The organism is Pedobacter ginsengisoli, assembly GCF_030244015.1.
Classification (GTDB): Bacteria; Bacteroidota; Bacteroidia; order Sphingobacteriales; family Sphingobacteriaceae; genus Pedobacter; species Pedobacter ginsengisoli.
On the sequence record NZ_JASSYX010000001.1, the window covers coordinates 861,212 to 918,882 of the forward strand.

48 protein-coding genes (2 of these 48 running past the window's edge) are annotated in these 57,671 nt (G+C 44.7%); 26 read left to right on the forward strand and 22 right to left on the reverse strand.

Annotated features, from left to right (window positions below; all coding sequences use genetic code 11):
- Both QEP08_RS03825 and QEP08_RS03830 read left to right on the forward strand, forming a co-directional pair.
- A protein-coding gene (locus tag QEP08_RS03825) for a glycoside hydrolase family 43 protein (protein ID WP_285055954.1) crosses the window boundary here: on the forward strand, positions 1–348 show its 3' end. It extends 1,158 nt beyond the left edge of the window; the window shows 348 of its 1,506 coding nt (coding positions 1,159–1,506); the start codon falls outside the window, past its left edge; the stop codon is at positions 346–348.
- 24 nt (positions 349–372) lie between these two features.
- Positions 373–663, forward strand: a complete 291-nt coding sequence (locus QEP08_RS03830) for an Rdx family protein (RefSeq protein WP_285055956.1) — start codon at positions 373–375, stop codon at positions 661–663.
- A 39-nt stretch (positions 664–702) separates the two neighbouring features.
- On the opposite strand, the gene QEP08_RS03835 is transcribed toward QEP08_RS03830, so the two are convergent.
- Both QEP08_RS03835 and QEP08_RS03840 read right to left on the reverse strand, forming a co-directional pair.
- Positions 703–2,367: an IPT/TIG domain-containing protein gene (locus QEP08_RS03835; RefSeq protein ID WP_285055958.1), complete on the reverse strand. Its 1,665-nt coding sequence runs from the start codon at positions 2,365–2,367 to the stop codon at positions 703–705.
- Between the two features lie 12 nt (positions 2,368–2,379).
- A complete protein-coding gene (locus QEP08_RS03840) occupies positions 2,380–3,135 on the reverse strand; it encodes a hypothetical protein (RefSeq protein WP_285055960.1) in 756 nt (251 codons plus the stop codon).
- 151 nt (positions 3,136–3,286) lie between these two features.
- Here QEP08_RS03840 and guaB point away from each other — a divergent pair, with 151 nt between their 5' ends.
- Complete coding sequence (gene guaB / locus QEP08_RS03845; protein ID WP_285055962.1) at positions 3,287–4,756, forward strand: IMP dehydrogenase; 1,470 nt, start codon at positions 3,287–3,289, stop codon at positions 4,754–4,756.
- Positions 4,757–4,987: 231 nt separating this feature from the next.
- On the opposite strand, the gene QEP08_RS03850 is transcribed toward guaB, so the two are convergent.
- Together QEP08_RS03850 and QEP08_RS03855 are read right to left on the reverse strand one after the other, a co-directional pair.
- Entirely contained in the window at positions 4,988–5,695 is a 708-nt protein-coding gene (locus tag QEP08_RS03850; RefSeq protein ID WP_285055963.1) for a hypothetical protein, read from the reverse strand.
- A 118-nt stretch (positions 5,696–5,813) separates the two neighbouring features.
- Entirely contained in the window at positions 5,814–6,125 is a 312-nt protein-coding gene (locus QEP08_RS03855) for a hypothetical protein (protein WP_285055965.1), read from the reverse strand.
- Positions 6,126–6,565: 440 nt separating this feature from the next.
- Between QEP08_RS03855 and QEP08_RS03860 the strand changes: the two genes are divergently transcribed.
- Positions 6,566–7,327, forward strand: a complete 762-nt coding sequence (locus tag QEP08_RS03860) for an OmpA/MotB family protein (protein WP_285055967.1) — start codon at positions 6,566–6,568, stop codon at positions 7,325–7,327.
- Positions 7,328–7,428: 101 nt separating this feature from the next.
- On the opposite strand, the gene QEP08_RS03865 is transcribed toward QEP08_RS03860, so the two are convergent.
- The 7 genes from QEP08_RS03865 to QEP08_RS03895 form a co-directional block, all read right to left on the reverse strand.
- Positions 7,429–9,144, reverse strand: a complete 1,716-nt coding sequence (locus QEP08_RS03865; protein ID WP_285055969.1) for a trypsin-like peptidase domain-containing protein — start codon at positions 9,142–9,144, stop codon at positions 7,429–7,431.
- A gap of 107 nt (positions 9,145–9,251) precedes the next feature.
- Positions 9,252–10,394: a TlpA disulfide reductase family protein gene (locus QEP08_RS03870; protein ID WP_285055970.1), complete on the reverse strand. Its 1,143-nt coding sequence runs from the start codon at positions 10,392–10,394 to the stop codon at positions 9,252–9,254.
- A gap of 14 nt (positions 10,395–10,408) precedes the next feature.
- Positions 10,409–11,863 (reverse strand): PKD-like family lipoprotein, encoded by a 1,455-nt coding sequence (locus QEP08_RS03875; protein ID WP_285055972.1) that lies wholly within the window; start codon positions 11,861–11,863, stop codon positions 10,409–10,411.
- Positions 11,838–12,653, reverse strand: a complete 816-nt coding sequence (locus QEP08_RS03880; RefSeq protein WP_285055973.1) for a DUF4843 domain-containing protein — start codon at positions 12,651–12,653, stop codon at positions 11,838–11,840. The genes QEP08_RS03875 and QEP08_RS03880 overlap by 26 nt, the downstream gene beginning before the upstream one ends.
- Before the next feature lie 27 nt (positions 12,654–12,680).
- Positions 12,681–14,192: a RagB/SusD family nutrient uptake outer membrane protein gene (locus tag QEP08_RS03885; RefSeq protein WP_285055975.1), complete on the reverse strand. Its 1,512-nt coding sequence runs from the start codon at positions 14,190–14,192 to the stop codon at positions 12,681–12,683.
- Positions 14,193–14,224: 32 nt separating this feature from the next.
- A complete protein-coding gene (locus QEP08_RS03890) occupies positions 14,225–17,629 on the reverse strand; it encodes a SusC/RagA family TonB-linked outer membrane protein (protein WP_285055977.1) in 3,405 nt (1,134 codons plus the stop codon).
- 226 nt (positions 17,630–17,855) lie between these two features.
- Entirely contained in the window at positions 17,856–19,034 is a 1,179-nt protein-coding gene (locus QEP08_RS03895; RefSeq protein WP_285055978.1) for a FecR family protein, read from the reverse strand.
- Between the two features lie 116 nt (positions 19,035–19,150).
- Here QEP08_RS03895 and QEP08_RS03900 point away from each other — a divergent pair, with 116 nt between their 5' ends.
- Complete coding sequence (locus QEP08_RS03900; protein WP_285055980.1) at positions 19,151–20,020, forward strand: alpha/beta hydrolase; 870 nt, start codon at positions 19,151–19,153, stop codon at positions 20,018–20,020.
- Between the two features lie 42 nt (positions 20,021–20,062).
- Here QEP08_RS03900 and QEP08_RS03905 read toward each other — a convergent pair whose 3' ends face one another.
- Together QEP08_RS03905 and QEP08_RS03910 are read right to left on the reverse strand one after the other, a co-directional pair.
- Entirely contained in the window at positions 20,063–20,644 is a 582-nt protein-coding gene (locus tag QEP08_RS03905; RefSeq protein ID WP_285055981.1) for an RNA polymerase sigma factor, read from the reverse strand.
- A gap of 8 nt (positions 20,645–20,652) precedes the next feature.
- The gene (locus QEP08_RS03910; protein WP_285055983.1) at positions 20,653–21,636 is read right to left on the reverse strand and encodes a glycoside hydrolase family 43 protein; all 984 of its coding nucleotides are present in this window, start codon (positions 21,634–21,636) and stop codon (positions 20,653–20,655) included.
- Between the two features lie 453 nt (positions 21,637–22,089).
- Between QEP08_RS03910 and QEP08_RS03915 the strand changes: the two genes are divergently transcribed.
- From QEP08_RS03915 to QEP08_RS03955, 9 genes are all read left to right on the forward strand, one after another.
- Entirely contained in the window at positions 22,090–25,179 is a 3,090-nt protein-coding gene (locus QEP08_RS03915) for a SusC/RagA family TonB-linked outer membrane protein (RefSeq protein WP_285055984.1), read from the forward strand.
- 10 nt (positions 25,180–25,189) lie between these two features.
- Positions 25,190–26,563: a RagB/SusD family nutrient uptake outer membrane protein gene (locus QEP08_RS03920; protein ID WP_285055986.1), complete on the forward strand. Its 1,374-nt coding sequence runs from the start codon at positions 25,190–25,192 to the stop codon at positions 26,561–26,563.
- 16 nt (positions 26,564–26,579) lie between these two features.
- Complete coding sequence (locus QEP08_RS03925; RefSeq protein ID WP_285055988.1) at positions 26,580–27,911, forward strand: DoxX family protein; 1,332 nt, start codon at positions 26,580–26,582, stop codon at positions 27,909–27,911.
- 3 nt (positions 27,912–27,914) lie between these two features.
- Positions 27,915–29,333 (forward strand): hypothetical protein, encoded by a 1,419-nt coding sequence (locus QEP08_RS03930; protein ID WP_285055990.1) that lies wholly within the window; start codon positions 27,915–27,917, stop codon positions 29,331–29,333.
- Between the two features lie 14 nt (positions 29,334–29,347).
- Positions 29,348–30,856, forward strand: a complete 1,509-nt coding sequence (locus QEP08_RS03935) for a hypothetical protein (RefSeq protein ID WP_285055992.1) — start codon at positions 29,348–29,350, stop codon at positions 30,854–30,856.
- Positions 30,853–32,292 carry a phytoene desaturase family protein gene (locus QEP08_RS03940; RefSeq protein WP_285055993.1) on the forward strand — a complete coding sequence of 480 codons (1,440 nt, stop codon included), beginning with the start codon at positions 30,853–30,855 and terminating at the stop codon, positions 32,290–32,292. Before QEP08_RS03935 ends, QEP08_RS03940 begins: the two co-directional genes overlap by 4 nt.
- A 98-nt stretch (positions 32,293–32,390) precedes the next feature.
- Positions 32,391–33,647 (forward strand): YeiH family protein, encoded by a 1,257-nt coding sequence (locus QEP08_RS03945; protein WP_285055995.1) that lies wholly within the window; start codon positions 32,391–32,393, stop codon positions 33,645–33,647.
- 119 nt (positions 33,648–33,766) lie between these two features.
- A complete protein-coding gene (locus QEP08_RS03950) occupies positions 33,767–33,907 on the forward strand; it encodes a hypothetical protein (RefSeq protein WP_285055996.1) in 141 nt (46 codons plus the stop codon).
- Between the two features lie 61 nt (positions 33,908–33,968).
- Positions 33,969–34,445, forward strand: a complete 477-nt coding sequence (locus tag QEP08_RS03955) for an OsmC family protein (RefSeq protein ID WP_285055997.1) — start codon at positions 33,969–33,971, stop codon at positions 34,443–34,445.
- Between the two features lie 63 nt (positions 34,446–34,508).
- On the opposite strand, the gene QEP08_RS03960 is transcribed toward QEP08_RS03955, so the two are convergent.
- The 3 genes from QEP08_RS03960 to QEP08_RS03970 form a co-directional block, all read right to left on the reverse strand.
- Positions 34,509–35,294, reverse strand: a complete 786-nt coding sequence (locus QEP08_RS03960) for a 3-keto-disaccharide hydrolase (protein ID WP_285055999.1) — start codon at positions 35,292–35,294, stop codon at positions 34,509–34,511.
- A gap of 191 nt (positions 35,295–35,485) precedes the next feature.
- On the reverse strand, positions 35,486–35,656 hold the full coding sequence (locus QEP08_RS03965; RefSeq protein ID WP_285056001.1) for a hypothetical protein: 171 nt from the start codon (positions 35,654–35,656) through the stop codon (positions 35,486–35,488).
- Positions 35,657–35,718: 62 nt separating this feature from the next.
- Positions 35,719–37,260 carry an FAD-dependent oxidoreductase gene (locus QEP08_RS03970; protein ID WP_285056002.1) on the reverse strand — a complete coding sequence of 514 codons (1,542 nt, stop codon included), beginning with the start codon at positions 37,258–37,260 and terminating at the stop codon, positions 35,719–35,721.
- 223 nt (positions 37,261–37,483) lie between these two features.
- Here QEP08_RS03970 and QEP08_RS03975 point away from each other — a divergent pair, with 223 nt between their 5' ends.
- From QEP08_RS03975 to QEP08_RS03985, 3 genes are all read left to right on the forward strand, one after another.
- On the forward strand, positions 37,484–38,071 hold the full coding sequence (locus QEP08_RS03975) for a DUF4142 domain-containing protein (protein WP_285056003.1): 588 nt from the start codon (positions 37,484–37,486) through the stop codon (positions 38,069–38,071).
- 246 nt (positions 38,072–38,317) lie between these two features.
- Positions 38,318–38,758, forward strand: coding sequence for an Hsp20/alpha crystallin family protein (locus QEP08_RS03980; protein ID WP_285056004.1), 441 nt, complete (start codon positions 38,318–38,320; stop codon positions 38,756–38,758).
- Positions 38,759–38,826: 68 nt separating this feature from the next.
- Positions 38,827–39,132: a hypothetical protein gene (locus QEP08_RS03985; RefSeq protein ID WP_285056006.1), complete on the forward strand. Its 306-nt coding sequence runs from the start codon at positions 38,827–38,829 to the stop codon at positions 39,130–39,132.
- Between the two features lie 15 nt (positions 39,133–39,147).
- Here the strand turns inward: QEP08_RS03985 and QEP08_RS03990 are convergent, their stop codons facing one another.
- The 3 genes from QEP08_RS03990 to QEP08_RS04000 all read right to left on the reverse strand — a co-directional run bounded on the left by QEP08_RS03990 (position 39,148) and on the right by QEP08_RS04000 (position 43,753).
- Positions 39,148–40,836, reverse strand: coding sequence for a sodium/sugar symporter (locus QEP08_RS03990; RefSeq protein ID WP_285056007.1), 1,689 nt, complete (start codon positions 40,834–40,836; stop codon positions 39,148–39,150).
- 84 nt (positions 40,837–40,920) lie between these two features.
- Positions 40,921–42,246, reverse strand: coding sequence for a xylose isomerase (gene xylA / locus QEP08_RS03995; RefSeq protein ID WP_285056008.1), 1,326 nt, complete (start codon positions 42,244–42,246; stop codon positions 40,921–40,923).
- A 28-nt stretch (positions 42,247–42,274) separates the two neighbouring features.
- Positions 42,275–43,753, reverse strand: a complete 1,479-nt coding sequence (locus QEP08_RS04000; RefSeq protein WP_285056009.1) for a xylulokinase — start codon at positions 43,751–43,753, stop codon at positions 42,275–42,277.
- Positions 43,754–43,846: 93 nt separating this feature from the next.
- On the opposite strand from QEP08_RS04000, the gene QEP08_RS04005 reads away from it, so the two are divergent.
- From QEP08_RS04005 to QEP08_RS04035, 7 genes are all read left to right on the forward strand, one after another.
- Positions 43,847–44,875, forward strand: a complete 1,029-nt coding sequence (locus tag QEP08_RS04005) for a LacI family DNA-binding transcriptional regulator (protein ID WP_285056011.1) — start codon at positions 43,847–43,849, stop codon at positions 44,873–44,875.
- A gap of 75 nt (positions 44,876–44,950) precedes the next feature.
- A complete protein-coding gene (locus tag QEP08_RS04010) occupies positions 44,951–45,550 on the forward strand; it encodes a TetR/AcrR family transcriptional regulator (RefSeq protein WP_285056012.1) in 600 nt (199 codons plus the stop codon).
- Positions 45,547–46,797 (forward strand): beta-ketoacyl-ACP synthase II, encoded by a 1,251-nt coding sequence (fabF, locus tag QEP08_RS04015; RefSeq protein WP_285056014.1) that lies wholly within the window; start codon positions 45,547–45,549, stop codon positions 46,795–46,797. The genes QEP08_RS04010 and fabF overlap by 4 nt, the downstream gene beginning before the upstream one ends.
- 254 nt (positions 46,798–47,051) lie before the next feature.
- The gene (locus QEP08_RS04020) at positions 47,052–48,680 is read left to right on the forward strand and encodes an acyl-CoA carboxylase subunit beta (protein ID WP_285056016.1); all 1,629 of its coding nucleotides are present in this window, start codon (positions 47,052–47,054) and stop codon (positions 48,678–48,680) included.
- 100 nt (positions 48,681–48,780) lie between these two features.
- Positions 48,781–49,743, forward strand: a complete 963-nt coding sequence (trxB, locus tag QEP08_RS04025) for a thioredoxin-disulfide reductase (protein WP_285056017.1) — start codon at positions 48,781–48,783, stop codon at positions 49,741–49,743.
- A 125-nt stretch (positions 49,744–49,868) separates the two neighbouring features.
- Entirely contained in the window at positions 49,869–51,773 is a 1,905-nt protein-coding gene (locus QEP08_RS04030) for a beta-N-acetylhexosaminidase (protein ID WP_285056019.1), read from the forward strand.
- Positions 51,774–51,795: 22 nt separating this feature from the next.
- Positions 51,796–52,434, forward strand: coding sequence for a hypothetical protein (locus QEP08_RS04035; protein WP_285056020.1), 639 nt, complete (start codon positions 51,796–51,798; stop codon positions 52,432–52,434).
- 8 nt (positions 52,435–52,442) lie between these two features.
- On the opposite strand, the gene QEP08_RS04040 is transcribed toward QEP08_RS04035, so the two are convergent.
- Entirely contained in the window at positions 52,443–53,075 is a 633-nt protein-coding gene (locus QEP08_RS04040) for a response regulator (protein ID WP_285056022.1), read from the reverse strand.
- The gene (locus QEP08_RS04045) at positions 53,068–56,046 is read right to left on the reverse strand and encodes a ligand-binding sensor domain-containing protein (RefSeq protein WP_285056023.1); all 2,979 of its coding nucleotides are present in this window, start codon (positions 56,044–56,046) and stop codon (positions 53,068–53,070) included. The genes QEP08_RS04040 and QEP08_RS04045 overlap by 8 nt, the downstream gene beginning before the upstream one ends.
- Before the next feature lie 103 nt (positions 56,047–56,149).
- Between QEP08_RS04045 and QEP08_RS04050 the strand changes: the two genes are divergently transcribed.
- Both QEP08_RS04050 and QEP08_RS04055 read left to right on the forward strand, forming a co-directional pair.
- Positions 56,150–56,485 carry a helix-turn-helix transcriptional regulator gene (locus QEP08_RS04050; protein ID WP_285056025.1) on the forward strand — a complete coding sequence of 112 codons (336 nt, stop codon included), beginning with the start codon at positions 56,150–56,152 and terminating at the stop codon, positions 56,483–56,485.
- A gap of 26 nt (positions 56,486–56,511) precedes the next feature.
- Positions 56,512–56,946: a hypothetical protein gene (locus tag QEP08_RS04055; protein WP_285056027.1), complete on the forward strand. Its 435-nt coding sequence runs from the start codon at positions 56,512–56,514 to the stop codon at positions 56,944–56,946.
- A gap of 140 nt (positions 56,947–57,086) precedes the next feature.
- Here the strand turns inward: QEP08_RS04055 and QEP08_RS04060 are convergent, their stop codons facing one another.
- A protein-coding gene (locus QEP08_RS04060) for a hypothetical protein (RefSeq protein ID WP_285056028.1) crosses the window boundary here: on the reverse strand, positions 57,087–57,671 show its 3' portion. The gene runs 15 nt beyond the window's last position; 585 of the gene's 600 nt are visible here — the last part of the coding sequence; the start codon falls outside the window, past its right edge — the gene reads right to left on this strand; it ends in the stop codon at positions 57,087–57,089.

The window sequence follows — 57,671 nt, forward strand, 5'->3', positions numbered from 1 at the left end:
AAAGGGCTGATATTCTACGGAGATGCCGGCGCTTCGGTAGGGGTAAGCGCGAGAGATGATTTGGCTGAATTCTGGATCGTAAAGGACAGTAAACGCACTGTACTGGGCAGTTCAGAGATCATGATCAAGGTACCTGTACAGCTGAAGATGGTGGTGAAACCGGATCTGACCTGCAGGGTCTATGTAAAGCAGGACCAGGCCGACTGGAAGGAACTTAAGGGAGAGGGCAAACCGGTTGTTATAGATTTCCTTCCCCAGTGGGACAGAAGTCCGCGCATCGGGTTAAACTTTAAAGGTGATCCTGATCAGGATGCCCGGTTTACTGCATTTGAACTTACTAATAAATAATGAGCTTCTTAAAGATAAAAGGCGATGCATAAACCTACCATTACGATAGAATATTGTCCTAAATGCGGATGGATGCTAAGGGCGGCCTATATGGCGCAGGAGTTGCTGAGTACATTTACCGATGAACTGCATGGGGTCTTTCTGGTGCCCAGTGAAACGGGCGGTTCTTACATCATCAGTATTAACGGTAAAAAGGTATTTGACAGGAAAGAGAAAGGACGCTTTCCTGAGATCAAAGAACTGAAGCAGCTGGTGCGTGATGTAGTAAGCCCGGAGAAAGATCTGGGACATTCGGACATAAAAAAAGAGGATTGACCAATTGGCAATCCCCTTTTTAATGAATAAGGAATTTACCTAATTTGTCGCGGTAAAATTTCCATCTGCAATAACGCTCTGGCCCCCGGTTACTATCGTTAGTTTCATAGCACCCAGGTTTAGATTAGAGGGGACAGCGACTGTGATTGTATTTTCTGTTACGCTGATCGCCTGGGCAACGATCGTTCCAAATTTCACGGTCGTCCAATAATCGCCAGGATAAAACCCTGTGCCCTTTATCGTCAGGATCGTTCCTGCAATGGCAGATGCCGGAGAAAATGAAGTGACCGTAGGACCTTTGATGTCAAATTCGCCAGGAGAAACGATCTTTTTGCCCGGTACATCAACCGAGATCTTTAGCTTTCCGGCATTGATGCCTGCGGGGACGGTAGTTCTTAGGTTCGTAGCAGAGGTAGCGACAGCGCCGACAGCAACCGTTCCAAAGTAAACAGTGTATCCGACATCCTTAATGAACGAACCGCTAATGTTAATTTCCTTTCCGGGTGCTCCCTGCTCCGGGCTGAACCCTGTGACTTCATAAGCCAGCACTTTTAATTTTTTTGCTGTTGTCACTTCGTTTAAGCCAAATTTCATGGTCAGCGCATAATCACCTGCTTCGGTATTGGCGGGAATAACATAAGAAAACCCTGTTCCTGTTGTTGAGTTCGCATACTGATAGTCGCCATTTCCAAATTTGAGCTGTGGATATCCATCATAATAATTGCTGGCAAAATTGGCAATATTGACATTCACGACACCGCCCGGCAATGCAGATTCCGGACTGAATGAGGTAATCTCTGGAAGAACAATGCTAAACTCTCCGGGAAGGACAGTTTTCTTACCATTAATTGTGATTGAAACAGTGGCTTTTTCTTTAATGCTTGAAGGGACAATCGCTTGTAAAGTGTTGTTATAATTGATGTTGGCAGTGATTTCGTTGAATTTTACTACAATATCGCCATTGTAATAATAGTCAGTCGGAAGATTGTCTCCTGTGAATGTAATAAAACTACTGATGGCACCTGATTTTGGGCTGAAGTCTTTGATGTTTGCAAAAATGGTGAAATAAGTATTGGCCTGCACGGATGAACTGCCGACAGAAACTGTCACGCTGATCTGGTTTCCATGCCTGGCATTGATGCCAGATGGCACCGCAACCGAGATTTCAGAATCACTGGCCGCAATCACGGTTCCCTCTGTGCCTCCGAAAGTTACATGGACATCTTTGAGTGCCGGTGAGTAAAATTTGCCGGATATTTTAACAATGTCACCTGATTTACCAGTATTCGGGCTTATGCTGCTCGAGGAAGGAACAGGCAGGTTGACGTTTAAAAGCGCACCAAAAGCCGTCCCTTTTTCATCCCGTATATATGCCCTTGCATAAACTATAGGATTATATCCATATAAAGGACCTAATTTTAGATTATCAACGGTCGTAGTGAATTGTCCGGTACTTACATTATTGCCCAGGGAGACTTTTGTGCCGTTACTTTCATCAATATTCGGGTTCGGACTATAAATAAATCCATAATCAAGAATCTGCTGTTTCCCTTTGTTCAGGATGTTTCCGGTAAAAATTACAGTGGTCGGGGAAGCTGCAATTACTGATAAGGTCTGGATCTCAGGGCCGCCAAGATCGTCTTTTTTACAGCTGTTCAATGTCATCAAACCGGCCGCTATGACAAATAAAAAAATCTTTTTCATCGATGGGCGGGATTAAAAGGCGTAACCGATACGGATTCCATTGACCAGGGATGTTCCGAATGTAGAAGAAGAGTTTTTACTGTCTGTGTTTGAATTGTTTTGGCCGTTTGTACCGCTAACCGTTACTTCAACTGTTTTATAGTCAGTTTTTGCATAACCAAGATTGAACTCATAACCAAAAAAGAAATTCCTCGCCATGTAAAAATCAAAACCCGCAACCCCGGCTACGCCATAACGTGTATATGCATTTTCAGCGACTACAGTGTAATAGTTGTTTTGACCCTGGTAAATGATGTCAAGCCAGCCATTTTTTACAGAGGTAGTCTGGCCGTTGTTGCTGTTGTCCTGGCTTGCAGACCGTGTTCCTATAGACAGGTCAAAACCAACGTATGGAGATAACCGTTTTGTCCCTTTAAAATGCTTTTCAACTCCAATATTGAAACTGAGTGTAGTACTTTTGCGATCGGCTTTAAAAAATGTACTTTGTGTGCCGTAAGGAGTACCTGAATTTGTCGATGAATCCCTTTGGTTAATGTTAAATCCTGCTCTGAAAGCCAGATCAGGTTTGGCGAAATACCTGACTTTGATCTGGTTTAATGCATTGTTTAAGCTAAGATTGCCTTTAAAAGGATTGAAATTAAGTTCGGTAGCGAATGTACCGGCTGCCGGTTTTAACCCAGTGTCATCTGTGGGATCATTAGTAACTTTCTGAGCTGTAGCCACAAGGGATGCCATTGCGAAAGCAAGACATAGGAGCGTTTTTTTCATGTTTGATTTTTTTTTGGCGAATATAGATAATTTACTAATCAATCTAAATGTAATCTTTTGCTGTGATACGTTATATTTATCGGTAGCATTGCGCAATACTGATAATAATCGTATCTTTGCCCGGCAAATAGTAACTCATAAATTATTTGCTATGCAACTCGATCCCAATAAATTTGTAGCTGAAGGACTGACATACGACGATGTATTATTAGTACCTGCTTATTCTGAAGTTCTGCCACGTGACGTGGATACCGGAAGTTATCTGACCAAAAACATACGCATCAATGTCCCTATTGTTTCTGCAGCAATGGATACTGTCACCGAAGCTGGTTTAGCTATTGCGATAGCACAGGCAGGAGGTATAGGTATGCTCCATAAAAACATGACCATAGAACGTCAGGCGGAAGAAGTCAGAAAGGTGAAGCGGTCTGAAAGCGGAATGATCCAGGATCCTGTGACACTGAGGGCAGATGCTAAAGTTGCCGATGCGTTCCAGATCATGAAGGACTTTAAGATAGGCGGCATACCGGTCATCGATGCTGACGGCAAACTGGTCGGGATCATCACCAACAGGGATTTACGTTTTCAAAAGGACATGCAACGCAATGTTTCTGAAGTCATGACTAAGGAAAACCTGATTACTGCTGCTGAAGGTACTACCTTATTGCAGGCTGAAGAGATCCTTCAGGATTATAAAATTGAAAAACTTCCGGTAGTGGATAGGGAAGGCCGTTTGGCCGGACTGATCACCTTCAAGGACATCCAGAAATACAAAAACTTCCCTAAAGCGTGTAAAGATGATCATGGCAGGCTGCGTGTCGGTGCCGCGGTCGGTGTCGCCGCTGATAACATTGACCGTGTTGCTGCTTTGGTTAAAGCAGGTGTAGACGTGGTTACTGTAGATACCGCTCATGGTCACTCTAAAGGGGTCATCGACATGGTGAAAGCCATAAAAGAAAGATGGCCTGATCTACAGGTGATCGCCGGTAATATTGCTACCGCTGATGCGGCAAGGGCATTGGCTGCTGCGGGTGCTGATGCGGTGAAAGTGGGTATAGGGCCAGGCTCTATCTGCACAACCAGAATCATCGCCGGTGTTGGTGTTCCGCAATTGTATGCAGTATTTGAATGCGCGCAGGCGCTGATTGGTACTGGTATTCCTGTCATCGCTGATGGTGGCATCAAACAAACTGGTGATATCGTAAAGGCACTGGCTGCAGGTGCAAGCTCCATCATGGCAGGCTCTCTGTTTGCAGGGGTAGAGGAGTCCCCTGGTGAGACCATTATTTACGAAGGACGTAAGTTCAAGTCGTACCGTGGTATGGGTTCTGTAGAAGCCATGCAGCAGGGTTCTAAAGACCGTTACTTCCAGGATGAGGAAGACGTGGTAACCAAACTGGTACCGGAAGGGATTGTTGGCCGTGTTCCTTATAAAGGCACTTTGGCTGAAGTGATTTATCAATACGTTGGTGGCCTGAGGGCAGGAATGCACTATTGCGGTTCAGCGACTATTGCCGATCTGCAGAAAGCCAAATTTGTACGCATCACTGCTGCAGGTATGAGAGAAAGCCACCCGCATGATATTTCAATTACCAAAGAAGCTCCGAATTATTCGAGGTAATATTTATCTCATCATCTTGAGATACAGAGAGGTCTCTTGAACTATGTTGTTGTTCAGTATAGTTCAAGAGATCTTTTGTTTTTAAGAGAACCGCTTGGGGCGAAGATAAAAACCGTTCTCTTCGAAGACTGCATCCCCTGAAGCTGCGCAACATGGGCGCTGATGTCTTCTCTGAGAAGGTGTTTTTCTTCGCCCCAAGCTAGTGCAGAGAAATGCCGAGGATTTTGAGCTCTACAAATATTCATCAGGCCCGATCTCCCAGGTCCAGGGCTTTTTAAAGCTGCTGAGGGTTCGGAGCGTTTTGACCTGAAATGCACCTTCATGTGTCTCATTATTAGTTTTGTCATGTCCGGTCTTGCCGCTGATGACTTTTCTTGTGCCATTCAGAAAGTCATATTGTTTTTCATTTGTCTCGCCGGAACTGATGTGATACGCGTAATTTCTTGCTTGTATAAGTCGCCACTCATTGCCCTGATACCCAAAGCTGTAATTTAATTTCCATCGCCAGTTGCCGCCTCCTTCAAATTCAAGGACCAGTTTTTCATTGCGAATGCTCATCGGCCGAAGAGGATCGGGCATGGCCCCTCCTTCTTGAGACCGGAGGATAAAGTCATTATTTTGTATGGCCAGTTTATAGTTTCTGCCTGTTTTAAAATATATGGCGAGTATTCTTGGTCTTTGGATCTCCGTAATCAGTTCTGTAGTATTGTCGCCATAGGCCCGGTTTTCTTTCACCGAGGCATAAAATTCAAAGATGAGTGCAAGATCTCCGATTTTGTCACCATTCAGGTCGCCATAAACTGAATCAATTACTTTCCATTGGGTAGGAATCAGGGTTTTAATTGTTTTTCCGTGAGCGGGGACGACAGGGAACTTAAAGCTCTGGGCAGAAGCTGTTAGATAACAAAGTGGAAAGAGCAGGCTAATTAATATTCTCATATGCGTAAAGAACGCAAATTGCTACAGAATAGTACGGGAAATATCTAAACATGAAAAAGCCGGAATCCTCCGGCTTTTTCTGTTGTTAACTATATATAATAGGGATTATATATGGGGGTTATTGAATGATTTTACCGTCTTTGTCGATTTTTAAAGAGCCAGTTTCCTGTTCTTTTTTAACATCAACCTGATAGTAAGTCGTTTTGTCTGCATTGGTTACTAAAAACGCAGCAGTTGGCGTCCATGCTTTTACAGGGTCAGATTGTAGGGTCTTTGTAACTGCCTCTGGAAGATCTTTTAGTTCAACCGGAGTTTTGGTGGTACTATCTTGTTGTGCAGCAATGACTACTGGGTTCTTAATTTCGCTTGCTTTTACTGATGTTAATCCTGCTACTGCTAAAATTGCTGCTGATAAAATGATCTTTTTCATAGTTGTTTATTTTAATGTATTTGTAAATAGTGATTATTAATTACGATTAGACTATGATACATAATAATGCCAATGCCTCATTATTTTGGCATATAACTGATTTACAATAAGTTATTGTTTATGTTATTTTGATTTAGTGTGGAGTATCTCCACACTTTGCTGACCAAAGAAACACATTTAAGGGTTTTCTATAACCAGCATGGTCAGGACAATGCCGAAAAGGAGTATATATTAAAAAAACGGCTTCAAAAGTGTGTTATTGGAGATTTTGCTAACTGGCGTGATAATTGCAATTGTACTATTACATCAAGGATTGACCTCTCGATATCTATTTACCTATAAAAATTCAAATCATGTATCACTCTAGAATTTTAGTATTAGCGGCGCTTTCGGTAGTATTAGCATCTTGCGGGACTTCGAAAAAAATAACGGAGGCCAATATGAGATACTCCAGACTGGACAGTACTTATAAGATCTTGCAAACAGATCTGGCAAGGAGCCAGGATTCTACAGCTAAGTATAAAGCGCTAAGCAAGCAGCTGGAAATGCAGCTGAATGAAAGGAAAGCATCTAATGATCAAATGCTGAACCAGCTAAAAGATCTGTCGGTCATATCTGGCTCACAGGCAGAGAGCATTAAGAAATCACTGGAAAACATCAGTTCTAAAGATGCTTACATCCAAAACCTGCAGTCGGCGATAGCCCGAAAGGATTCACTGAACATGAATCTGGTGATGAACCTGAAAGGCGCCATAGGCAACCTGGATGACAAAGACATTAACATCAAAGTGGAAAAAGGTGTGGTCTACATTGACATTTCGGATAAGCTTTTATTTGCCACTGGTAAATATGAGGTAAGACAACCGGCCAAAGAAGTGCTGGGTAAAGTTGCCCAGGTACTAATGAAACAGCCAGACATTGAGTTTATGGTGGAAGGTCATACCGATAACGTACCATACCGGCAAGGTGTATTGCTGGATAATTGGGATTTGAGTGTGAAACGAGCTACTGCTGTTGTCAGGATCCTGCAAAACGAATACAACATTCCTGCTGCGAAAATGACTGCTGCAGGCAGGGGCGAGTATGTCCCGGTAGCAGGAAATGATTCTGAATCAGGAAAAGCCTCGAACAGAAGAACCCGGATTGTGATCCTGCCACAATTGGATCAATTCTTTAAATTGCTGGAAGCTCCTAAAAAATAATAGGATATTCCTTTGAATTCATTGGATCTAAAAGAACCCAGTTTTGCTTCTGTTAAGCAAAACTGGGTTCTTTTTAACCATTAGCAAAAAATGCTTATCGGCTAGTAAGCCAGATCTTTTTGGTAATTCTCAATCAATTTCAGTATCATATCTGCCGGGATGACAAGTGTTGTTGTTCGACTGAAGCGGGCGATGTTAATGCCTAAAAAATGACGATTAAGGTCAAAAACCGGTCCACCGCATTGGTCAGGGAGTATGATGGCATCGTGGCTGAATACCCGGGCAAAACCATCCCGTCGTATACTTTTACCTCCTGAAAACCGGTCTGCAGGATGATTTGACAGACGAGAATTAGGTATGCCCAAAGTCAGGTCCTTAACATACATGTTATTCAGGCGCTTTATTCTAAATGTGATCTTATCTCCTGGCCAGAACTTCATAAGCTCGGCCCCATAATCTTCAGGCTTATTTATCGTGACATCATTGATGCTTAAAACCTGATCACCTGTTTCTATCCCGCTCATACTTGCGGGAGAATTTGGCTGCACTGTTGCAATTGTAATATGGTTTTCTTTGGATGTAGCCATAGTACCAAGATATCCGAGGCTAAATCTTTTTAAAGACTCAAAATGCTTGCTGCCTAATATGCTGAGCTGTTCATTGTTATTTGCCTGCGGAGAGATTAAAAACCTGCCTGGTTTTTGAGATAAAATAGTATCGGTACTGAACTGTTTTAATCTTATCCCACCTTTAATCACAGATATAGCCTGGAGCAAAACAAGGTCATTATCCTGGTTCCTGTAAATGATCTTAAGAGGAACCGGATCGTTCTCTGTTAATAAAGAAATCGGCTGATCTCCAATCAGGGAACTTTTGCTAATGATGAGGCTGGCAACACCGTGATGATCGCCAGGTTTGGGCGGTATAGAAAATAAAGTCCCATTGACCAGCTCTTCTTTGCCGTTTAATATACTTTTTATGCGTATACAGGATTGCATTGATCCCTTGCTCGGTGTCGCAAAACTGAGCTTCGGGTCTTTAAAATCGGGGATTGTTACTATTTCAGACCAGCGCGGGTCCTTACCAATACTATCCTGAATTAAAGGGAACGCACCATAGGTTTGAGGACTATTTAAGGCTGTCCAGTATTTTCGGTAAAGATCGACGGGGATTTCATAATTTTCTTCTTCAGCGATACCTATGGCGCTGTGCACAGCGATAACCCTGCCCAAATGATCAAACAAGGGGCCTCCGGAATCTCCAGGCTCCATAATGCAGGTTGATTGTACAAAGCCCCATTTATTTTTTATCTCGGTAATGCGGCCAAACCTGATACTGGGCTGTGGCTGATTTAATGTTTCCGGATAAGCGATGCTTAAACAGGGTTCTCCTATTTTTAATGAGGAAGACCAACCCATTTCTGCATAAGGCCAATCGCTTCCTTTCACTATTTTCATGACGGCAACGTCAGGAAATGTTTTGTTTTCTGTAAATTCAATTTCTCCAAGTCCGATGGAGACAGTGGTTCTTCCATCAGGAAACGTAACTAAATAGGTGTTTCCAGGCTGGTTTACGTGTGCAGCTGTCAAAATATGACCTTCAGGACTGACCACTACCCCGGTGAACTGGGCACCCGTCTGAACTTTTTTTAAAGTATCAAATCTCCAGATTCTTACGCTGGCCGCATAAGATTTTTCAATAGATGCTGACAATATTCTTTCCAGTTTCCTGGGGTTAAATTTCTGTGCGTAAGACTGGAAATTTAGTGTTAGCAATAATAGAGCAGTTACTTTAAATACTTTTTTAGCGATAATCATTTTCTGGTTTTAGAGGGTTGCAATTCGTTACAACTCATGACATATAAGTCCGGCGGTCCTTTTGAAAGACCGCCGGCTTATAAATCATGGATATAAACTCCTATTTCTTAATTGAGCAGTTCTGCCAATTTTTTATTAAGAGCTTCACCAATTAAATGAGAGCCTATTATTTTTCCCTCGGGGCTGACCAGAAAATTTGCAGGCACCCCGGATATACCGTATACTTTTCGTGCTTCATTGTCCCAGCCTTTAAGATCTGAGATCTGCGGCCAGGTCAGACCGTCTTTTTTGATCGCTTCCAGCCATTTTGCCTTGTCGCTGTCTACAGATACGCCCAGGATCTCGAATCCCTTATCTTTAAAAGCAGCATATTGCTTCAACAGGTTAGGGCTTTCCGCGCGGCATGGCGAACACCAGCTAGCCCAGAATTCTACCAGCACATACTTTCCCTTATAATCTGATAATGAAACCGCTTTTCCGTTTACATCATTTTGTGTAAAGTTTGGCGCCGAGGCGCCGAGGGCCGTTACAGTATGTGCGTTTAACAACTTATACAGCGTTTGTCCGCCGTAAGAAAGGCGAAGGGTTTCGCTGAGCTTGTTAAACAGGGGCAGTGCAACCTCTGGCTTTGTACTATAGCCGCCAACCAGTTCAGATAATGCCTGAAGGGCGAAATAAGAGTTAGGATTGGCTTTTGCAAACCCGAGCATCTTTTCTCCGCGTGATTTCCGGAAAGCCTGTACCTGTTTGTCCAGGGCTTTAAAATAAAGGGTGTCCTTTTGCTGCTCAGGGGTCGCCCTGTTGATCGTTACATTGGCGTTGTGATGCACCGTCATCACGGTAGGGCCAACCTGTGCTTCGAAAGCCTTCATCTCATTATAGACCTTTGAGCCCGTCCATTTTGCATTGTACAGGGAATCCGCCGAAGTAATGGTGATGTTTTCCTTACCAAAATAAACATAGATGACATCGCCAAGTCCCTTGGTTCCGTAGATTTCTTTGTCCCTGATGCCCTCACGGGAAAGCGTGATCCTCGAAGAGGCAATGCCGGAAATGTTACCTGAAAATTTAAATGTGCCATTGACCAGTTCCGCAGAATCAGTTCGGCCGCTGCCTTCAGCACTGTAATCCAAATAGATTTTAGCAGGTTTATTTAAGTTTCCAATCTTACCGCTGATGGTAAAATTAGGAGTTTGAGCGGCTGCGATGGCCGGGGCCAGTGCAGCTAGTAATAATAGTTTTATTTTCATATCTGTGTTTTGTTTTATCTGATGGCTATATCCACAGGGTCGCCAGGTATGCCTTCAATTTTTTTAATGAAGGATCCGTATTCGCCTGTGTTGATATTGGTAAACCAAACGGTTTCCCTAGTTCCCACCATCAATGTTTTTTCGTCTTCAGACAGTTTTAACATGGTAATTGCCTCGCCACCTAAATCGGTTGCCAGGTTTCTTACTTCTTGATTAATCGGATTGTAAATAACCACCTTGTTTCCAGAAGCGATATAGATTACACCATTTTTCGCACCCTGCCATTTCGTGTCGGCAGTAATCAAATCCTGACGGATGAACTCACGTTTGTGTTGCGTAGTGAAAGTAAAAGGGCCTAAAAACGAAACATTGAATTTTAGTTCATAGATCTTACCATCAGTCTGCTTCATGTAAGCGAAACAATCGGCATTGTTCAATTGAATCATCTTTATTAAGTCCATCCCGACGTTCAGGGGATTAAAGGAATTTGTTGGATCTTCTACGGCGTACTGAGTTCCGAAGTAAGCAGGAGCTCCATAAAGGTTGATGCGTTGGAATTGTCTTTTGTTTTTGTCGAATACAACGAAGTAGGTTTGGTTATTGGCTTCTCCCATCACAAAGGAAGGTGCCAGTTCATAGTCGCCATCGGCAGGCAATCCAAACATGCCATAAGTTGGAGCCTGATCCCATGTACTGGTTGTTCCCCCATAAAACTTACCGTTTACCACACCCATCATTACCCCTTGAGAATGTGCCACAAAATTGTCCACTTCCAGGTCATCAGGTGTTGTAAAGAAATTGCCTGCAAGGTTATTAGGAAACTTCTCATCCTCTGTCATTGTACTGGTGTTTAACCGCACACCGCCATTTTTAGTGATGATCCAATAACCCAACGCAAGCGTTCCCCCATTTTTCTTCAACAGAAACAGAAACATTGGATTAGCGGGCAGTTCTTTGCCATGTATCGCCTTGTAAAGACGGGCTTGTAAGGTGCCGTCCGGTTTAATGAAAGAGAATTGAGTTGTCCCGTTTTCCACGCTAAGCACAGTGGTCCCGGAACCGAATTCGGTGGCACCCGTAACCTTAAATTTATGGAAGTATTTCATTCCATTCGTTTTATTGTGAATAGTTAGTAAGCCCGTATAGTTTTCTGCTGCCAGACCAAAAATCACCTTCATCACCGGACCTACATAAGTAAGATCCTTGCCAGTCATCACACTGATTTTCCAGCTCAGCTCCAGCTCAGTTCCCGGAGGGGCTTTTACTCCGGGATCGATAATTAGGCTATCGCCCACAGTGGCTGAATAAAGGGTGTCTAATGTGGTCACTTGCGGCTCCAAAGGCATGTCAATTTCGTAATTGCCCAAATCTTTATGACAAGCTGCCAGCGAAAATACCAACACCAACAGTGCCAGTGTTTTTCTAATACCTGTGTTTACTTTGTTAAAGGACTTCATTGCCGTTTTCATCTATAAAGTAATATTTATTATTCTGTGTATTCTTTCTCAGTAAGGTCTTCTTTGCCGGATTGCCGGTATTATAAAAATAATAGCTATCCGTATTTCCAGGTGTTACTTCTTCTAAGACATATCCCTTCAAAGGATTTTTTGCCACCCAATTGAACGGATTGTTGAGCATTGTTGTAAGCAATCCTACGTAATAAAGATTTTTTGGTGCATCCAGGCCGTCTTCCGACATCCATGTTTGACCTGTCGTCAATATAAATAGCTCATGCTTGGTTCTGGAGTAGGGAGCCAATGGCCAAAAATCCCACCATCCGCCTGGCTTCTCTAAAGTGGCGGAGAATATTACCTTTGCCCTGATGACATAAGGATTCTCAATTCCCAGGTCGCTGGTTCCAGTCAGTTTTACTATGATGGATACAGAACGGTTTTCCAGCTCTTTATCCTTGTTATAGATAACCAGAGGGATGTAGGCAATGCCTGCTCCGGCAGGAATGCTGTAGCTGGGCTTCAATGGTTCATAATGCAGCTCAGGCCTGGCTGTAGAACTGTCGGTTTCTATCTTCGCAGTAAATGTCCGGGCATTCTCCGTTCTGACACCTGAGAGTCTTACAGGCAGCCAGACTGTATCCTCAGGTATGGTCGGTGTATAGGCAAAGGTGGTTACGATACTATCACGGTCTCTTTGACTAAGGTCGAAATAAACATTGGCTGCATGGTCAAACCTCATCTCTTCTGCCTTTTTACAGGACGCGAAGCAGATCACCGCCAGCAATATGATGATATATGATTTCATAATTTCTTTTTTAAAATATAACATGGTTTATCTGCCGCCGTATACCAACTCATCGTTAGGCAAAGGCAAAACGAAAATATTGTTGGAAGCCGGGATAATTGATCCGGTTGGCCCTACAATTCCTCTGCTCAGACGTTTGTAAAAATAGAACAACTGCCCTTCTGCCAGGGTTTCTTTCCGGACTTCCTTTGCAAGTTCCCTCAGGAAATCTTCTTGTGTGCTTACCGGAAGTTTATCGCCGATGTCCCTAGCCGAGCGCACAGCATTCAGGTATTCATACGCTTTGGCGGCATCGGTAGGGAAAATTGCCTCAGCGGCAATGTAGTACATCTCGCTTAACCGGATCGCAGGTGCCATCAGGTAATGCAGGTTTGCACCAGGCAATTCACTCTTGTTATTTCTAAGGTATTTGATGATTTCGTAATGTGCACCATTTCCCTGTGTTGAACTCTTCGTGAGATAGTATTTAAACCGTGAATCAAGAGCACCCGCAGTTTGTTTTTCATATATGAAGTCTCCTGCATCTCCTATCAGATAGAGTCCATTAGTACCACTTTGAAACCAATGATCTTTGATGTTTTTGGCCATTTCCGGAATATACCAGCCAAAGACGAGTTCCTGATACAGTATCCGGTCTTTTTTTTCCTCATCAAAAGCTCCAAAATCTGTGCTTAGGGTCCAGGGGAACTTGGGTTTGCCATCAGCGCGTTTTTGGTCGATGACTATTTTGGCATTGATCAGTGCATTTGCTTTGTCGTTTTTATACAGATAAACCCTCGCTAATGCGCCGCAAACTGCAAAATAGTTCATACGGTGTCTCCTATTTTGGAGAAATAGGAAGGGAGAAGACTCTTCTGTATTGAAAGTCGTATCTCTGACCGTAGGGTAGCCTATTTTATATCCTATACTTCTGATCGGATCTTTTATCAGCAGAGCTTTTGATTCTTCCAAGTCCTTAATAATGAGGTCTATGACTTGTGTGACATTGCTCATTGGTGTTGGATCTTTAGAATACTTTGTCACAAAGGGAATTGCCTGTGCAGTAGGATTGCTTAAATAAGAAGGAGCAAAGAGACGCAACAAGTCAAAGTGAAAATACGCACGCAATGCGAGTGCTTCACCTTTCACAATTTCATAGTTAGCTCCGCTGAAGACATTTTTCTTTTCGTCTACATTGAGCAAAATCAGATTGCAGTTGGCGATTGAGCCGTAAAGTCCCGCCCAGATCTTATCCTTGCGTTCTATAAACTTACCCTGTTTATAGTTGTATAGTGATGTTTGTCTGTAATCTTCGCCATCTTCACGCGTAGAATAGTTCTGCGCCAAAGCTTCAGGTGTGCCAAACGTCAGTTCCTTGCCATAAAGTTCTTCCCGGGTAGCACGGGTATAAATGCCATTGACTGCATCCATAAAGCCGTTTTCCGTAGAGAACAAATCCGGCGCAGCGATATCGGATTCAGGCTGCAGTTCCAGCCATTTCTTACATGAAGAGAACAATCCCATCAGCAGAAATACTCCAATTAATAACTTCTTGTTCATATTCTTATATTTTAAAATATCCTTAATTATTCTTAAAATCCAGCTCTTAATCCAAATGTTACGCTTCTGGCAAACGGATAGTCAATCCCTCTTTCCTGTTTTACAGAAGACCAGCGCAATACATCATTTGCCGTCAGCGTAAACATAATGTTGGTCATCCCAAACTTCTTCGCATATTTCTGATCTACATCATAAGAAAGTGCAAGTGTCTCAAGGTTCAGCAGATTGTCTTTTTGAATAAATCTGGAGTTTACCTCTGTAGTACCGAGGTCGGCTATGTTTTTGTAGAAGCTCAGGTCTCCCGATTGTTTCCATTTATCTTCAAATACTCTTCTATCTACGTTGTATTTAGGATCTGCATTTTCTACCCGCTCTACAAGCGTCAGATTATAGAGGTCGCCTCCAAAATAAGTTCTGAAGTTGGCCGACAGATTGAAGCGCTTAAAGTAAATGTTAGTTCCAAATGAACCGTCCAGTTTAGAATCTGCATTGCCGATTGGAACGATATCTCTTTTGTCGTATTCATAAGTCAAGGTTCCATCACGCTTTACATATAGTTCCCGTCCGTTTTCAGGATCGATACCTAATGATGGTACGCCGTAAATGGTATTGATTGAGTGACCCTCTCTGTATCTGAGTAGTGGAATACCTCTAAAGCCAGGTTCATTTGGCTTAGGTTCTTTCGATTGGAGGTCATTCGCCCGGTCTTCATATTTTTTTAAGGCGTTAGAAATCCTCAGGATTTTGTTTCTGTTGGATACAAAATTTCCAAAGAGACTTACATTCAGGCCTTTATGACGAATAGCTTCCCACCTTAGATTAACCTCTGCGCCTTTGTTCTCCATATCTCCAAGATTTTCCTTGTAAGATAGGAAGCCTGTAGAAGGAGCGATGGTGACATCCGCCAGGATATCCTTGGTAAATTTCCTATAAATTTTCGGCGTGATGGTTAGACGGTCTTTAAACATACCTAGATCCAAGCTGATGTCTGTCATCCTTGTTTTTTGCCAGGAAAGATTGTCATTGCCATAATTGTCTACAATGGCGCCGATCCCTGAGGAGTACCAGTCATTTGTATTGTATTTATACGTAGTTCTGGAAAGATACGGAGAGAACTCAACAGATCCGGTTAGACCGGTAGATGCTCTTATGCGCAATTGACTGATTATCGGATTGTCTTTTAAGAAGGGCTCGTTGTGAACATTCCATCCCAGTCCCAGCGACCAGAAAGGTGCGAGTTTATTATCTATTCCAAACTTAGATGAACCATCTACCCTAACTGTAGCATCCAGGAGGTATTTATTTTGAAATGAATAATTGGTGCTTAAGAATGAACCGAATAATCTTGATAATTCCTTATCGCTGTTTGGCTTGCCATTTTCTGCATACCCCTTGGCAAAACCAATACTGGTAAACCTGTCGTTGGCGAAACCTATAGCAGTAAAATCTTTTGAATCACGCATGTCACTTCTCACGTTCACACCACCTACAAGGTTGATGTAGCTTCCCCCTATTTGTTTTAGCCAGGTCGCTCTCAAGGTACCATCCCAGATCAATTCTTTTTTCTGGCCACTAAAATATTCACCTTTTTCATCTGTCCTATCTGTAGTATATTCATAGAACCTATTGGCAAAAGGTGAGGAGAAGATGTCGTCTGCAGTTGAGCGACTGGTTAAACTCATCTGGGCTCTTAATCTCAGGTCTTTTACAACTTCTATTTCAGCAGATAGGTTGTCTATGATCTCTGTGTAAGCCGATTTGTTGAAACTACTCAATTGAGCGTCATACAGCGGGTTAAGTGTCGCTGTTTTGCTGCCGTCCTGCTTCTCCCACTCATCAACAACCTGAGGATATCTTCCAGACCCATCCATCATAGGATAGTAAGGGTTCATGCGCACATAATTTTTAAAATCGCCATAAGGGGATTCTGTACCAGAAACCTGGGTTATGGAAAGATCGTTCCTGAACTGGAATTTATTGAGGTTGTACATGAAGTTCATGCCTCCGGAATACTGATCTCTCGAGGATCCCTTCATCACACCCGGGCGGGTTTGGTAGCGCAGGTCCACTCCATAACGGAAAGCTTGAGAACCGCCGTCCAGATTGATGGAATGTTTTTGTCCCGCCGTAGTTCGAACTGGCTGAGACAACCAATAGGTATTGACACCACCGACAACATTGGCGTATTTGTGGTAATAGAATGAATTTAACTCATCCTGACTAACGCTTTGCTTGTTGCCATCATATAGTCCCGCCAGGACCTCATACTCCATTTTCTCCCTTGCATTCAATACCTGGTAGTCTGAAAGATCTGCACCCGTCACATTCAGTTCGTAGTTATAATCTACGCGCAGTTTACCTTCCCTTGGTGCTCTGGTGGTGACAACAAGCACACCGTTTGCCGCGCGTGATCCGTAGATTGCGGTGGCTGCGGCATCTTTCAGTAAAGTGGCACTTTCCACCCTGTTGATGTCAAGGTCAAATATCTTTTGCACATTTACCTCATATCCGTCCAGGATAAATACCGGCATGTTAGTGCCGCTGGTATAGTCATCCCGGCGTAGTACTTCACCATCGCCACTTGGTAGGGCTGAAGAGCCCCTGACGTTGATATTCGGAATACGGTTTGGATTTGATCCAACCAGGTTATTTTGCTGTAATTTGAAAGAAGGATCAAAAGCACCGATACTGGAAAGCAGATTTTGAGGGTTTATCTTCTTCAAATCTGCGCCGGTCATTGTAATCGCGGTTCCTGTATAACTCTCTTTTTTGATGGTCTGATAACCGGTAACCACCACATTTTCGATGGTTTTTACGTCGGCTTCCAGCGCGATCAGCATAGGTGCCGCAGTCGCTTTAGCTTCTTTAGGCTTGAAACCAACATAACTGAAGACTATGATATCGCCAGTCTGCGTCATAAATTTAAAGTTCCCTTGCGGGTCAGTTTGGGCACTGAGGGTCTTTATGGTTTTAGAAGAGATGTTCACACCAGGGATACCTTGCTGTGTTTCTGCGTCTATAACCCGTCCTGAAACCATAATAAGATCAACTTGAATGTCCTGCAAGCGGTCTGTTTCCTTATTCCTGATCACGATGGTCTTATCCACAATGTTATAGGTCAGGTTCTGATCAGTCAGGCAAGCTTTCAAAGCCTCCTCAAGCGGCACATTCTTCAGTTCCACATTAAGCGTCTGCCTTTTCAGGTTTACCTTTCCATTGTAAAAGAACAGGTAACCGGTTTGTTGTTTGATGTCTTTGAAAACCGTTTCCAGGGTGGTGTTTTTCCTGGAAACCGTCACACTTTGCGAATAGCTTGCGGCAGACAAATGCATGGTGCCGATCAGTAATAAAATAGCAGTTAATTTCATCACTATTAATAATTTGTACTTTACCCTCCGCATCAAAAATGCAGGGTTGTAAAGAAAAGTTAATTTCATACTTTTGGAATAGAATAAAGTGAATAAATAGCAGTCCGGTCTCAACATCTGACTGCTGACCTTTTTTTAAACCGGGAGTGGTGAGATACTTCCGGTTTTTTGTCAAATATTTGTAGTGGTTGTTGGTCTATTGTAGCTTTCTTATCATCAGAATCTTCTTAGTGTGAATAATCGGTTAGTTGGTTTCGGTTTTTTAGGGTTGAATGGTGTTGTTATTTAATAATTTTTAAGGTCTTTTTTTAGAAGTTGATACAGTTTCGCCATTATAAGAAACAATAATGGTTTTGCCCTGGACATCCAGTTGAACGTTATTGAGTTTCAGTATTTCAAATACTTCCGAGAGCTTTGCAGTTCTGAAGATCTCTCCGGAGAATACAATGTCAGATAGATCGCCCTTATAGCTTACATCCACGTTATACCAGCGGGCGATGCTGCGCATTACAGACTTGACGTCATCATTTTCGAAGGAGAACATTCCGTCTTTCCAGGCGATTTCCTTATCTATATTTACATTGCGTCTAAAGATAGCGCCATTGCCTTCCCTGCTGAGCACAGCCTGTTGTCCGGGGACGATCAGACTCGATCCGATGGACGAAGAAACCTTTACAGCTCCCTCAACAAGTGTGGTCTTTATGGAGTTCTCATCTTCATAAGCATTGATATTAAAATGTGTACCCAGCACTTCGACTGTCTGTCCGCCTGATTTTACCCTGAAAGGCATATTTTTATTCTTTGCCACTTCAAAATAAGCTTCACCATTGAGTTGTACCAATCGTTCAACGCCTTTAAAAGCAGTCGGGTAGACCAGAGACGAGGCTGCATTTAGCAGTACGTTCGTACCATCAGGCAATATTACCCTGTATTGCCCCCCTCTAGGCGTAGAGATGGTGTTTTGCAGAATCTGCCCATCTTCAGCGGCAACACTGTATACAATCTGACCGTCATCTGTTTTTGTGATGGTAATGCCCGACTGTCTTGCAATTTCACCTGTTGCAGCGTCATTTAATACGATCTTCCGTCCACCGGCAAGTGTCAATACAGCTTTGTTACCTCCAGGAATTATAGTTTTGTCAATTCTCGCAGTATGATCACGTTCCTCATTGCGCGAAAAGAAATACAGTGAAACAAAAAGAAGCATCAAAATGGCGGCAGCTGCGGCGGTAAATTTATACCAGCTGAGTTTTTTAACCCTGATCTTTGGTGCACTGATTATTTTGTCAACTTCATTTTTGATGTTTTCTTTCAAATAAAGGTAATCTGCTTCATTTTCTTCAGTAATGAGCGTTTTATTGGCTTCAAATGTATTATAATAAGATTCCAGGAACTTAATTTCCTCAGAAGAGGCTATATTTTTCCTGTATTTCTCTAATATCTCTAGAAAATGCTGTTTACGAAAGTCTCTCATTATCCCTTTTATACCTATATGAGTCCGAAATTTGAAAATAGCCCACTCGAATTGAAAATATATATTAAATTTATTGTACCAGTAGATTCAGCTACTGGCATAACCAATATAACCACATGATGAAAAAACTACTTACAGCGGCTACAGCGCTCTTATTATTGGGGCCTCTCACGTCATTTGCCCAGATCGGGAAGGTTTATGATAACCTGACGCTTCCCAGCAAAATCTTAAAAAGCGAACGTAAATATGCCATTTACCTGCCACCTGATTACGAAACCTCAGGCCGCAGTTACCCTGTCTTATATTTGTTGCACGGAGCGGGCGACGATCAGACCGGGTGGGTACAATTTGGTGAGGTACTGAACATCACTGATAAGGCCATAGCCGACGGTACCGCAACGCCCATGATTATTGTCATGCCTGATGCGAACACTGGTCGGAGGGGGTATTTCAATGATGTTAAAGGAGACTGGAACTACGAAGACTTCTTTTTCAAAGAACTGATTCCTTTTGTAGAAAAGAAATACCGTACCAAAGCAGATAAGCGCTCGCGAGCAGTTGCCGGGTTATCGATGGGCGGGGGCGGCACATTTGTTTATGCCCTTCACCACCCCGAAATGTTCTCTTCAGCCTGTCCGTTAAGTGCAGCTGTAGGTCCATTTAGTCTGGAAGACGCCAAGAAAGCGCTGGTAAGGAATAACCCTGATGTAGACGACTCAGCAGTCACCAGCTATTACAACCGTCAGAGTGTACTGGCATTGGTCAACAATATGCCTGATGATCAGAAAAAGGCCGTACGCTGGTATATCGACTGTGGTGACGATGATTTCCTGTATGAAGGTAATGCTTTAGTACACATTGCCATGCGTAAGAAAGAAGTGCCTCATGAATACCGCGTGCGCGACGGCGGACATACCTGGACCTACTGGAGAGGATCATTGCCTAAAGTACTGGGCTTTGTGTCAGATGCTTTTCATCAATTTTAATCGGCCTGTCTGTAGCCTGTATACTTAAGGAGAAGCGAAAACTTATCTTCCCGGATACAGGATAAATAAAAACTGCAGCGCGAGGAGCGAACCTCTCAACGTTGTCAGCGCCCTGCCCAATTGGTTCCTCACGGTTTTAGGAGAGATTTCGAGCTGATCCGCGATTTGCTGACTGCTCAGATCCTCCTCAAACCTCATTCTGAAAATGAGACGCTGCTGTTGGGGCAGGCTTTCCACCAGCTCATTAAATGATGTTAAAAACTCCTGGTGCAATATTCCCGCATCTGCACGGTCATGTTCATCTGTCACATCAACGACCGTATGCGGCAGCACGGACAGTTTGCCCTGTTTCTCGAAATGCTTAAAAACGCCGTTTCTCGCTGATACCTGTAAATATGCAGAAAGATTTTCTATCGGCGATTTGGTACCTCTGATCCAAAGCTGCACAAATACATCCTGGGCAATATCCTGGGCCTGCTGTTCATTACTCAGCCGTTTATAAGCTGCATTAAAGACGTATTTCCAGTGTCTGTTGTAAAGCGTGTCAAAAGCAGGTTTACTGCCTTCGCTTAGCTTTATCAGCAGTTCGGTGTCTTCTGCGTCATATAAGTTCTCAGGAGCCATGCATCCTGTTATTTTAACGGATTAGCGGCTACACCTTCAAATGTGATCTTTACCGGTTTAATGAGTCCGTTTTCATCAAACTCTAACTTGTCAATACAGGTCACGCGGTGGTTTCCATTGGTTTCTCCCAATGGCCTGCGGTGATAAACGATGAAGTAATCTTTTGTTTTAGGGTTCTGGACCACCGAATGGTGACCAGCTCCGGTCGCTATAGAAGGGTCTTGTTTCAGGATTTTATCAATCCGTTTAAAAGGTCCCATTGGCGAATCGGCTATCGCGTATGCTACAGAATAATTTGGTCCGGTCCAGCCGCCTTCTGACCACATAAAGTAATATTTTCCGTCTTTTATGAACATAAACGGTCCTTCCACGTAGCCTTCAGGTGTAATTTCTTTATAGGTTGTACCGTCTGGAAAAGGAACGATGCTTTTAAAATCATCACTCAGTTTCACCACATTGCAATGTCTCCAGCCGCCATAGTACAGGTAGTACTGCCCGTCTTTGTCTTTAAATACATACTGGTCAATCGGCTGGGCTTTATTATGGAACTTATCAATCAGCGGTTTACCTATATGGTCTTTGAAAGGTCCCTCAGGCTTATTGGACACCGCAACGCCTATGCCGCCAAGTTCATTGTCACTCTGAATGTCATTGGCACCGAAGAACAAATAATATTTATTGCCTTTCTTAGTGATTGAAGGTGCCCACATGGCTTTGTTTGCCCATTTGACATTGGCTTTTTCCAGTATGTTAGGGTGTTTTTTCCAGGTGACCAGATCTTTTGAACTGAAAGCATCCATAAAGACCTGCTCCTCGTATTTAGCCGAATAAGTAGGATATACCCAGTATTCCTTATTAAATATTGCCACCTCAGGGTCTGCGTACCAGCCGGGGAAAATCGGATTTCCGGAGGTTGTTTTATCAATTTTTTCCTGTGAGAAAAGAGAAAGACCGCTAAAGGTTATGCATAGTAAAAGTACGAGTTGCTTCATTTCGCAAAATATTAGTAAAAAGCTGTTTAGGTTCCTGATTTTTGGAACAGCCAATATATCAGTAATTATTTTATTATGGAACTATTTGGGCTAAAAAATGAAGTTCAGGCTTATTTAAAGCCATTTAGCAATATTAATCTACTAAATCGGTAGATTTAATTTGTTTTTACTAAAAATGCACTTACATTTGTTTCATAAAGTATAAATGATGATTTAAACAGATGGAACAAATTCTACACCACCACGAAGAAAAATTCAACCCCTTCCCTAAGAAGTTTCAGTTCTTAACTTCCTGTTGTTGCTGTCTCATGCAATAGCATTTCCTGCTATATAGCAATAAAGACAGGATCAGATCCTGCCTTTATTTTCAGGTAATCAGTACGAAACGCCAATCCCTTACTGAAGACCCTAGTTTCAACAATAGATTAGTATTAATTAAAACTTTTTAAAGTTATGCAAAATTTTAAAAAGGGGAGGTACGTATTTGGTGCCGGCTCCTTGTTTAAAAAAGCGCTGCTGCTGAGCAGTTGCACTCTGGTACTCTTGGCATTGCCCTTCATTTCAAATGCCCAGGTTACGACACCCCTGATCAATTCTCCCCTTAAAGGACAGATTGTGGATTCCCTGACCAAACAGGGGATTCCCGGAGTAAGTGTTCATATAGTGGGTACGACCCATTCAGTCCAAACCAATAGCGAAGGAAGGTTTGAGTTTGTTACCGGTCAGAAATTCCCTTACACCCTGGAAATCGGACATGTCACTTATGAGAAGAAAACAATTGTTGTGGACAACAGTCCTGTTGTTATCAAATTAAAAGAGATCACAGCACAGCTCAATGACGTGGTCATCGTCGGTTACGGTACCCAGCAACGCAAAAACCTTATCGGGTCAGTCTCTAAAATTGATCCCTCCGGCACAAGGAGCATTCCTGAAGCAGGTTTCGATTCCCAATTACAGGGAAAAGCTGCTGGTGTGCAGATCAATTCCAATACCGGGGTACCAGGATCTGATATTTTCATCAGGGTGAGAGGCGCGACTTCAATTAATGCCACCAATGATCCTTTATATATCATCGACGGGGTATGGGTGAACAACAGCAGTCTCCAGAACATTGCACAGGAGCGCGGAACTTCCCCGCTGTCCGACATCAATCCTTCGGATATTGAAAGTATTGAAATCCTGAAAGATGCCACAGCTATTGCCATCTACGGCTCCAGAGGGGCAAATGGTGTAGTACTGGTTACTACCAAAAGAGGTAACTATGGTCAGAAGACCAAAATAGATTTCAATGGTTCTGAAGGACTTGGTTGGGCGCCCGAAGACCGCGTTTGGAAAACTACAACAGGTGAGGAGCACGCTATCCTGGTGAATGAATACAGCAGGAACATAGGGAAGCCTGAACCCTTCAGGCCTGCTACCGAAATCATCAATGGTGTGACTGGAAGAGGCCTGCCATCGACACAGCCAACCTATGACCGCATGAGTTATCTAAACCGCACCGCGGCTCTGAGAAATTACGATTTGTCCATTCAGGGCGGATCAGATAAGACCAGGTTTTACCTGGGCGGTGGTTATGCCGAGCAGGAGTCTATATGGAAGCCAATGGGTTTTGACCGGGCAAGCCTGAAGGTCAACCTTGATCATAAGCTCAACTCCAGGATATCTATAGGAACCAGTAACACCATAGCCAGGAGTCACCGCGACCAGGCCCGGCCGGCTAATGGGGCCAACGGAACCCTTTTGCAGGCTTCCCTCAACATTCCAACCTATCTGCCGATCTTTGACGCAAATGGAACGCCTTTAAAATGGGTGAACTTTGACAATATCGATGTGCTAACCAGTACCGTCAACTTATGGTCGAACAGCTACCATTATATTGGTAACCTGTATTTTGATTATGCCATTACCCCTAAATTGAAATTTCGTTCAACTTTCGGGGTGGATTACGACAACTATGAAGAAAACGAATACTGGGATACCCGTACCATCCTGGGCAACAGCGGCGGCAGAGGTACGCAAAGCATTACACAATCTTCTGCGGCCATCAACGAGCAAACGCTTTCTTACAATGACCAGATCGGAAAACACAGTTTCGGCTTACTGATCGGTAATACTTTACAAGGCGCGGAGATCAAAAACGTTGCTGCAACAGGGACTAATTTTCCGAACAATTCTTATACGCAGATTTCTTCAGCAGCAACACAGATCGCTTCACAATTTAAAACCAACAGTACGCTGGCTTCATTTTTCTCCAGGGCCAATTACAATTATGGAGGCAAGTACTATGCGGAATTTACCATCCGGGCAGACGGATCATCCAAATTTGGTAAGAACAACAAATGGGGCTACTTTCCATCAGTGGGTGCCGCATGGCGGATCAAGGAGGAAAATTTCCTCAAAGATGTCTCCCAGATCAGCAACCTCAAATACCGGATCAGTTACGGCGTTACCGGAAACCAGGCCGGGATCAATGACTTTGCATCCCAGGGCCTCTGGACAGGGGGCTTTGGCTATGCCGATGTAGCCGGAGGAGCCGAGCTGCCGGGCACAGCACCCCTTCAGCTGGCCAATCCCGATTTGAAATGGGAGAGTACCGCACAGTTTAGTACGGGCCTTGATATCGGGCTGTTTGAAGACAAACTCAACATTGAGTTCAACTATTACAACAAATACACCAGCGATGCGCTGCTGCAGGTAGCCGTTCCGGGCGCCTCGGGATTCTCTGCTTACCTCACCAATTTCGGGGAGATCAGCAACAAAGGCTTTGAACTGGGCATCAATTCCACCAACCTGAGGACCACAGGTTTCACCTGGAAGACAGATTTCAACATCGCCAGGAATAAAAACACCATCGAAAAAATACCTGCTGATATCCCTTTTGCGGGAAGGGATCTGATCCGCCTGCAGCAAGGAAAGGAACTCTATTCCTACTGGCTATACAAGCAGTTGTCGGTAAACCCGGACAACGGCGAGGCCGTGTTTGACGATTATAATAAAGACGGTAAGATCACGGCCGATGATCGTCAGATCGTAGGCAGTACCTGGCCTGAATTCTTTGGCGGACTGACCAATAATTTTACCTACAGGGGTCTGGACCTGAGTATATTCTTTACATTTTCTTATGGCAATTACATCTGGAACCACAACCGGATGCTCGGAGAGACTGGTGGTACGCTGGATGCGGGAAGGGTCTTGCTGAAGAGCCAGCTGGACCGCTGGACCACACCGGGGCAAATCACCAATACCCCTAAGCTGAACGACGCCAATTATGCCAGACAGGAAAACAGCCGGTTCTTTGAAGACGCCTCCTATTTACGGCTGCGTGCGCTAACCCTGGGCTACACCCTGCCTAAAGTATTCACAGAAAAGATCAGCATCGAAAAAATCAGGTTCTATGTAACCGGGAGCAACCTGTTGCTGTTCACCAGATATACAGGTGCAGACCCTGAATCCAATCTGGGTACACAAAACATACAAGGCTATGATTATGGTACACCGCCTCAGCCCCGCACCGTACAGCTAGGTTTAAACCTCACACTTTAATTACTCAGACATGAAACTTATAAAATATATCCTTTTTTCATTTGCAGTACTTTCGCTCAGTTCCTGCGAAAAGTTCCTCACTACCGAGCCTGTCAATGCGGTATCAGATGAAAACCCGATCTATGACAAGGGCTCCAGTGAAACTGCATTAAGGGCCGTTTACCGGCAAATGAGCACCATCGGCTACTATGGTGAAACGTATGTTACCCTGGGTTATTTTCCCAGCGGCGACATCAAGAACCTGACTACCGGCGGTTCTGCCAACCTGGTAAACGCCAATTTCAGAACAGATGAGGTATTCTTCAATACCGCCTGGATTGCCATTTACAACACGATCAACCGGGCCAACCAGGTGATCAGCAAAGTTCCTAATGTCAATGATCCCTTACTGACACCCGCACTTAAAAACCAGTATATCGGTGAAGCCAAATTCATTCGGGCACTGGCTTATTTTGATCTGGCGAGGGCATGGGGCGGTGTTCAGCTCATCCTGGAGCCCACCTCCTCTCTGGAAACCCGCACGAAAGTAAAAAGGAGCACGCTGGCAGAGACCTATGCACAAGTGCAGAAAGACCTGGAAGAAGCTGAACTACTGTTACCAGACGCAGTAAACCGTATCCGGGCCACCAGACGTACCGTCTGGGCCTTGCGGGCCAGGTTGCACCTGTATAAAAAGGAATGGGCACAGGCGGAAGAGTACGCCACCAGGTTAATTGACAAGACCGCCGATTATACACTGGTCAAACCATTCAGTGCCTGGTTTACCAACAACGTAAATGCAAGTAAAGAATCCATATTTGAATTGCAGTACAGTGTCATCAATCCCAACGCGATCCGCATCCAGATGCAGCATTCTACCAATGGCGGGCAATACCGCTATGCGCCAAATGACCGCTTCGTACAGTTGCTCAACAATCCGGCAGTATCAGGCGGCAGAAGCGCGCTGATCGGCAGCGTGACCCAGAGCGGGATCACCAACTGGTTTGGCAACCTTTACTACAGAAAGGATGCGACCGATCCGGCCTATATCTTCCGGATCGCCGAAATGTACCTGATCCGGGCAGAAGCGAGGGCGCAGCTCAATAATTTATCTGCAGCCACAGGAGCCTTGTTTGACCTGAACCAGGTACGGGATCGCGCGGGGATCCAGCCCTCAGCGGCCGTAACCAAAGAAGAAATCCTGCTGGCCATAGAAAATGAGCGCCGGATTGAATTCGCATGGGAAGCACACCGTTGGTTTGACCTGGCTAGAACAGGCAGGGCCAAAGCCGTATTGGAAGCACTGGACCCAAATACCAAAGTGTCAGATCATGAATATGTATTCCCGATCCCGGTGACACAAATCCAGCTGGATCCCAATCTGGAACAAAACAAAGATTATTAATCCAATAGCAAAAGGCATGAGTTTTTTTAATACTTCAAACGGAGCATCCAACTGGAAGAACCATGAAAAGATCCTTTTAAGGACCGTCTTCATTTATTTCTTCATCCTGGTAGTACCACTGGACTGGAAATTTTACAGGGAGATATTTTCAGCCAGCTGGTCAGATCCTTCTTTTTATGACCTGTTTAAGCTGACCACCTATATACCCCGGTTTTTTTCACTAAGTGGCTATTTCAACTGGCTGGTTCCCCTCGTTGTCGCAATCAGCGGCGCATTTATCTGGCCACTGGCCGACAGGCAGCAAAAGACAGATTACGGCAAATTATACTACTGGCTGCGGGTCATATTGAGGTACAGACTGGCCACGGGCATCATTGCCTTTGGGTTCATCAAACTGTTCCCCTTGCAGATGCCCTATCCTTCCCTCAGCAACCTGCACACTAATTATGGAGATTTCCTGCCCTGGAAAATCTATTACCATACACTTGGTGTGGCCCAGCCCTATGAAGTATTCCTTGGCGGAGTAGAACTGCTTGCCGGCATCCTGCTGCTGTTCAGGCGTACCACCACTTTTGGCTCCGGGATCATCCTGGGTTTTACAGGCAATGTATTTGTCGCCAATCTGGCCTATGATGCCGGACAGGAGGTTTACAGCGCTTATCTGACCCTCATTGCGGCCGTGTTGTTTGCTTATGACGCGCCCCGGCTGTACCGGTTGCTGGTCCTGCAGAAATACACCATCGCCAATAAATTCAGACCCCTGACCAGCCGGAATTTCAGAAAGATAAGACTGCTGTTAAAAGGCGCAACCGCGGTGTTTTTGCTCATTCTCGGCTTCAGCACCTATGCCAATTACAAAAACGGGCCTTATAAAATTCCAAAAAAGGCAGGACTGAATGGCACCTACGGTTATTACAATGTACGCGAGTTCAGGCTGAACAACCAGGTCATACCTTATTCCAGGACCGATACCAACCGCTGGCAAAACGTAGTATTTGAAAAATGGGCGACCATCAGCATCAAAACTGCCAGACCCATTATACCAGACCTCTCCAATGGTGAAGGTTATCATCAGAACGACATCGACCGCAATTACGAGTCTGCAGGGGTAGGTGACCGCCGTTATTTCGCCTATTCGGCAGATACCCTCCAGCACAAACTGGAACTCAGCAATAAGAACAAAAACCATAAGACAGAACACTATGCCTTACAATATCATTTCCTGAACGACTCGACCATCATTTTGAAGGGGGTCAATGAACGGAAAGACTCGGTCTATGCCCTGCTGGACAGGATCACCAGGAAATACATGCTGTACGAGGGCAGACGGAAACCTATAAAACTTTAAAAAATGAGTACCGACCTGACACCCGGAGCCCGGGCACAAAGGAGCTGGACTCCTCTCGAAAAATATGCGTTCCGTACATTTTTCATATTTTTCTTTGTGCTGATCGTGCCTTTGAATACCCGGTTTTACACGCAGTGGTTTACCACAGAGTGGTCAAACCTGCACATCCGGGATATGGGCCGGCTCAGCGGATCTTCATTTAGTCCCATCAAAGTATCCAGTGACCGTCCCGGCGCGAATGACACCGGGGGAATTCCGGTATCCAGGCAGTACCTGCTCACCATTTATCCCGAAAGCGGGGAATTTGGATTGGCCAGCTACATCAACTGGGGGCTCGCTTTCGTCATCGGATTGCTTGGTGCTGTCATCTGGACATTGGCCGACCGAAAAAGAAAAAGCTACAACACCCTCTATTACTTCCTGGTCACCGGGATCAGTTATGCCATGGTGATCCAGCTGCAGGGACTTACTTTTTCCAAAGTATTTCCCACACAGATGCCAGATCTGGCACTGACGCAGCTGAATACACCTTTCGGGGATTTTGTAGCCCAGAAACTCTACTGGATTCAATTTAGTTTTGTACACGACTATGAGATCTTTGCAGGTTTCGCCGAATTGCTAATCATGCTGTTCCTGTTTTTCAGACAAACCAGGGCACTTGGAGCGGCACTGGCATTGGCCATGGTGGGCAACATTGCCTTTGCCAACCATGCTTATGATGGTGGCATCCACCTGGCCGCTACTTTTTATGCGCTGGGCGGTGCGTTTGTACTCTGGAGATATTTGCCTGCTTTATGGCGGCTGATCGTAAAAGAAGAAGATACAGAATGGAAGAGCCATTATTTTCCTTTTGCAAAACCCTGGCAGCGTTACGGGCGGATTGCCTTCAAAGCCTTTATATTCGGTTTTTACTTTGTGACGAGCGGGTACCTGCACTGGTACAACTACAAACACGATTCTTACAAAGTACCTTCCCGGCCAGGTCTTGCCGGGGCAAGAGGACTATACGAAGTGACAGAATTCAAAGTCAACGACCAGGTTGTTCCATACAGCCCGGTCGATTCACTCAGGTGGCAGGACGTGACCTTTGAAAAATGGTCTACGTTGTCTTTTACCGTGTTCAATACCTTTGTGATCCACGGGGAAGCCGGCAGAGGTAAACAATTTAAAGACGTCGACCGGACCTACGAATCAGCAGGTACCGGGGGCGGGCGCCGGCATTATTACTATGAAACAGATACGGTTAATCAGGTAATGTACCTGCAAAATAAAAACAAGGCATATCAAAACCAGAAGCTGACGCTTAAATACTCCAGGCCAGGCCATGACCGGATCATCCTTCAGGGCCTGAATGAATACCGGGACTCCATTTATGTCATACTCGACCGGAAGAACAAAACCTACCCGCTTTATATGCATTAACTTTTTTCTACAAAATGGCAAGAGAACTCATCATCACAGAAGAACAGGAAGCACTCCCGCATCCGGGGACTTACGCCCATCAGCAGGACTGGACAGACGTACAAAAGATAGCCTTCCGTATCGCCTTTATCTTTTTCGGCCTGTTCAGTATTCCTCTGGACCTGGGTTTTTACCAGATGCTGATCAATATGGATTATGCACATCTCAATTACAGGCACCTCACCGAAATCGTCGCCTTTTTCAACCCCCAGTTCATCAATATTTTTTCTGAAGGCGGTTTCTTTGGTGCAGAAAGCTATATCAACCTGCCTTTCATTCTGGTCATTGCACTGCTGGGCGGTTTCATCTGGACGAAAACTGATACAAAAGCAGTCAGTTACCGGGTACTTTATTACTGGCTGCGGGTCATAGCCCGCTACCGGGTCGCTTATGCCGGGATTGGCTGGGGTTATAAAAAATTGTTTGTCATGCAGATGCCGGAACAAAACGAAGGGCTCTGGAATTCTGAAATGATCAATTTCTTCGCCAAACGGCTGTACTGGGAAGTGATCAGTGTCTCGCCTTCCTATGAGGTTTTTCTCGGCTTCGCCGAATACATCGGTGGCTTCCTGCTGCTGTTCAGGCGTACTACAGGAATCGGTGCCGCCATTACCTTTGTGGTATTCGGAAACATCGCCATCTCCAACCATGCCTATGACATCGGCGAGCAGGTGCCAAGCGCCTGCATGGCCATGCTGTCTGTTTTTATCCTCTGGTACGACATTCCGGGGGTCTGGAGCCTGATCGTCAAAGAACAGAACGCGAAGATCAGCCATTTTTACCCGGTGCTGAAGGCCAGATGGCAACGCTATAGCCGTACCACGATCAAATTTGCCTTCAATTTCGTATTCGTTTTTCTCTTTTTTGTTTTTGAGGTCTATGCCTTCACCCACAACGACTTTTATAAAATCCCGAATACACCCGGCCTGCCTAAAATCAGGGGATTTTATGAAGTGACTGAATTTAAGCTCAATAACAAGCTGATCCCATACTCGCCCTTAGATACCCTTCGCTGGCACAATGTAACTTTTGAGGACTGGTCTTCCATGAGTTTTGAGGTAGCAGGCAGGCCGCAGCAGATCGAGATGTTTGCGGCAGGCAGTTACCCCCGCAACCATGAGGTCTACGACGGCAAATGGCGTTTCGACTGGAGAGGTGATATCCGCAGATATGGCAAGGCCAATAAAAAAGAAAAGCATGATCCGGAACAGAGGGACATCAACACCACCTGGGAATTGTCAGGTATCAGCGGCAGGATCTGGTATTATTACAAAGCAGACACAGCCAATCACATGCTTTACCTCCAGAACAAGAACAGGTCTGACCGCGATCAAAAGCAGGTACTGCACTACAGCAGACCGGCTGCGGGCAGGATCATCCTCGAGGGGACCAACGAATTTAACGATTCCATCTACGTGGTCCTGGACAAAAGAAATAAATATCCATATCTTCACAATTCTCTAAACGCAGTTGACAAAAAATGAGCAAAACAGAATTTGATGCAGTAGTAGTAGGTTCCGGCCCAAACGGACTGGCGGCGGCCATTACCTTACAGCAAGAAGGACTTTCTGTATTACTTATCGAAGGAAAAGATGTGATCGGCGGCGGCCTGACCTCAGCTGAGCTCACCCTGCCGGGCTTCGTACACGATGTATGCTCGGCCATTCACCCGCTGGCCATCGGCTCGCCTTTTTTCAACACCCTTCCCCTGGCAGACCATGGGCTGGCTTACACATTTCCGGACCTTGCCGCTGCCCACCCTTTTGATGACAGTACGGCTGCGGTTTTAGGGAGTTCCCTGGAGGAAACAGCAAGACTGCTCGGACAGGATGAACAGGCTTATCTTGATCTTTTCAAACCTCTGGTAAGGGACTGGCCTGATATCGCAGCGGACGTATTAGGACCGCTTCATTTTCCCAAACATCCTCTGAAAATGGCCGCTTTCGGACTCAATGCGCTGACATCCTCGAGCCATCTCGCCAAAAGGTTCAAAACACGGGAAGCAAAGGGACTATGGGCGGGCATGGCGGCACATTCTATACAGCCACTCACCAACCTGACCACCTCGGCAATCGGCCTGGTGCTCATGACCGCGGCACACCTCAAGGGCTGGCCCATTCCGGTCGGCGGCTCTAAAGAGATCGCCAATGCCCTGTCTTCTTACTTCATCTCCCTCGGCGGAAGGATAGAAACAGGCAGGTATATCAAATCATTAGCTGAACTCCCTTCCGCCAAAATTGTGCTCTTTGATGTGACGCCAAAACAATTGCTGAAGATAGCCGGACATAAGTTTTCCAGCATTTACAAATGGCAGCTGGAACGCTACCGCTACGGTATGGGGGTATTTAAGATCGACTGGGCGCTGGATGGCCCGATCCCCTTTACGGCGGCTGAAGCCAGAAAAGCCGGCACCGTGCACATTGGCAATACACTTGAAGAAATTCAACTTTCTGAACAATTGAGCTGGGAAGGTAAACACGCAGATAAACCATTTGTACTGCTGGCGCAACAAAGCTTATTTGACGAGACCAGGGCACCAGAAGGAAAACACACCGCCTGGGCTTATTGCCACGTGCCCAATGGTTCGACTAAAGACATGACAGCCATCATTGAGCAGCAGGTAGAACGCTTTGCACCCGGTTTCAGGGACCTGATCCTGGGCAGGCATACCATGGATACCGCACAGGTAGAAGAGTACAATCCCAATTATATAGGTGGCGACATCAACGGCGGGGTCATTGACCTGGGGCAGATCTTTACCCGACCGGCACTCAGGAGTTCCCCGTACCGTACTTCAGCGAAGGGCTTGTACATCTGTTCTTCCTCGACACCGCCGGGAGGAGGTGTACATGGGATGTGCGGGTATCACGCAGCTAAAACAGCTTTGAAAGACCATTTTTCAATCGTCCTTAAAAGTTGAGGTTATACAAATAAAGATGATCAATTTATTAACTTGAAACGCCGCAGTGTTTTCAGGGAAAAAACAGAGAACATAGAAACACAAATAAATCAAATATAATGTCAGAACAAAAAAAACTAAGCATCCATGAAGATTGGGTAGTCGTCATCCTTGGCGGCCTGATCATTTTAGTATCACTTGCAGGACTGTTGCTCCCGGTTCCTGTTTTCAGCTGGAAAAGCACTTCCGATCTTTCCACCACAGTTTTTTCAGCCGGCAACCTGCAAAATATAGGTTTGCAGTTCCTTTTTGTGATCGCTATTGCAATTATCGGTGCAGTGCTTACCGGTAGATCCGTAGCGGCAAATTTAAAGACCTTTCCTGTGGTCTATATATTGACCATGCTTGCCCTGGTTATAGCAGGAAATGACACCATCAAATATTATGGCCTTGAAGCCGTTATATTCAGCTTGCTGATCGGTTTGCTGATCAGTAATTTTTTCACCCTTCCGGAATGGTTCAAATCTGCCCTTTCTACCGAACTGTTTGTAAAGATCGGTCTGGTGCTGCTGGGTACAGGTGTTATATTCTCCGATATCCTGAAGAACGGATCACTTGGATTGATCCAGGCGCTGGTTGTCGTACTTTCCGTCTGGTACTTCGCTTTCTGGCTCTGCAAAAAAATGAAGATCGATGACGAACTGACCATGATGATTGCCAGCTCGGTCTCCATTTGTGGTGTTTCGGCAGCCATCGCGACATCAGGTGCGATTAAAGGCGACTCAAAAAAACTTTCCTATGTGATCTCAATGGTGCTCATTACGGCCATCCCCATGATGATCTTCATGCCCTATATTGCAGCTTACTTTCATTTCCCCCAACCCGTAACAGGTGCCTGGCTGGGAGGCAGTATTGACACCACCGGCGCAGTTGTGGCTTCCGGTTCTCTGGTGGGCGAGGAGGCATTAAAGATCAGCACGATCGTGAAATTCTCCCAGAATGTGCTGTTGGGCATTGCAGCCTTTGTGATTTCTATCTACTGGACTTATACCCAGCATCCGGCAGGGCAGGACAAAGCAACCAAACCTACTTTGAAAGTAATCTGGGACCGTTTTCCTAAATTTGTAATTGGATTTGTGGCAGCATCCCTGCTGTTCTCTTTCTTTGTGCCGCAGGAAACCATCGTGTTGGTAAAAGGAAGTTTAAAGAACCTTCAGGGGCTTTGGTTTGCATTGGCGTTTACCAGTATCGGGTTGGAAACCAATTTTAAAGACCTGTTTGGCAGGAACAGTAAGAAACCTTTTTATGCTTTTTTAATTGCCCAGGGTTTCAATATTATTGTCACGCTGATCATTGCATTCTTTCTGTTTAAGTAATTTCTTAGAGGTACTGATTCAGTCTGTTTCCCGATCTTCATGACTTTTTCTCAACCCTTTGAAGGGGTTGCAAGGGGGTTGAATGACTCCCCAGGCTATCCAGCCTGTACATCCGGTCGGTGGAGCTCAACGGCAAAGTGCCGGGACGCAAATGGATCAGCCAGAAAGAGCTGGTGGCCAGCGGGAAACTTGTTTTTACGGCTACGGACCAGCCTCTGGAAAATACAAATATCTGGCTGACAGACATGAACAAGAAATAGTATTTTTTATATAGAATCCTCCGGAAAATGCTTAATTTGGAGTAACCAAGTAGAAATAGTTATGACGAAAGCACATCAATATCAGACGAGTCTTGTTTGGACAGGCAATAAAGGGTCAGGAACAATGGATTACCGGTCATATGACCGCAGTTATGTAATATCTGTAAACAACAAGCCGGATATTCTAGGCTCATCAGATTCAGCATTTATGGGCGATAAGAACAGGTATAATCCTGAGGATCTGCTGGTTTCCTCCTTGTCATCCTGCCATATGCTGTGGTACTTACACCTTTGTTCCCAGAATGGAATTATCGTGCTTGATTATAAAGACAATGCGATAGGAAAGATGACTGAGACGGATGACGGCAGTGGCCATTTTACAGAGGTGATCCTGAACCCTGAGGTAACCATCACTAAAGCTGAAGACATAGAAAAGGCCAATGCATTGCATGAGAAAGCCAATAAGATGTGCTTCATTGCCAATTCCTGTAATTTCCCGATCAGGCATGAGGCGAAGTATATTATTGAGAAGAATTAACCGGATAAGTTCATAATAAAAAGCCAGGATCATTGTCCTGGCTTTTTTATTATGAAAAATTTCTTACAATTCTCTTACCCAGATGTTGCGGAAACTGAGCGGTGCGCTTGGATCGCCATGCGACTGCAGCTTTATAGGTGAGGGACCATGTGCCTGCCTGTATGCAGGGTCTCCGATATATTGGGTCGGGCCTTTCAGTTCTGCATTGTTCTGAACCAGTACGCCGTTAAAGAATACAGTGACTCTTGCAGGTGTTTTGACACTTTTATCGTCGTTAAATGTCGGCGCTGTCCAGACGACATCATAAGAATTCCACTCTCCCGGTTTGTGGGTTGGGTTTGCCAGCGGAACCAATTGTTTGTAAATACTGGCGGCCTGGCCATTGGTATAAGTGTCGTTTTTGTAGGAATCCAGGATTTGCAGTTCATAACCTGCATCACCTTTACCTATTGAGGCAAGAAATAAACCGCTGTTTCCGCGGCCTTGTCCTTTGCCTTCTATATTTGCAGGAACCTGCCATTCAATGTGCAGCTGATAATTGCCAAATGACTGTTTGGTTTCTATGTTTCCGCCGCCTGTTTTCTTGTTTACAATAAATACTCCATCGGCAACCGTCCATTTTGCGGGTTGACTGCGGTCATCGGTGCTGACCCATTTGCTCAGGTCCTTACCATCAAACAGCACTACAGCATCCGATGGGGGAGCTGTATAAACGGCTGCTCCCTGTACTATTTTAGGTACCGGAGTATATACTTCCGTTTGTTCTGGTTTTGTCTTTTCCTGCGCGTTTGTCATAGTCAGTCCACATGCGACTAAGGCCGTGGTCATGAAAATTTTGTTCAAGCTCATTGTTGTGGTTATATAAATCTTATTGTTAAATTGAATTTTAAAGGTAGTTCTTAAAATACATTAATCAAAAGTGATGCTACTAATTTGTTACCAAGACCTGCGCCCTTTCTGTGTACTTTCTGCGCAGCTCCTGCGCTTAAAAGAATCATTTAGCGCAGAACAAGCGCGGCAGATGCGCAGAAAGTACGGTTTTAGCGCAGTCCGTCCTGTGTCGCCGGCGGATCGGTATCCTTACCCAGGGCATCCATGATCTCTCTGCGGACTTCGTGCAACTCTTCTTCTATATCACGCAGCTCCGCCTTCTCCTGATCCGCTTTTTGTACTTTTGTCTCTTGCTGTTTGTTTTTAGGTACTGCCATCATCTGAAGGATTTTAGACAATCGAACAAAGGTTATGCCGTATTTTTCAAAAAGAATGGCGTTCATTATTTGGGAAGCGAAACCTGTTCGAGGTTTTTTTGCGGAGGACCCGAAATCACTTTTCCAGATAGATCATATCTGCCGCCATGGCAGTGACAATCCCAGCTCTGCTCAGCGGCATTAAAGCTTACGATACATCCCGCATGGGTACAGACCGGCTTCAATGCAGTCACCTTTCCGTTGCTGTCTTTATATAGCGCCAGTTTTGTTCCTTGCAGTTCCGCTACTTTTCCTTCTCCGTTTTTAAGTTCAGAAATGGCATCAAGGGCCTCCCCTCCGAAGCGGTCGGCAATGAAATGCCAGGCTACATCGGCGTTCTCCCTGACGAAATCAGTAAACCCGGCTATCGGGCTCAGCCTGGAAGGACTGTAAAGATCCGTGTAAGGGTTTTCGTTACCCAGGATCTGGTCACTAATGATCTTTGCCGACAAAGTACCGAACATCATTCCGTTGCCATTAAAGCCGGTAGCGATATAGGTGCTGTCGCCGGCTGCGGCCATCCGTCCGATATAAGGCAGTCCGTCCGCGGGGACATAGTATTGGGAAGACCATTTGTAAGCTATCGAATCGACCTGATAGTATTGATTCACGTATGATTCGAGATTTGCGAATGCCTGTTCCGGATCGTTATGTCCCGTTTTATGGTCTTCACCACCGATGATGAGGTATTTCTGGCCCTCGATCTGGTGGGTACGAAAATAGTGATAAGGTTCCTGCATGTCATAAGACAATCCTGTCGGGTAGCTGTTGTCTTTTAATTTTACACCGAGTACGTAGCTGCGGTAGGGTGCGCTTCGGAAACTGAATGCCGTGATTCCGGGCGGTATGTGGGTGGCGTAAACCAGGTTAGCAGTTTTTATAGGCAGTCCTCCCGCGTCCAGTTCTATGATGCCGTCTTCAGTCTTGCTGCTGCTTACAAAGGTGTCTTCCAAAATAATGCCTCCGAGGTCAATAAATGCCATGGCAAGTGCATTGATGTATTTCAAGGGATGGAACTGTCCCTGTTTGCTGAAACGGACGGCCATCTCGAAAGGAACAGGGACGTCGTTTGTTTTGGATTTTTCTGCGGCTATTCCGGCGTTTACGGAGGACTCCAGGATTGTTTGTAACTGCCGGGTCTCTTTTTCATTTTCGGAGAACAAAAAGCCTTCTTTGTATTCAAAATCACAGTCTATCCGGTACTCATCGACCAGCGCGCTGATGATTGAAAAAGCTTCCTTACCCGAATCAGCCACCAGTCTGGCTGCGTCTTTGCCAAAATCACTTTCAATTTCCGGATAGGTCGTGTCAAAGAATGTGTTCAGGTGTGCGCTGGTGCCGCCGGTTGTCCCAAAACCGATGTTGCCGGCTTCCAGAACAATACATTTCCGGCCGGCCTTTTGCAGCATCAGTGCTGTGGTAATCCCGGTGATGCCGGCACCGACGATGACGGTATCAGCAACACCTGAAAGGTCAGCTTGTTGCGCTTTGGCAGGTGTGAATGTCTCTTTTTGCCAGGGACTCTGATTTAAACTATCTCTCCGGGTTATTTTAGCTGAATTTTTCATAACTACAATGATAATGTCTATCGCTGTTCAATGCTGTCACTGCTTTCATTGAGATTCTGACAGTGATTATTACACGAACATCAGACAGCTAAAAATGTTTTTTCATTTTTTATGTCACGGTCTGGCCTGGAGTCGTGTCCTTAACAAATGCATCCGGCTGATTGCTTTTTTTCAAAACAATCTTTTTTATCAGCGGTTATGATGCTGATAAAATAAAAAACTTATGAAAAACTTAATTTATGCAATGATGATCTCTGGGGTGATGTTTGCCCTCCAGAGCTGTAGCAATTCGGGAAGTACAACTGATACTTCTGATACCTCTGAAATGGCAGCTGACTCTATGGCAGCAGCTGATACGGTTTCAATGGCTCCGGCCCCGGTCAGTGCCGACACTGCATTTACCAGTAAGGCTGCTATAGGCGGAATGGCTGAGGTGGAACTGGGTAAACTTGCTCAGGAAAAAGCAAGCAACGCTAAAGTGAAAGACTTTGCGTCGATGATGGTGAAAGATCACGGCAAGGCTAATGAGGAATTGAAGGCAATAGCGTCTTCCAAAAACATTCTCCTTCCAGCTACTCTCGACCAGGAGCACAAGACTAAACTGGAGGAATTAAAATTAAAATCAGGTGCTGATTTTGATAAAGCCTATGCCGCGGCAATGGTAGCAGGTCATCAGAAAACGCTGACATTGATGGAAGATGGCAGTGCAAACCTAAAGGATGCAGAGTTGAAGGGTTTCGCAGCCAGGACAGCACCGGTTGTAAAACACCATTTGGATCTGATCAATTCTATTCAATCGGAATTGAAATAATTGATGTGTCTGTGTTTAACGAGCGGCGGCGCAGTAGGAAGCATTTGCAGGCAATCGCTGCAAATCTGACACCGGACAACTGAAATATTTTCATTTTTTCTGAAATTTTTTCAGTTGTCCGGTGCCATTTTTATCCTTCGGGTGCAATGGCATGGCAGTTGTAAAAGTTGATTTGGAACATTAAGTTCTGAGTGTTTAATTAATTATAAGTTTTAATCATTAAATCAAATTAAGGAGGAAAAACCTATGACATTGGTTAAATTTAATCCCGAAAGAAAAAACAACGCACTAATGCCAGGCTTTGGTGATGTTTTTGAATCCATCTTTAACGACACTTTTTTTTCAGACCGCATGGTCAGCCGTGTTCCGGCGGTAAACATCAGTGAAAGCCAGGACCACTTTCATATTGAGCTGGCGGCACCTGGCTTGAAAAAAGAAGATTTTAAACTAAACCTTGACCGCAACCAGCTGAGCATATCGGTAGAGCAGAGCAGTGAAAGTAAGGAGCAGGAAAAAAATTATAACAAACGTGAATACTGCTATACTTCTTTTGTGAGGTCATTTACCCTACCTGAAAGCGCAGATCATAACCAGATCCAGGCTGGTTACACAGATGGTGTGCTCAAGATCGATATTGCTAAGAAAGAAGAAGCAAAATCAATCGTCAGGCAAATTGAGATTAAGTAAAATCTCCTGTTTTATTAAAAAAGCAAAGGCCCTGGTATGCCGGGCCTTTGCTTTAAAATTTAGCAGATATGAGAAGGCAGTTTTACATTTTACTCAGTCAGAAAACTTTATCCGGTTATACCACCTATGGACAGTTCTGGTTAGGATATAACCGTTCAGTAGCCACGGATATCTTTAGCCAGCTTAAAGAAAGCGAAAAAGACCCCTCGCAGCTGATGCTGCACCTGGACTTCATGGAATGTGTAGATGAAATCCCGGTAAAGATCAAAACGATCTGCTGCACACTTGAAGATTATGCCTCAAATTGTAAACTAATTGCAAAAGAACTGTTCCGGACTTTAAACCTGGAAGGGCAAAAGCCCGATCCGTTATAAAGTTCTGGTTTATGACTACCAGTAAATCGTATACAAGGCAACCAGCAAACCACAGATGATCAGTGCGCCAACCGCAAAGCTCCGGCTGGTTTTGAACATACTGCTGTCTATTTCCAGTCCTTTGGCGATTACGCCGCGTTTGGTTTCATAGATACTGATCAGGTACATCACAACTATAGAGATCAGGAACACAAAACCCATACGGTCTATAAACGGAATTTCGTAAAGCATGCTGCCGTCCTTTTGGGTAACCAGTTTAGAGAAACCTGAGGCGCTCAGGAACTCCAGGTTCATCACAAAAGGAAGGAACTTGAAAGCTACCGAAAGCACAAATCCGCCGATTGTGGCAAAAAGGGCTGCATTGGAAGTTGTTTTTTTCCAGAAGAATCCCAGGATGAACATGGCAAAGATACCAGGTGAAAAGAAGCCGGTATATTCCTGTATGAACTGGAACCCGCCTTTTTTATCAATACCCAATAGTGGTGCGATGACGATGGCAATGATCATGGCGGCGATCACAGTGATCCGTCCGACCACTACTTGTTTGTCTTCATGAGCGGTTTTATTGATCACCTTTTTGTAGATGTCCAGTGTGAATATCGTAGCGATGCTATTGGCTTTACCTGCAAGGGAGGCTACGACCGCTGCGGTAAGTGCCGCGAAGGAAAGACCTTTTAACCCTGCAGGCAGAAGGTTAAGCAATACCGGATAGGCGGTATCGGGCGCAACTTCGCCGCCCTGGCTCATCGCGGTTTGAAAATCTCCGTATCCTTCTTTGTACAGGACATAGGCGGCTATACCTGGCAATACCACGATCACAGGCATTAATAGTTTTAAGAAAGATGCAAAAAGAATCCCGTTGCGGGCAGTTTTTATATCGGCTCCCAAAGCACGCTGGGTAATGTATTGGTTACAGCCCCAGTAGTTGAGGTTAACGATCCACATACCGCCGATCAGGACGCTGAGTCCCGGGAGGTCAAGGTAATTTTCATTGTCTTTCTTGAAGATCATATGGAAATGGTCCTCCGCTTTTTCACTGAGCAGGTTAAATCCTTTGAGGACACCACTGGATCCGAAGTGGGTAGCGACCAGGTCGAGGGCCAGATAGGTTGTAGCCAGACCACCCAGAATGAGGAAAAAGACCTGGATGACGTCTGTATATCCGATTACTTTCATACCGCCGAGCGTAATGATGATGGCAAAGAACGCCAGCAGGTACATACATGCGGTAAGGTTGATCCCTGAAATGCTGTGGATGGCCAGCGCGCCTAAATAGAGAATAGAGGTCAGGTTGACCACTACATAAAGCAATAACCAAAATACAGCCATGATCATCGCTACCGTGCCGTTATAACGCTGGTGCAGGAACTGAGGCATGGTATAGATCTTGTTTTTCAGGTACACAGGAATGAAGAAAATGGCCACAATCAGCAGGGTTGCCGCTGCCATCCATTCATAGGTAGCAATCGCAAGGCCCATCTTAAAGCCTGAACCGCTCATCCCGATGAATTGCTCTGCGGAAATATTAGAGGCAATGAGCGACGCTCCGATGGCCCACCAGGTCAGGGAATCTTTGGCAAGGAAAAAGTCTTTTGAGTTTTCGTCTTTGGCTTTTTTTTGCCGATAGACCCACCAGCCATAAAAGGCTACAATAAAAAAGTATACCAAAAATACGGCATAATCGAGCATTCCGAGTGTCTTCATCAGTTTAGTTTGGTTTTTAAAAAGGGTGTCCGAGTTAAATTCGGACACCCTTTGGTTCTTGTATTTATCGGGTCAATTTAATGATTAAATATATCTGTTGATCAGGTTTTCTAAATATTCTTGTCTTCCACTGATCGTTTTAGGCTCGCCATTAGCTATTGCGTAGTCTCTCAGGCTTTCCAGTGTTACATTTCCGGTTTCAAATTCTTTTCCTGCACCGGCGTCGAACGAGGCGTAGCGCTCAGATCTTAATTTTTTGTATTCGGATTTCTGAAGAATATTGTCTGCAATGATCAAAGCTCTTGCAAAGTTGTCCATACCGCCAATATGTGCGTGGAAAAGATCTGCCTGATCGGTTGAGTTTCTGCGGATCTTCGCATCGAAATTGATACCTCCGGTCTGGAAGCCACCTGCCTCTAAAATGATCATCATAGATTCTACCAGTTCGTTGAGGTTGGTCGGGAACTGGTCGGTGTCCCATCCGTTTTGGTAATCACCGCGGTTGGCGTCGATTGATCCAAGCATTCCTGCATCAGCAGCAACCTGAAGTTCGTGCTGGAAGGTATGGCCGGCAAGTGTTGCGTGGTTTACTTCCAGGTTCAGTTTGAAATCATCAAGCAGGTCGTATTGTCTCAGGAAGCCTATTACTGTTGCCGCATCATAGTCATATTGGTGCTTGGTCGGCTCGCATGGTTTTGGCTCAATATAGAATGTACCTTTGAAACCGTTTCTTCTGGCGTATTCTTTGGAGGCATGCAGAAATTTCGCGAAATGTTCCTGCTCACGTTTCATGTCAGTATTCAGCAGGCTCATGTAGCCTTCACGACCACCCCAGAATACATATCCTTCACCGCCAAGGGCGATAGTGGCATCCAGTGCGCCTTTTACCTGTGCAGCACCATGGGCCAGCACATGAAAGTCGGGATTGGTCGAAGCGCCGTTCATGTATCTTGGATTGGAAAACAAATTGGCTGTACCCCATAACAACTTGATGCCTGTTTGTTGTTGTTTCTCTTTCGCATAGGCAGTTAAAGCCTGCAGCCTGCGGTCATTTTCATTGATGTCTGTGCCATAATCAACAACATCCAGATCGTGAAAGCAATAGTAAGGAATGCTCATTTTTGTCAGGAACTCAAAAGCAGCATCCATTTTATCTTTAGCTCTTTCTACAGGGTCACTTTTTTTGTCCCATGGAAAAATATGTGTCGGCGCGCCAAAAGGATCTGCACCGTTGCCGCAGAAGGAATGCCAGTAAGCTCCGGCAAAACGCAGGTGGTCTTTCAGTTTTTTTCCGGCAACAACCCGTTCTGCGTCGTACCATCTGAAAGCAAGAGGATTATCGCTTTCAGTTCCCTCAAATTTAATGTTTCCTATTCCTTTAAAGAATTCGTTATCAGAGTTTAATGTCATGATATATGGTATTAATTGGTTAATGATTTTAGTGATTAAGTGTTTTGCTGAGCAGTTGTTTCCATTCCTGGTATTCCTGCTCAAGGTTTGTTTTTCCCGGTTCGATGACTCCAAGCGGCTTTTTGTTGGTAAATGCCTCGCTGGCTGAACTGTAGACTCCGGCACCGATACCGGCACCAATGGCTGCTCCATAGCTGCCGTCGCTTTCATGGAGCTCTACGGGTACGCCTGTAATGTCAACAAAGGACTGTGTAAAGATCTCGCTCAGGAAGAGATTGGATTTGCCGGCCCTGATGACGGATGGCTTCATGCCATTTTCTCTGAGGATGTCCAGACCATAACGGAAAGAAAAGGCGATGCCCTCCTGGACCGCCCGGAACAAGTCTGGGGTGTTGTGCAGGTTGAGGTCTATATTCCCGAAATGGGCGCCTGTGATCCTGTTGTTCAGCATGCGCTCTGCGCCATTGCCAAACGGCAGGACCCGGAGTCCTCTGCTTCCTGCCGGAGCGGAGGCACTCAGCTCATTGATGGTGTTGTAGTCCAGATGGCTGCCAAACTGTGCCCTGGCCCAGCGGTACATGCTTCCTGTGCCGTTAATGCACAATAAAACGCCGAGCCGCTGCTGTTCCGTAGTATAGTTTACATGGGCGAATGTGTTTACCCTTGATTCTTTATCGTACAATAAATGATCGGTGACACCATAGATCACTCCCGACGTTCCTGCTGTGGCCGCAACTTCACCAGGTTCAGTTACATTTAAAGAGAGCGCATTGTTGGGCTGATCACCTGCTTTATAACTGACCGGGATGCCGGATTTTAAACCTAATAAATTTGCCGCAGTACTGCTGAGCTGCCCGTGACTGGAAAAAACCGGCCTGATCTGCGGGATTACAGATTCGCTGAAACCGTAATAATCCATAACATCTTTTGAAAGGCTTTTGGTTTTGAAATCCCAAAATACTCCTTCAGAAAGGGCGGAAATACTTGTGGTTGCTTCTCCTGTCAGCTTTAGTGCAATGAAGTCACCCGGAAGCATGATCCTATCGACCTTAGCATAGATTTCAGGCTCGTTGGCTTTGACCCAGGCCAGTTTAGATGCTGTAAAATTGCCCGGTGAATTGAGCAAATGTTCCAGTGCATGGACCTTTCCTATGGTTTCAAAAGCTTTTTCACCGATTTCCACGGCCCGGCTGTCACACCAGATGATGCTGTTTCTAAGGCTGTTCTGATTTTTGTCCACCATGACCAGTCCGTGCATCTGATAAGCGATGCCGATTGCGGCGATGTCCTGCGGGTCGTAGGCTTTCTTTGCATTACAAATGGAAATGGCTTCCTGAACGTGCGCCCACCACATATTGGGTGACTGTTCTGCCCAACCGGTTTGCAGTGCAATGATTTCCGTTTCTTGTTCAGGGTAGGTAGCCGTGGCTTTGATATTGCCATTTGCAGCGTCCACTACCGAAATTTTTATAGATGATGTACCAACATCAATACCTAATAACAGCATTTAAGTTCATATTTGTTTTCAAGACGAATCTAAACAAAAAATTATAAAGAACAATCGATTGCATTAAAATATTTTGCCATATTTACATCTTGTATGAAGAATCAAAAAAGGACAACGATTTACGACATCGCCAGAAAACTCAATCTGAATGCATCTTCGGTATCCCGGGCGCTAAGCAATACCAGTAAAGTAAGTGAGGCCACCAAAAAATTGATATTTGATACGGCCAAAGAGATGAACTACCAGCCAAATAGTCTGGCATCTAACCTGAGAAGAGGATCCAACCGGACTATAGGTGTCATCGTACCACGCATCAACCAGAATTTTTTTGCCAACGTGATCGCGGGCCTGGAGGAGATTACCTATGAGCATGGATACAACCTGGTGATCTGCCAGTCTAACGAGTCTTACGAGCGCGAGGTGGAGTGTGTCAATACTTTGATCAACCAGCAGGTGAACTGTATCGTAATCTCGGTAACGGCAGATTTTCAGGACGATGAACACATCAGGAATATATTGAAACACGGGATACAGCTGATCCAGTTTGACCGTGTTGCCGACAATGTGGATACGTTTAAGGTATTAAACGACAACAGGCAATCTTCTATTGAGGCGATCAGCCACCTGATCGGACAAGGTTACAAAAGAATTGCCTTACTGGAAGGACCACAGAACCTGAACATTTTCAGACAACGGAAAGAGGGTTATCTGGAGGCATTAAGAATGCACGGTTTCGATATCGTACCTGAACTGATGCGGGAGAATGCCTGGACCCAGGAATTGAGTGCCACAGCAACCAGGGAATTGTTGAGTCTGCCCAACCCGCCGGATGCGATATTTGCCTCTACTTCGGATTTTTCTGCATTGGGCGTCCTGGAGGTTGCTACTAAAATGGGCATCAGCGTACCGGACCAGCTGGGAATCTGCGGGTATTCCAATGAAGCATTTACCGAAATCACTAGCCCGTCCATCACCACCATTGATCAGCATAGCGTAGACATGGGCAAGGCCATAGCCAAGCTTTACTTTAAAGAGGCAAGATCCGAGGCCGAAGTTTCTGTACCGAGGATCATCAACATACAGCCTCAATTGATCATCAGAGATTCCACACTTAAAAATTAATTGTAATATTAAATCGTTAATATTTGGTAAATTATACCGAAAGGTATAATTTTGATCTGTCAATTGATTTTTGATATGGCTAAAGCAGACCGCACCAGGCAATTTATTATCGAAAAAACTGCTGTATTGTTCAATACTAAGGGGTATTCGGGCACTTCATTGTCAGATATTACTTCGGTGACGGGCCTTACTAAAGGAAGTATCTACGGGAATTTTGCCAATAAGGATGAAGTTGCCATCGCAGTCTACGAATACAACAGCGGTATGCTGAGCGATAAACTGGATGAGGCGATCAGCATCACCGGATCTGCGGCCGAGAAACTGATTGCTGCTGTTAATTTTTACCGGGACAACTGGCGGGCAGAGTTTGAAGGCGGTGGCTGTCCGATATTGAATGCTTCAGTAGAGGCAGATGATAGCCTGCCTTTTTTGAGGGAAAAAGTCCGGGAAAGCATTCGCAGCTGGGGCCTGAAGCTGGATAAGATCATCAGGGAAGGGCAGGAGTGCGGGGAGTTTAAAACAGATATTGTTTCCCGGGATTACGCATATACTATCATTACTTTAGTAGAGGGCGGAATTATGCTGGGCAAGATCACCGGCGATGAAAAGCATTTGTTCCTTGCATTGGACAGGATACTTAGAATTATAAAGGAAGACATAATAAATAATATATGAAAAGAGTAGTAGTGACAGGTTTAGGTGCTGTAACCCCCCTGGGTAATACAGTAAAAGAATTTTGGGATAACATTGTAGCAGGCAAAAGCGGTGTTGCAGCGATCACAAAATTTGACACTTCAAAATTCAAGACTAATTTTGCTGCCGAGGTTAAAGATTTTGACGCTGAGGTATATGTCGACAAAAAAGAACTGAAAAAATATGACCTGTATACACAATATGCCATTGCGGCGAGTGACCAGGCCATCAAAGACTCGGGGCTTGATTTTGAAGCCATGCCTGAGGAAGAACGCTATGAAGTAGGGGTGATCTGGGCTTCAGGTAACGGTGGGATCAGTACTTTTGAACAGCAATTAAAAGAGTATCACCTGGGTGATGGTACGCCAAGGTTCAGTCCATATTTTATTCCGAAGATGATCGTGGATATAGCTGCGGGAGTGATCTCGATCAGGCATAAATTGCATGGTCCGAACTACGCTACTGTATCCGCCTGTGCATCTTCAAATACAGCTATCATCAGTGCATTTGATACCATCCGTTTGGGTAAAGCGACGATTATGGTTGCGGGAGGTTCTGAGGCAGCCATTACAGAATCTTCTGTCGGCGGATTTAATTCTGCGCACGCATTGTCTAAAAGAAATGACGATCCTGCAGGGGCTTCCCGCCCTTTTGATATCAGCAGGGATGGCTTTGTAATCGGCGAGGGAGCCGGCGCACTGATCCTTGAAGACTACGATCATGCAGTAGCGCGTGGTGCGCATATCTATGCGGAGATGGTCGGCGGTGGTATGGCTGCTGACGCTTATCACCTGACCGGTACGCCTCCTGATGGATTAGGCGCTTCACTGGGTATTTCGAAGGCATTGAAAGATGCAGGGATCACTCCGGATAAAATAGATTACATCAATGCGCATGCAACTTCTACCGGTCTGGGTGATGTGGGTGAGCTGAACGGAATTAAAAAGATCTTTGGCGACCATCCGGTTGCTATCAGTGCAACTAAATCCATGACCGGGCATTTGCTGGGTGGTGCCGGTGCGATAGAGAGTGTGATCAGTGTGCTGGCTACGGTAAATGACATCATCCCGGGAACGATCAACACTACGGAACTGGATCCGGAAATCCCTGCGGGATTAAACATCATTTTAGGTAAGTCGGTGTCTCAGCCTGTAAACTATGTTCTGAACAATACTTTTGGATTTGGCGGACATACGGCTACGTCTATATTTAAAAAGTATACAAAATAAGAAGTATAGTAATTAAGAAGTATAGTAATAAGGAACCCTTAATTTTTTTGTACGGTCGTCATTGCGAGGTACGAAGCAATCTCATCAAGTGCGGGATTACTTTGTATCTCGCAATGACTTTTATAGCGCTTATCTTAACTCCAGACAAAATATTTAAAGCAATCTAACATTGAATTTGAAGCGATAACGTAGATTTGAACCAAAGCCTGATCCGGACTTTTGTTACCACAAAAATTACCTATAACTTGGCAGCGATGGATATAGAATTCAACAAGAACGAAGACTTTAACAAACAGTCGGTTTACGGTTTAAAGACCCGGTTAAAGACCATATACAAAGGCGGCGGGGACAAGAACGCTGCAAAGCAGAAAGAAAAAGGCAAAATGCTGGCACGTGAACGTATTGCGTACCTGATTGATAAAGGAAGTGAATTCCTGGAGCTGGGGGCCTTTGCGGCAGATGAGATGTATCAGGAACAAGGCGGATGTCCTTCTGCCGGTGTGGTCTGTGGCATTGGCTACGTGGCGGGCCGGCAATGCATGATCGTGGCCAATGACGCAACCGTAAAGGCAGGTGCCTGGTTCCCAATGACTGCTAAGAAGAACCTTAGGGCACAGGAAATTGCGATGGAAAACAGGCTGCCGGTAGTCTACCTTGTAGACAGCGCCGGTGTTTATCTGCCTATGCAGGACGAGGTCTTTCCTGACAAGGAACACTTTGGCAGGATGTTCAGAAACAATGCGATCATGTCTTCAGAAGGGATTGTTCAGATTTCAGCCATTATGGGTTCCTGTGTGGCAGGTGGTGCCTATCTTCCGGTCATGAGCGATGAGGCGATGATCGTAGATGGTACCGGCTCGGTATTTCTCGCGGGTTCATACCTGGTCAAATCTGCAATAGGTGAGGATGTGGACAATGAAACCCTGGGCGGGGCGACCACTCATTGCGAAATTTCGGGAGTAACCGATTATAAACATCCGAATGATCAGGCTTGCCTGGACAGCATCAGAAATATCATGAGTATGCTGGGTGCGCCGCAGACAGCCGGATTTGACAGGATCAAAGCTGCGGTGCCAAAACTAAATCCGGAAGACATTTACGGACTGCTGCCCGAAAACAGGGAAAAGCCTTTTGATATGCTCGAAATCATTCAACGCCTGGTGGACAATTCTGAATTTGAGGAGTATAAAAAATTATACGGACAGAGCATCATTTGCGGACTGGGACGGATTGACGGCTGGGCCGTGGGGATAGTAGCCAACCAAAGGAAAGTGGTCAAATCAAAAAAGGGTGAGATGCAGTTTGGCGGGGTGATCTACTCGGACAGTGCCGACAAAGCAACGCGTTTTATTATGAATTGCAACCAGAAGAAGATTCCCCTGGTATTTCTGCAGGACGTGACCGGATTTATGGTGGGCAGCAGGTCTGAACATGGCGGCATCATCAAAGACGGTGCGAAAATGGTGAATGCGGTAGCCAATTCAGTTGTGCCTAAGTTTACCATCATCATCGGAAATTCTTATGGTGCGGGTAACTATGCCATGTGCGGGAAAGCTTATGATCCGCGGCTGATCTATGCCTGGCCAAGTGCTAAAATTGCCGTGATGGGCGGCGCGCAGGCGGCTAAGGTACTGCTGCAGATCCAGGAAGCATCCTTAAAAGCAAAGGGCGAGGTTGTGGATGCTGAAAAAGAAGCAGAATTACTAAAAGAGATCACAGACCGGTACAATAGCCAGACCACGCCGTATTATGCAGCCGCAAGACTTTGGGTAGATGGAATTATCGATCCCCTGGATACCCGTAAAGTCATATCGATGGGCATAGAAGCTGCGAACCAATCGCCAATAAAGAAGCAATTTAACGTGGGTATAATCCAAACCTGAGGAGATTTATAATCCACATATCACATTGTTGCATTTCTTGCCATCAACGGTTTGTGCAATATCCGGATAAAGCGTAAATTTGTACTATAATAATCAATATATGTCAGAAGAAACAGAACATGTTCAATGTTTAATTATAGGTTCAGGCCCTGCAGGATATACAGCCGCGATTTACGCCGCCCGTGCAGATCTTAAGCCAGTTATGTATACGGGTATGGAGCCCGGCGGTCAATTGACCCAAACTACCGATGTCGATAATTTCCCGGGTTATCCCAATGGGATAATGGGCCCGGAGATGATGGAAGATTTCCGCAAACAGGCGGAACGTTTTGGAACAGATATCCGTTTCGGATATGTGAGTTCGGTAGATTTTTCTTCTCTGCCACATAAGGTGGTTGTAGATGAAATTAAAACCATTACAGCGGATACCGTGATCATTTCTACTGGAGCCACGGCCAAATGGCTGGGTTTGCCAAGCGAGCAGAAATATAACGGTTTTGGAGTGTCTGCCTGTGCCGTGTGCGATGGTTTTTTCTTTAAAGGACAGGATGTAGCCATTGTTGGAGCAGGTGATACTGCGGCCGAGGAGGCGACCTACCTGGCCAAGCTTTGCAAAAAAGTATACATGCTGGTTCGCCGTGATGAATTCAGGGCTTCAAAAGCCATGGTTCACAGGGTACTGAATACTCCGAATATTGAGGTAATCTATAATTCTGAGGCCAAAGAAATACTGGGCAATGGCAAGAATGTAACCGCTATTAAAGTATTCAACAACAGGACCGGTGCCGAAACTGACATTCCTGTAGAAGGCTTTTTCGTTGCCATCGGGCACAAGCCAAACACAGATATCTTTAAGGGCTGGCTGGATATGGATGACACAGGTTATCTGATTACTACTCCGGGTACCTCGAAAACGAATGTGGAAGGTGTTTTTGCAAGCGGGGACGTTCAGGACCATTATTACCGCCAGGCCATAACAGCTGCAGGTTCTGGTTGCATGGCAGCTTTAGATGCAGAGCGCTACCTGGCCGCTAAGGAACACGAAATTAAAGTGCTGTCATAACCGAAAGGTTCATATTAAAGCAAAAAGGGCAGGTTCATGGCGAATCTGCCCTTTTTTTGTCCTTTTTACTTTAAGATTTTTTATATTGGGCTTTAAATTCAAACGGAAACAGATAACCACATTACATGAAAAAAATCTTAACATTAACTTTATTGGCAGCTATGTCGATCGGTGCCTTTGCACAAACTGACGCAAACATGGGCATCATTCCTGCACCGGTTTCAGTGACAAAGAAAACAGGGACATTTAAATTAGATAAAACAGTGATACTGGTATCTGCTGATGCCAAAAACGCAAAGATGGCTGATTTGCTCAATGCCTATATCGTTACCAAAGGTGGATTTTCATTAAGGGAATTGAAGGCTTCGGGATCAGCCGACAGGGCGATCATCATCACTTCAGCCGGTGCAGATCAATTGCCTGCGGAAGGATATAAGATCAGCATTACAGATAAAAAAATGACCATCACCGGTAGAAATGCAGGCTTGTTTTATGGCATACAGTCAGTAATGCAGCTGATGCCTGACAAGCAAAATAACCAGATCCTGATCAATGCGGCCGAGATCAGTGACTATCCGCGGTTTAAATACAGGGGCATGCACCTGGATGTTGGCAGGCATATGTTTCCCGTTGCATTCATCAAGAAGTATATTGACCTCATGTCGCAGTATAAATTGAACAACTTTCACTGGCACCTGACTGAGGACCAGGGATGGAGAATTGAAATTAAGAAATATCCAAAGCTCACCAGTATTGGCAGCAGCAGGAACGGAACGATCATAGGACGCCATCCTGGTGTGGGAACGGACAATACTGTCTATAAAGGGTTTTATACACAAGACGAAGCAAAGGATGTAGTAGCTTATGCTGCTGCACGCTACATCAATGTAATCCCTGAGATAGAACTGCCCGGACATAGCTCTGCAGCTATTGCTGCTTATCCTGAATTGAGCTGTTTTCCGGATAAAGATACCTTTGTGGATGAGAAAACACCTTGGTCTGGTTCAAGAAAAGGCAAACAGGTACAGCAGCAATGGGGAGTATTTGACGATGTGTTCGTGCCTACAGACAATACTTTTAAATTCCTGGAAGATGTGCTGGATGAGGTCATCGCAATTTTCCCATCTAAATACATCCACATCGGTGGAGATGAGAGCCCTAAGGAATACTGGAAACAGAGTGAGTTCTGCCAGCAGCTGATTAAGAAACTTGGTCTGAAAGATGAACATGAGCTGCAAAGTTATTTCATACAAAGAATAGAGAAATACATCAACTCAAAAGGCAGATCGATCATTGGCTGGGATGAAATACTGGAAGGCGGACTGGCTCCTAATGCAACAGTGATGTCCTGGAGAGGCGTGGATGGCGGTATAGCTGCTGCAAAGCAGGATCACGATGTAATCATGACCCCAGGCGGTCCTATAGGACTATATTTTGACCATAAACAATCTTCTTCTGCCGATGAACCTACAAACATCGGGGGTCTTGCTCCATACTGGATAGCCTATGCTTATGATCCCATGCCAAAAGAACTGACTGCTGATCAGCAAAAACATGTGATCGGGGTACAGGCCAATGTATGGACGGAGTACATCCAGACACCTGCCAAAGTTGAATATATGGTACTGCCGAGAATGTTCGCCTTATCTGAAATCGCATGGAGCCAGGTGGCCCGAAAAGACCTGAAAAATTTCTCGGAGGAAAGAATACCTGTACATCTGGCAAGACTGGACAAGACAAGTACAAATTACTGGGTTCCGGCACCTTTCGGCCAAAGTGACAAGACCCTGAACGGAGAAGATTTTAATATTGAGCTGAAAGCGCCGTTGCCGGGAGCGAAGATCTATTATACTTTAGATTTGAGCCGTCCTTCTGAAAATGCTACCTTGTATTCAAACGCAATAAAAGTTAATGTGCCAAAAGGTCAGAAAAGGGTATTGAAAACAATTGTGATCACTCCCGGCGGAAAGCGCAGCGTAGTTACAGAAACGATATTGAATAATGGCGCTCCGGATGTAAAAGCAAAATAAGTTTGCATTAACAGAACAGACAATGAGATTGATAAAATATTTTTCCAGGCAGCCCTATTTCCTTGCAGGGCTGCTTTTAATGGCCTCCTGCGGTGACGCTGGTTCAGATAAAACTGCTGAAGTGAAACCTGCTGTCAGCAGTACCGGTACGCCTGCCGGCCCGTTTCCGTTTTACAAAAATATTGAGATCAGACCGGGGATCAGCTTTGAAGTTGTGAGTTGGGGCAAAGGTGTTGATAGTATTGGCGGCTACCTGATTTTAAGAACTGATTCGGCGAAAAACAGCTTTAAGTCCTTATCCAATGAGCGCGAAGGAATCATTACGGATGCCTGGAATATGGATATGGACAATGACGGCGATCCCGAGATCTATATCGAGATGCTGAGCAAAAAGAATGTTTCAGATCTGAATGTTTATGAATATTCGGGGGGAAGTTTTAACAAGATCACTTTTCCGGGTCTGAGCAGCAGTTTGAAAAAAAATTATGGAGGCAATGATAAATATACGATCAAAAACGGTGACCTGTTCCGCAGTTTCCCGCTGGTAAATCCTAAGGACAGTACGCAAAAAGCAGGAGAACTTAAAACTGTTCAATACAGGCTTAGCGGCAATAGCTTCTCCACTTCGGAAGTGAAGCCAGATTCAGAAACAAAAGAATAGAAGACCAGTTAGATCAGCCTGTTCTGCCTGGCAATGTTAATCGCCTCCGATTTGGAGTTGACATTGAGCTTGATGTAAATGTTCTTTACATGTGTTTTCACTGTTTCTATTTCGATAAACAGTTCCTGGGCGATTTCACCACGGTCTTTACCCTTTGAAATGAGTTCGAGGATCTGAGTTTCCCTTTTTGTGAGCGGAGAGTTCTGGTTCTTTTGCAAAGACATGATGACTGTCTTGGCTACATCAGGACTCATTGGCCCGCCACCCTGCATCACTTCTTTTATGGCTTCAATTATTTTTACGGATGAGGTGTTTTTAGTAAAATACCCAGAGGCGCCGTTTGCCAGGGCGTCGAGAATGATCTTTTCTGTCTCGTAGACCGTAAGCATAATGATGTAAACATGCGGGAAAAGTTTTTTCAGTACAGGCAGGGCATCAATGCCACTGGTGCCCGGGAGTTGTATATCCAGGATGATCACATCCGGATTGTCCTTAATGATCTTGTGCCTGGCTATGTCGAAAGAAGGGTACGTGCTGACAACGGTATATGGAGAAGTGTGGTTAATTAAATACGCATACCCTTCTCTGATGGTTTCATCATCTTCAATGATGACTATTCTTGCATCCGCCTGATTATACATTCTTAAAATGTGCTGGTGTCGAAAATTTAACAATTAAACATACGGCAGTTCCTCTTGGACCCGAACTTATATTCAGATCTGCATTTATTCTTTTTGCCCTCACATACATATTGTTTACACCGTGTCCGTTTTTACCGTGTTCAGTGTCAAACCCGTTTCCGTCATCTTCAAGCGTAACCCGCAAAACCTCATTGTTTAACTTTGCTTGGTAACTTACGTTTTTCGCTTTTGAATGTTTCAGTACATTGTTTATCGATTCTTTAAATATCATCAGCATGTTTCTGCTCACATCGAGTGAGAGCTTAGTGTCCTTGCTGATGTCTATGTCAGATTTAAAAACAATTGCTGTATCATTGAACATTTCAGTGCCAAACTCCCTTATATGATCCAGCAATTGAATTAATGTGTCATTTTTGGGATTCAGCGACCATAAAATATCTTTAGTCCCGGTATAAAGTTCATCCACATTCGCACTGATCTTTTTAAGGATGTTCCTTTTTTCTGTATCATTTTGATCTATCATACTGCTCAATACTTCTGATAAGACGGTGATCCTGGTCAGTTTGTTACCCAGGTCATCGTGAAAATCTTCTGCTGTCTGCTTTCTGATCTTAAATTGTTCTTCGAGCTTTATTTTTAACCTGAGTTTTCTCTTGCGTTCATTGAGGGTAAGTATAATATACACGGCAAGCATGATCACCAGAATGATAAGAACGACCATGAGAAGCCTGAAAATATTAGTCTGGTAATAAGGCGGCAGAATCTCAAAAGAGAATGATGCTGTGTTTAAAGAGATTAAACCGTCCCTGGTTACAGCTCTGGCCTGGAAAGTGTATTTTCCGGGAGGAATTGACGTAAAACTCATAGAAGAACTGCTGCCGGGCTGGCTGTATTTATTGTCCAGCCCGATTAACCTGTATTGATACAGCAGGTCATTTGGACTTGCGAGGTGTATGCCGGTAAAGCTGATATTAATATGGTTGTGGCTGTAAGGAAGCACAAATGCTCTGTTGAGCTCATGTTCCTTATAAGAGAATCCCGAGGTGTCTGTGTTCTTAAGTTTTTTATGGTTAGGGAATACACTAACTGAGTTGATGAATATATACGGGTTTATTTTTTTTTCAGCAGATGGATCCAGACCGAAAACGACAACTCCTTTTGTGGTGCCTATCCATACGTTGTTGTTGTACTGGAGAATCGCATTCTGGTTGCATTCTACAAGGGGTGAATCTTCACTGTTGGTATTGATCACACTGTAGTCTGAAGAATTCAGCCGGTTTATGCCCCTGCCTGTTCCAACCCAGATTGTCCCGCGTCTGTCTTTAAGCAGGCTGTAAATGTGGTCTGCAGCAAGCCCGGACTTACTGTTGAGACTCTTTGTTTTACCGGTTTTGTGGTTCCAGATGATCAAACCATAGTCAGCAGTTCCAAACAAAATATTGTCTTTATCCCGCAGCATGCAAAGGATGCTGGATCCGTTGAGCGCTTTTATGTTCATCGGAATTGCTTTCTGCTGGTTAGAGATGAGCCAGGCACCGTCCTGAGTTCCGGAGATGATGGAGTCCCTGCCCATCTCCAGGAGGCTGCCTCCAAACTGACCGGTGATGCGGATCCGCTCTTTTGTAACCGGATCATAGGTGATGACACCCATATTGGTAGATAACCAGATTATACCCCTGCTGTCTTCGATTATTGAATTGTAGGCAATATGGTCGTTGAGGTCATCCACTCTTTTTATGCTCTTGCCGTCATGCATCCATAGTCCGCCTCCTGGTGTTCCTATCCATATGTTCTGCCGTTTGTCATTGTAAAGGAAGTTGATGCGGTAGGAATCTTCATCCTCAGACGGGATGACCAGATTTTTGATTTTTTGATTTTGTACGTATTCGTATAATCCTCCGTAAGAACCCATCCAGATGCTGCCTGGTTTTGGGCCTCTGGCCAGTGCCATTACGATGCGGCTGTTTATCCCTTGTGTTTCATCAAAGGTGACATAACTGTTGTTGTTAAACCTGAACAGGCCCGAACCATCTGTACCCAGCCAGATGTTGTTTTCAATATCTCTGAATATTTCATTGACTACATTATCCGTAAAACCATTTTTTGAATTGAAATGTGTGATCTGCGCTGGCGTGATATAGTAAGCACCGCTGTTTGTTCCAATCCAGATGGCGTCTTTAGCGTCCTGGGCTATAGCATTGCACCTGAAAGGTATTTCTGGATGGATCCTTGATGTGATTCCATTTTGGAGAATGAAGACACCTTTTTCGCTAAGTAGCCATATTTTGTTCTTTTCGCCGCGGTCAGCCAGCAGATCTGTTATCCATAAGTCTTTCAGATCATCATGTGAAGGAATTGCATGCCATTTGCCGTTCTCAAAATAATAGATCCCGTTCCTGAAGACGGCAGCCCATAACCTGCCTGAGGAGTCGGTATTAATTGCAGAAATTGTCTCCTTCTGATCATCAGTTACCCGGATCAGCTGCTCATTGTTTTCCGTGACCTTAAAAAGACGGTCGCCCCTAAGGTAAAAGACGTTTCCGCTTTTGTCGGAAATCATTTTGCCAATCCAGTTTTTGTTGTAATTGAAGTTGTAAAAACTATGCCCGTTGTAACGGGAGAGGCCCCAGGACGAACCAATATAAACACGGTTCTGCTTGCCGGCAGCAATGGCCAGTGCAAAGTTGCTGCTTAGCCCGTTTACTTTTGTATAGTTGGTGAACTGCTTACCATTAAAACAGCTTACACCACCAAGAGTAGTCATCCAGAGCCTTCTTTTACCGTCTTGCGCGATTGCGGTAACCTGTGACTGGGTAAGTCCGTCCTCTATATCGTACTGTTCAAAGTTATAGCGCTGAGCGAAGCCTTCGATTGAACAGGCGAAAAGAAACCAGAATGTAAATAAGATCCTTTTATACAGCACTGTTGTTAAGAATACACGGTTTAGCCCTAATGTAAATATAGCTGTCAATATACCATTTAAAAATCACCCCTGTGGGGGGATTTTTCATCTCCATTAAAATATACCCCTTTAAGGGTGAAAAGAAGGTGCAAATAGCTGGGTAAATTTGACTATGAACAATAACGTTGATGCAGAGATCTTAAGGAGGCTGTCACTGGCTGAAGATTACATCGTTAGCAATTACGACAGGAATATAAAACTGGATGATATTGCCTGGGCCGCATGTCTGTCAGTTAACCATTTGCTGCGGACATTTAAACAAACCTACCAGCAATCTCCCCACCAGTATCTCACCAGATTCAGACTACAGCAAGCCCGGCATTATTTAAAAAACACAGATTATCCGGTAAATGAAATTGTGGCAATGGTCGGTTTTGAATGTCCAAGTTCGTTTATCAGGCTTTTTAAAAGTTCATTTAATGTAACACCCGGCCAGTATAGGTTTTAGAAATCAAAAAATAAAAAATAGAAGTCATGAAAGGAAAAATTTTATGGTATGCAGTGATGCTGAGCATCACCACTACCGTTGCCAATGCAAGACCAGATTATCCGTCTAAAAGTGTGAATGCCAAGGCCAGCAATGTCATAGAAGCATTTGTCGATGCGCATACACACGCAGATGCCGCATTATTCAACGCGATCTTAAACAGCAGTGCAATATTAAAATTAAACAGGCAGGACGAAGTCGTGACACATACTAAGAGCCAGCTGGTGACTTTTTACAAAAGGGTAGGCCTGATGAACCTGAATTGCAGCTCAGGTTATGAAGTGCTGTCCTCAAGCGAATGTGTGGTGATGGCCAGGGTTGATTTTAAATTTCCTGAATTCGTCCAGCAAAATTATGTGACCATTGAGAAAGACAAAAAAGGGTTGTGGAAAATTACACAGATCAACAGGTTTAGCATTTAGTAAATGATTGGTGATTTTCGCTTATTGCAATCACAACCGCAGCACTATATTTGAGTTAGGAAACCCTGTAATAGATTTGGATAAATTTAATTTGGGTTAGTTAATAATAAAAGTCATCCGGCGAAAATCGGATGACTTTTTTATTGGTGTTCATTGAACTGTTCACTGATGCGCTCAAATTTTTCGATCAGCAGGTCCAGGCGTTCTTTTTCCCGTTTCATATAGGCTCTTCTCAGGACGGTTGCACACAGCGCCATCCAGAAAATGGTAAAGGCAATTATTCCGGTCTGAAGGACAGGACTCAAATTACTCAGCACTTCATAGAAATAAAAGATGAACCCAAGAGACATTGCTGTTGCATAAAACCAGTACAGCTTATTGTAGATGGTAAATTTGTTCAGCTGGTATATTTTTAATTTGGACAGGAATGCACTTGGATGTTCTGTAAAGTCGTTTTGCCTGATGATTCTATAGTCTTTATATAATATAAGTGTAGAAATAGCCACTGAAATAATGATGATGATTAAACCGGCCTGGGTTGTCCATGAATTAAAGGGGGAAAATACCAGTAGCGCCACAATAGCGGTAAAGGATAAGATCATTCCGAAAATATTGAAAAGAGACCTTGTCCTGATGCTTGTCACTTCCTTTTTTGCCTGTTGCAGCATTTCACCAGATGAGATCTTTACCTCAACAGAATGTGATTGCCAAAGCGATTGTATATG

Coding starts and splice junctions, on each gene's coding strand:
- QEP08_RS03835 (WP_285055958.1), bottom strand. CDS start 2,367: ATGAAAAAGATTTTTTTATTTGTCATAGCGGCCGGTTTGATGACATTG.
- QEP08_RS03855 (WP_285055965.1), bottom strand. CDS start 6,125: ATGAAAAAGATCATTTTATCAGCAGCAATTTTAGCAGTAGCAGGATTA.
- QEP08_RS03900 (WP_285055980.1), top strand. CDS start 19,151: ATGATGAAAAAACTACTTACAGCGGCTACAGCGCTCTTATTATTGGGG.
- QEP08_RS03975 (WP_285056003.1), top strand. CDS start 37,484: ATGAAAAACTTAATTTATGCAATGATGATCTCTGGGGTGATGTTTGCC.
- QEP08_RS04050 (WP_285056025.1), top strand. CDS start 56,150: ATGAACAATAACGTTGATGCAGAGATCTTAAGGAGGCTGTCACTGGCT.
- QEP08_RS03955 (WP_285055997.1), top strand. CDS start 33,969: ATGACGAAAGCACATCAATATCAGACGAGTCTTGTTTGGACAGGCAAT.
- QEP08_RS03840 (WP_285055960.1), bottom strand. CDS start 3,135: ATGAAAAAAACGCTCCTATGTCTTGCTTTCGCAATGGCATCCCTTGTG.
- QEP08_RS03940 (WP_285055993.1), top strand. CDS start 30,853: ATGAGCAAAACAGAATTTGATGCAGTAGTAGTAGGTTCCGGCCCAAAC.
- QEP08_RS04000 (WP_285056009.1), bottom strand. CDS start 43,753: ATGCTGTTATTAGGTATTGATGTTGGTACATCATCTATAAAAATTTCG.
- fabF (WP_285056014.1), top strand. CDS start 45,547: ATGAAAAGAGTAGTAGTGACAGGTTTAGGTGCTGTAACCCCCCTGGGT.
- trxB (WP_285056017.1), top strand. CDS start 48,781: ATGTCAGAAGAAACAGAACATGTTCAATGTTTAATTATAGGTTCAGGC.
- QEP08_RS03970 (WP_285056002.1), bottom strand. CDS start 37,260: ATGAAAAATTCAGCTAAAATAACCCGGAGAGATAGTTTAAATCAGAGT.
- QEP08_RS04005 (WP_285056011.1), top strand. CDS start 43,847: ATGAAGAATCAAAAAAGGACAACGATTTACGACATCGCCAGAAAACTC.
- QEP08_RS04055 (WP_285056027.1), top strand. CDS start 56,512: ATGAAAGGAAAAATTTTATGGTATGCAGTGATGCTGAGCATCACCACT.
- QEP08_RS03925 (WP_285055988.1), top strand. CDS start 26,580: ATGAGTTTTTTTAATACTTCAAACGGAGCATCCAACTGGAAGAACCAT.
- QEP08_RS03945 (WP_285055995.1), top strand. CDS start 32,391: ATGTCAGAACAAAAAAAACTAAGCATCCATGAAGATTGGGTAGTCGTC.
- QEP08_RS03935 (WP_285055992.1), top strand. CDS start 29,348: ATGGCAAGAGAACTCATCATCACAGAAGAACAGGAAGCACTCCCGCAT.
- QEP08_RS03920 (WP_285055986.1), top strand. CDS start 25,190: ATGAAACTTATAAAATATATCCTTTTTTCATTTGCAGTACTTTCGCTC.
- guaB (WP_285055962.1), top strand. CDS start 3,287: ATGCAACTCGATCCCAATAAATTTGTAGCTGAAGGACTGACATACGAC.
- QEP08_RS03965 (WP_285056001.1), bottom strand. CDS start 35,656: ATGATGGCAGTACCTAAAAACAAACAGCAAGAGACAAAAGTACAAAAA.
- QEP08_RS03865 (WP_285055969.1), bottom strand. CDS start 9,144: ATGATTATCGCTAAAAAAGTATTTAAAGTAACTGCTCTATTATTGCTA.
- QEP08_RS04020 (WP_285056016.1), top strand. CDS start 47,052: ATGGATATAGAATTCAACAAGAACGAAGACTTTAACAAACAGTCGGTT.
- QEP08_RS03860 (WP_285055967.1), top strand. CDS start 6,566: ATGAGATACTCCAGACTGGACAGTACTTATAAGATCTTGCAAACAGAT.
- QEP08_RS04030 (WP_285056019.1), top strand. CDS start 49,869: ATGAAAAAAATCTTAACATTAACTTTATTGGCAGCTATGTCGATCGGT.
- QEP08_RS03895 (WP_285055978.1), bottom strand. CDS start 19,034: ATGAGAGACTTTCGTAAACAGCATTTTCTAGAGATATTAGAGAAATAC.
- QEP08_RS03830 (WP_285055956.1), top strand. CDS start 373: ATGCATAAACCTACCATTACGATAGAATATTGTCCTAAATGCGGATGG.
- QEP08_RS03915 (WP_285055984.1), top strand. CDS start 22,090: ATGCAAAATTTTAAAAAGGGGAGGTACGTATTTGGTGCCGGCTCCTTG.
- QEP08_RS03885 (WP_285055975.1), bottom strand. CDS start 14,192: ATGAACAAGAAGTTATTAATTGGAGTATTTCTGCTGATGGGATTGTTC.
- QEP08_RS03960 (WP_285055999.1), bottom strand. CDS start 35,294: ATGAGCTTGAACAAAATTTTCATGACCACGGCCTTAGTCGCATGTGGA.
- xylA (WP_285056008.1), bottom strand. CDS start 42,246: ATGACATTAAACTCTGATAACGAATTCTTTAAAGGAATAGGAAACATT.
- QEP08_RS03890 (WP_285055977.1), bottom strand. CDS start 17,629: ATGAAATTAACTTTTCTTTACAACCCTGCATTTTTGATGCGGAGGGTA.
- QEP08_RS03880 (WP_285055973.1), bottom strand. CDS start 12,653: ATGAAATCATATATCATCATATTGCTGGCGGTGATCTGCTTCGCGTCC.
- QEP08_RS03905 (WP_285055981.1), bottom strand. CDS start 20,644: ATGGCTCCTGAGAACTTATATGACGCAGAAGACACCGAACTGCTGATA.
- QEP08_RS03980 (WP_285056004.1), top strand. CDS start 38,318: ATGACATTGGTTAAATTTAATCCCGAAAGAAAAAACAACGCACTAATG.
- QEP08_RS03910 (WP_285055983.1), bottom strand. CDS start 21,636: ATGAAGCAACTCGTACTTTTACTATGCATAACCTTTAGCGGTCTTTCT.
- QEP08_RS03875 (WP_285055972.1), bottom strand. CDS start 11,863: ATGAAAACGGCAATGAAGTCCTTTAACAAAGTAAACACAGGTATTAGA.
- QEP08_RS03930 (WP_285055990.1), top strand. CDS start 27,915: ATGAGTACCGACCTGACACCCGGAGCCCGGGCACAAAGGAGCTGGACT.
- QEP08_RS04035 (WP_285056020.1), top strand. CDS start 51,796: ATGAGATTGATAAAATATTTTTCCAGGCAGCCCTATTTCCTTGCAGGG.
- QEP08_RS03870 (WP_285055970.1), bottom strand. CDS start 10,394: ATGAAAATAAAACTATTATTACTAGCTGCACTGGCCCCGGCCATCGCA.
- QEP08_RS04010 (WP_285056012.1), top strand. CDS start 44,951: ATGGCTAAAGCAGACCGCACCAGGCAATTTATTATCGAAAAAACTGCT.
- QEP08_RS03990 (WP_285056007.1), bottom strand. CDS start 40,836: ATGAAGACACTCGGAATGCTCGATTATGCCGTATTTTTGGTATACTTT.
- QEP08_RS03850 (WP_285055963.1), bottom strand. CDS start 5,695: ATGAGAATATTAATTAGCCTGCTCTTTCCACTTTGTTATCTAACAGCT.
- QEP08_RS04040 (WP_285056022.1), bottom strand. CDS start 53,075: ATGTATAATCAGGCGGATGCAAGAATAGTCATCATTGAAGATGATGAA.
- QEP08_RS03985 (WP_285056006.1), top strand. CDS start 38,827: ATGAGAAGGCAGTTTTACATTTTACTCAGTCAGAAAACTTTATCCGGT.